60 protein-coding genes (2 of these 60 running past the window's edge) are annotated in these 54,485 nt (G+C 69.2%); 36 read left to right on the top strand and 24 right to left on the bottom strand.

Annotated features, from left to right (window positions below; translation table 11 throughout):
• Both P0084_RS11520 and P0084_RS11515 read right to left on the bottom strand, forming a co-directional pair.
• A protein-coding gene (locus P0084_RS11520; protein WP_308916998.1) for a metallopeptidase family protein crosses the window boundary here: on the bottom strand, positions 1–231 show its 5' portion. Its footprint begins 165 nt before the window's first position; 231 of the gene's 396 nt are visible here — the first part of the coding sequence; it begins with the start codon at positions 229–231; its stop codon lies off the left edge, out of view.
• On the bottom strand, positions 228–836 hold the full coding sequence (locus tag P0084_RS11515; protein WP_308916997.1) for a VOC family protein: 609 nt from the start codon (positions 834–836) through the stop codon (positions 228–230). Before P0084_RS11515 ends, P0084_RS11520 begins: the two co-directional genes overlap by 4 nt.
• Here P0084_RS11515 and P0084_RS11510 point away from each other — a divergent pair.
• Complete coding sequence (locus tag P0084_RS11510) at positions 835–1,404, top strand: 5-formyltetrahydrofolate cyclo-ligase (protein ID WP_308916996.1); 570 nt, start codon at positions 835–837, stop codon at positions 1,402–1,404. The two genes, P0084_RS11515 and P0084_RS11510, sit on opposite strands and share 2 nt — an antisense overlap.
• A 16-nt stretch (positions 1,405–1,420) precedes the next feature.
• A complete protein-coding gene (rpe, locus tag P0084_RS11505) occupies positions 1,421–2,107 on the top strand; it encodes a ribulose-phosphate 3-epimerase (RefSeq protein WP_308916995.1) in 687 nt (228 codons plus the stop codon).
• 7 nt (positions 2,108–2,114) lie between these two features.
• On the opposite strand, the gene P0084_RS11500 is transcribed toward rpe, so the two are convergent.
• Positions 2,115–3,125: a Gfo/Idh/MocA family protein gene (locus P0084_RS11500; protein WP_308916994.1), complete on the bottom strand. Its 1,011-nt coding sequence runs from the start codon at positions 3,123–3,125 to the stop codon at positions 2,115–2,117.
• A 48-nt stretch (positions 3,126–3,173) separates the two neighbouring features.
• On the opposite strand from P0084_RS11500, the gene P0084_RS11495 reads away from it, so the two are divergent.
• The 6 genes from P0084_RS11495 (at position 3,174) to P0084_RS11470 (ending at position 8,529) form a co-directional block, all read left to right on the top strand.
• Positions 3,174–3,461: a putative quinol monooxygenase gene (locus P0084_RS11495; protein WP_308916993.1), complete on the top strand. Its 288-nt coding sequence runs from the start codon at positions 3,174–3,176 to the stop codon at positions 3,459–3,461.
• The gene (locus P0084_RS11490) at positions 3,458–4,267 is read left to right on the top strand and encodes an N-acyl homoserine lactonase family protein (protein WP_308916992.1); all 810 of its coding nucleotides are present in this window, start codon (positions 3,458–3,460) and stop codon (positions 4,265–4,267) included. Before P0084_RS11495 ends, P0084_RS11490 begins: the two co-directional genes overlap by 4 nt.
• Before the next feature lie 131 nt (positions 4,268–4,398).
• On the top strand, positions 4,399–5,445 hold the full coding sequence (locus P0084_RS11485) for a TRAP transporter substrate-binding protein (protein WP_308916991.1): 1,047 nt from the start codon (positions 4,399–4,401) through the stop codon (positions 5,443–5,445).
• A 93-nt stretch (positions 5,446–5,538) separates the two neighbouring features.
• Positions 5,539–6,375, top strand: a complete 837-nt coding sequence (locus P0084_RS11480) for a TRAP transporter small permease subunit (protein WP_308916990.1) — start codon at positions 5,539–5,541, stop codon at positions 6,373–6,375.
• 64 nt (positions 6,376–6,439) lie between these two features.
• Positions 6,440–7,828, top strand: a complete 1,389-nt coding sequence (locus P0084_RS11475; protein ID WP_308917034.1) for a TRAP transporter large permease — start codon at positions 6,440–6,442, stop codon at positions 7,826–7,828.
• Between the two features lie 95 nt (positions 7,829–7,923).
• Positions 7,924–8,529, top strand: coding sequence for an SCO family protein (locus P0084_RS11470; protein ID WP_308916989.1), 606 nt, complete (start codon positions 7,924–7,926; stop codon positions 8,527–8,529).
• A 54-nt stretch (positions 8,530–8,583) separates the two neighbouring features.
• On the opposite strand, the gene P0084_RS11465 is transcribed toward P0084_RS11470, so the two are convergent.
• Positions 8,584–9,090 (bottom strand): DUF421 domain-containing protein, encoded by a 507-nt coding sequence (locus tag P0084_RS11465; RefSeq protein ID WP_308916988.1) that lies wholly within the window; start codon positions 9,088–9,090, stop codon positions 8,584–8,586.
• A gap of 86 nt (positions 9,091–9,176) precedes the next feature.
• Here P0084_RS11465 and P0084_RS11460 point away from each other — a divergent pair, with 86 nt between their 5' ends.
• The 3 genes from P0084_RS11460 (at position 9,177) to P0084_RS11450 (ending at position 11,565) form a co-directional block, all read left to right on the top strand.
• A complete protein-coding gene (locus tag P0084_RS11460) occupies positions 9,177–9,872 on the top strand; it encodes a M48 family metallopeptidase (protein WP_308916987.1) in 696 nt (231 codons plus the stop codon).
• Positions 9,873–9,912: 40 nt separating this feature from the next.
• Entirely contained in the window at positions 9,913–10,785 is an 873-nt protein-coding gene (locus P0084_RS11455) for a PfkB family carbohydrate kinase (protein ID WP_308916986.1), read from the top strand.
• 72 nt (positions 10,786–10,857) lie between these two features.
• Positions 10,858–11,565 carry a DUF502 domain-containing protein gene (locus P0084_RS11450; RefSeq protein ID WP_308916985.1) on the top strand — a complete coding sequence of 236 codons (708 nt, stop codon included), beginning with the start codon at positions 10,858–10,860 and terminating at the stop codon, positions 11,563–11,565.
• A 317-nt stretch (positions 11,566–11,882) separates the two neighbouring features.
• Here P0084_RS11450 and P0084_RS11445 read toward each other — a convergent pair whose 3' ends face one another.
• The 7 genes from P0084_RS11445 to P0084_RS11415 all read right to left on the bottom strand — a co-directional run bounded on the left by P0084_RS11445 (position 11,883) and on the right by P0084_RS11415 (position 19,105).
• Positions 11,883–13,067, bottom strand: a complete 1,185-nt coding sequence (locus P0084_RS11445; protein WP_308916984.1) for a vWA domain-containing protein — start codon at positions 13,065–13,067, stop codon at positions 11,883–11,885.
• 5 nt (positions 13,068–13,072) lie between these two features.
• Positions 13,073–13,234, bottom strand: a complete 162-nt coding sequence (locus P0084_RS11440; protein WP_308916983.1) for an apolipoprotein acyltransferase — start codon at positions 13,232–13,234, stop codon at positions 13,073–13,075.
• 9 nt (positions 13,235–13,243) lie between these two features.
• Positions 13,244–14,623 (bottom strand): DUF2927 domain-containing protein, encoded by a 1,380-nt coding sequence (locus tag P0084_RS11435; protein WP_308916982.1) that lies wholly within the window; start codon positions 14,621–14,623, stop codon positions 13,244–13,246.
• Positions 14,624–14,735: 112 nt separating this feature from the next.
• The gene (gene purF, locus P0084_RS11430; protein ID WP_308916981.1) at positions 14,736–16,232 is read right to left on the bottom strand and encodes an amidophosphoribosyltransferase; all 1,497 of its coding nucleotides are present in this window, start codon (positions 16,230–16,232) and stop codon (positions 14,736–14,738) included.
• 81 nt (positions 16,233–16,313) lie between these two features.
• Positions 16,314–16,865: a CvpA family protein gene (locus P0084_RS11425; RefSeq protein ID WP_308916980.1), complete on the bottom strand. Its 552-nt coding sequence runs from the start codon at positions 16,863–16,865 to the stop codon at positions 16,314–16,316.
• A gap of 31 nt (positions 16,866–16,896) precedes the next feature.
• A complete protein-coding gene (gene radA, locus P0084_RS11420; RefSeq protein ID WP_308916979.1) occupies positions 16,897–18,264 on the bottom strand; it encodes a DNA repair protein RadA in 1,368 nt (455 codons plus the stop codon).
• 49 nt (positions 18,265–18,313) lie between these two features.
• Positions 18,314–19,105: a DNA repair protein gene (locus P0084_RS11415; RefSeq protein WP_308916978.1), complete on the bottom strand. Its 792-nt coding sequence runs from the start codon at positions 19,103–19,105 to the stop codon at positions 18,314–18,316.
• 159 nt (positions 19,106–19,264) lie between these two features.
• On the opposite strand from P0084_RS11415, the gene P0084_RS11410 reads away from it, so the two are divergent.
• Positions 19,265–20,419 (top strand): autotransporter domain-containing protein, encoded by a 1,155-nt coding sequence (locus P0084_RS11410; protein WP_308916977.1) that lies wholly within the window; start codon positions 19,265–19,267, stop codon positions 20,417–20,419.
• A gap of 4 nt (positions 20,420–20,423) precedes the next feature.
• On the opposite strand, the gene alr is transcribed toward P0084_RS11410, so the two are convergent.
• The 3 genes from alr to pyrC form a co-directional block, all read right to left on the bottom strand.
• On the bottom strand, positions 20,424–21,473 hold the full coding sequence (gene alr / locus P0084_RS11405; RefSeq protein WP_308916976.1) for an alanine racemase: 1,050 nt from the start codon (positions 21,471–21,473) through the stop codon (positions 20,424–20,426).
• Between the two features lie 31 nt (positions 21,474–21,504).
• Positions 21,505–22,995: a replicative DNA helicase gene (locus P0084_RS11400; protein ID WP_308916975.1), complete on the bottom strand. Its 1,491-nt coding sequence runs from the start codon at positions 22,993–22,995 to the stop codon at positions 21,505–21,507.
• A 145-nt stretch (positions 22,996–23,140) separates the two neighbouring features.
• The gene (gene pyrC, locus P0084_RS11395; protein WP_308916974.1) at positions 23,141–24,169 is read right to left on the bottom strand and encodes a dihydroorotase; all 1,029 of its coding nucleotides are present in this window, start codon (positions 24,167–24,169) and stop codon (positions 23,141–23,143) included.
• A gap of 57 nt (positions 24,170–24,226) precedes the next feature.
• Here pyrC and P0084_RS11390 point away from each other — a divergent pair, with 57 nt between their 5' ends.
• The 11 genes from P0084_RS11390 to ureG all read left to right on the top strand — a co-directional run bounded on the left by P0084_RS11390 (position 24,227) and on the right by ureG (position 31,339).
• Positions 24,227–25,012, top strand: a complete 786-nt coding sequence (locus P0084_RS11390) for an urease accessory protein UreD (RefSeq protein WP_308916973.1) — start codon at positions 24,227–24,229, stop codon at positions 25,010–25,012.
• On the top strand, positions 25,009–25,332 hold the full coding sequence (locus P0084_RS11385) for an urease subunit gamma (RefSeq protein WP_308916972.1): 324 nt from the start codon (positions 25,009–25,011) through the stop codon (positions 25,330–25,332). Before P0084_RS11390 ends, P0084_RS11385 begins: the two co-directional genes overlap by 4 nt.
• Complete coding sequence (locus P0084_RS11380; protein ID WP_308916971.1) at positions 25,329–25,604, top strand: hypothetical protein; 276 nt, start codon at positions 25,329–25,331, stop codon at positions 25,602–25,604. The genes P0084_RS11385 and P0084_RS11380 overlap by 4 nt, the downstream gene beginning before the upstream one ends.
• A complete protein-coding gene (locus P0084_RS11375; RefSeq protein WP_308916970.1) occupies positions 25,601–25,909 on the top strand; it encodes an urease subunit beta in 309 nt (102 codons plus the stop codon). The genes P0084_RS11380 and P0084_RS11375 overlap by 4 nt, the downstream gene beginning before the upstream one ends.
• 40 nt (positions 25,910–25,949) lie before the next feature.
• Positions 25,950–26,234 carry an antifreeze protein gene (locus tag P0084_RS11370; protein ID WP_308916969.1) on the top strand — a complete coding sequence of 95 codons (285 nt, stop codon included), beginning with the start codon at positions 25,950–25,952 and terminating at the stop codon, positions 26,232–26,234.
• Between the two features lie 91 nt (positions 26,235–26,325).
• On the top strand, positions 26,326–27,138 hold the full coding sequence (locus P0084_RS11365; RefSeq protein ID WP_308916968.1) for a cyclase family protein: 813 nt from the start codon (positions 26,326–26,328) through the stop codon (positions 27,136–27,138).
• Between the two features lie 110 nt (positions 27,139–27,248).
• Complete coding sequence (gene ureC, locus P0084_RS11360; RefSeq protein WP_308916967.1) at positions 27,249–28,949, top strand: urease subunit alpha; 1,701 nt, start codon at positions 27,249–27,251, stop codon at positions 28,947–28,949.
• Between the two features lie 121 nt (positions 28,950–29,070).
• Positions 29,071–29,616, top strand: a complete 546-nt coding sequence (locus P0084_RS11355) for a hypothetical protein (protein WP_308916966.1) — start codon at positions 29,071–29,073, stop codon at positions 29,614–29,616.
• Between the two features lie 59 nt (positions 29,617–29,675).
• A complete protein-coding gene (locus P0084_RS11350; RefSeq protein WP_308916965.1) occupies positions 29,676–30,119 on the top strand; it encodes an urease accessory protein UreE in 444 nt (147 codons plus the stop codon).
• On the top strand, positions 30,100–30,723 hold the full coding sequence (locus tag P0084_RS11345; RefSeq protein ID WP_308916964.1) for an urease accessory protein UreF: 624 nt from the start codon (positions 30,100–30,102) through the stop codon (positions 30,721–30,723). The genes P0084_RS11350 and P0084_RS11345 overlap by 20 nt, the downstream gene beginning before the upstream one ends.
• Before the next feature lie 4 nt (positions 30,724–30,727).
• Complete coding sequence (gene ureG, locus P0084_RS11340) at positions 30,728–31,339, top strand: urease accessory protein UreG (RefSeq protein ID WP_308916963.1); 612 nt, start codon at positions 30,728–30,730, stop codon at positions 31,337–31,339.
• Here the strand turns inward: ureG and P0084_RS11335 are convergent.
• The gene (locus P0084_RS11335; protein ID WP_308916962.1) at positions 31,334–32,377 is read right to left on the bottom strand and encodes a quinone-dependent dihydroorotate dehydrogenase; all 1,044 of its coding nucleotides are present in this window, start codon (positions 32,375–32,377) and stop codon (positions 31,334–31,336) included. The two genes, ureG and P0084_RS11335, sit on opposite strands and share 6 nt — an antisense overlap.
• On the bottom strand, positions 32,374–32,709 hold the full coding sequence (locus tag P0084_RS11330; RefSeq protein ID WP_308916961.1) for a DUF952 domain-containing protein: 336 nt from the start codon (positions 32,707–32,709) through the stop codon (positions 32,374–32,376). The genes P0084_RS11335 and P0084_RS11330 overlap by 4 nt, the downstream gene beginning before the upstream one ends.
• Positions 32,710–32,818: 109 nt before the next feature.
• Here P0084_RS11330 and P0084_RS11325 point away from each other — a divergent pair, with 109 nt between their 5' ends.
• From P0084_RS11325 to P0084_RS11315, 3 genes are all read left to right on the top strand, one after another.
• Positions 32,819–34,396 (top strand): bifunctional metallophosphatase/5'-nucleotidase, encoded by a 1,578-nt coding sequence (locus P0084_RS11325; RefSeq protein ID WP_308916960.1) that lies wholly within the window; start codon positions 32,819–32,821, stop codon positions 34,394–34,396.
• Between the two features lie 178 nt (positions 34,397–34,574).
• Entirely contained in the window at positions 34,575–35,684 is a 1,110-nt protein-coding gene (locus P0084_RS11320) for a histidine kinase dimerization/phosphoacceptor domain -containing protein (RefSeq protein ID WP_308916959.1), read from the top strand.
• A 4-nt stretch (positions 35,685–35,688) separates the two neighbouring features.
• Complete coding sequence (locus P0084_RS11315) at positions 35,689–36,360, top strand: SOS response-associated peptidase (protein ID WP_308916958.1); 672 nt, start codon at positions 35,689–35,691, stop codon at positions 36,358–36,360.
• Positions 36,361–36,559: 199 nt separating this feature from the next.
• On the opposite strand, the gene thrS is transcribed toward P0084_RS11315, so the two are convergent.
• Positions 36,560–38,509: a threonine--tRNA ligase gene (gene thrS, locus P0084_RS11310; RefSeq protein ID WP_308916957.1), complete on the bottom strand. Its 1,950-nt coding sequence runs from the start codon at positions 38,507–38,509 to the stop codon at positions 36,560–36,562.
• 180 nt (positions 38,510–38,689) lie between these two features.
• On the opposite strand from thrS, the gene P0084_RS11305 reads away from it, so the two are divergent.
• The 3 genes from P0084_RS11305 to P0084_RS11295 all read left to right on the top strand — a co-directional run bounded on the left by P0084_RS11305 (position 38,690) and on the right by P0084_RS11295 (position 41,166).
• Complete coding sequence (locus P0084_RS11305) at positions 38,690–39,358, top strand: VPLPA-CTERM sorting domain-containing protein (protein ID WP_308916956.1); 669 nt, start codon at positions 38,690–38,692, stop codon at positions 39,356–39,358.
• A 72-nt stretch (positions 39,359–39,430) separates the two neighbouring features.
• Positions 39,431–40,174, top strand: a complete 744-nt coding sequence (locus P0084_RS11300) for an alpha/beta hydrolase (RefSeq protein WP_308916955.1) — start codon at positions 39,431–39,433, stop codon at positions 40,172–40,174.
• A gap of 47 nt (positions 40,175–40,221) precedes the next feature.
• Positions 40,222–41,166 (top strand): ester cyclase, encoded by a 945-nt coding sequence (locus tag P0084_RS11295; protein WP_308916954.1) that lies wholly within the window; start codon positions 40,222–40,224, stop codon positions 41,164–41,166.
• Here P0084_RS11295 and P0084_RS11290 read toward each other — a convergent pair.
• Positions 41,163–41,759: an exopolysaccharide biosynthesis protein gene (locus P0084_RS11290; RefSeq protein ID WP_308916953.1), complete on the bottom strand. Its 597-nt coding sequence runs from the start codon at positions 41,757–41,759 to the stop codon at positions 41,163–41,165. The two genes, P0084_RS11295 and P0084_RS11290, sit on opposite strands and share 4 nt — an antisense overlap.
• Before the next feature lie 136 nt (positions 41,760–41,895).
• Between P0084_RS11290 and P0084_RS11285 the strand changes: the two genes are divergently transcribed.
• From P0084_RS11285 to P0084_RS11270, 4 genes are all read left to right on the top strand, one after another.
• The gene (locus P0084_RS11285) at positions 41,896–42,651 is read left to right on the top strand and encodes an SDR family NAD(P)-dependent oxidoreductase (protein ID WP_308916952.1); all 756 of its coding nucleotides are present in this window, start codon (positions 41,896–41,898) and stop codon (positions 42,649–42,651) included.
• 4 nt (positions 42,652–42,655) lie between these two features.
• Entirely contained in the window at positions 42,656–43,654 is a 999-nt protein-coding gene (locus P0084_RS11280; protein ID WP_308916951.1) for an ester cyclase, read from the top strand.
• 354 nt (positions 43,655–44,008) lie between these two features.
• A complete protein-coding gene (locus P0084_RS11275) occupies positions 44,009–44,674 on the top strand; it encodes a DUF2268 domain-containing putative Zn-dependent protease (protein ID WP_308916950.1) in 666 nt (221 codons plus the stop codon).
• 80 nt (positions 44,675–44,754) lie between these two features.
• Positions 44,755–45,885: a cobalamin-independent methionine synthase II family protein gene (locus P0084_RS11270; RefSeq protein ID WP_308916949.1), complete on the top strand. Its 1,131-nt coding sequence runs from the start codon at positions 44,755–44,757 to the stop codon at positions 45,883–45,885.
• Between the two features lie 39 nt (positions 45,886–45,924).
• Here P0084_RS11270 and P0084_RS11265 read toward each other — a convergent pair whose 3' ends face one another.
• The 6 genes from P0084_RS11265 to P0084_RS11240 all read right to left on the bottom strand — a co-directional run bounded on the left by P0084_RS11265 (position 45,925) and on the right by P0084_RS11240 (position 52,297).
• The gene (locus P0084_RS11265) at positions 45,925–47,352 is read right to left on the bottom strand and encodes an outer membrane protein transport protein (protein WP_308916948.1); all 1,428 of its coding nucleotides are present in this window, start codon (positions 47,350–47,352) and stop codon (positions 45,925–45,927) included.
• 174 nt (positions 47,353–47,526) lie between these two features.
• A complete protein-coding gene (locus P0084_RS11260) occupies positions 47,527–48,390 on the bottom strand; it encodes a DMT family transporter (protein WP_308916947.1) in 864 nt (287 codons plus the stop codon).
• Positions 48,391–48,414: 24 nt separating this feature from the next.
• Positions 48,415–49,725, bottom strand: coding sequence for an HlyC/CorC family transporter (locus P0084_RS11255; protein WP_308916946.1), 1,311 nt, complete (start codon positions 49,723–49,725; stop codon positions 48,415–48,417).
• 31 nt (positions 49,726–49,756) lie between these two features.
• A complete protein-coding gene (locus P0084_RS11250) occupies positions 49,757–50,689 on the bottom strand; it encodes a site-specific tyrosine recombinase XerD (RefSeq protein ID WP_308916945.1) in 933 nt (310 codons plus the stop codon).
• Complete coding sequence (locus tag P0084_RS11245; protein ID WP_308916944.1) at positions 50,686–52,179, bottom strand: hypothetical protein; 1,494 nt, start codon at positions 52,177–52,179, stop codon at positions 50,686–50,688. Before P0084_RS11245 ends, P0084_RS11250 begins: the two co-directional genes overlap by 4 nt.
• Entirely contained in the window at positions 52,169–52,297 is a 129-nt protein-coding gene (locus tag P0084_RS11240; protein ID WP_308916943.1) for a hypothetical protein, read from the bottom strand. The genes P0084_RS11245 and P0084_RS11240 overlap by 11 nt, the downstream gene beginning before the upstream one ends.
• A gap of 84 nt (positions 52,298–52,381) precedes the next feature.
• On the opposite strand from P0084_RS11240, the gene P0084_RS11235 reads away from it, so the two are divergent.
• The 3 genes from P0084_RS11235 to P0084_RS11225 form a co-directional block, all read left to right on the top strand.
• Positions 52,382–52,945 (top strand): shikimate kinase, encoded by a 564-nt coding sequence (locus P0084_RS11235; RefSeq protein ID WP_308916942.1) that lies wholly within the window; start codon positions 52,382–52,384, stop codon positions 52,943–52,945.
• Positions 52,942–54,054, top strand: a complete 1,113-nt coding sequence (aroB, locus tag P0084_RS11230; RefSeq protein ID WP_308916941.1) for a 3-dehydroquinate synthase — start codon at positions 52,942–52,944, stop codon at positions 54,052–54,054. Before P0084_RS11235 ends, aroB begins: the two co-directional genes overlap by 4 nt.
• A 113-nt stretch (positions 54,055–54,167) precedes the next feature.
• A protein-coding gene (locus P0084_RS11225; RefSeq protein ID WP_308916940.1) for an SDR family NAD(P)-dependent oxidoreductase crosses the window boundary here: on the top strand, positions 54,168–54,485 show its 5' portion. Its footprint extends 483 nt past the window's final position; 318 of the gene's 801 nt are visible here — the first part of the coding sequence; the start codon lies at positions 54,168–54,170; its stop codon lies beyond the right edge, outside the window.

Here is a 54,485-nt window from a genome sequence, read left to right as displayed (position 1 = left end):
TGGCGACGGCCAGTCCGCGCTGCGTTCCGTCAGCGCCTCCCCCTCGTACAGGCCCGTCAGGTCATAGGCATCGGAGATCTCCATCTCGTCTAGAAGCGCGTCCGCGGGCCAGTCCTCGACCACCAGCCGGACGTCACGTGCCAGCGCGGCGAAGGGGGCGGGCAGGGCATCGACCGTACGCTGCGCGATGGACCGGATCGCCTCCAGGTCCGGCGCGGCGCCCCGCGTCACCGAAGCACCCGGGGACCGTCCGGGGTCGCGATCGTGGTCTCCAGTCCCACGGGGCCGCCCACGACCGCGACGCGGGGATCGTCCAGCAGGTCCGCCAGCGCGTCGCGAAGCCCGTCCGCCTGGGGGTGGGACAGCGTCAGCCGTTCCAGCGACAGCCCCGTGGCCGGGAACGACGGCGGCGTCCCCTGCCATTCGATCAGCGCGGGCCACGACCCCTCCCAAGCCGCGCGCCCATCGTGCGGCACGCCCATCCGCCAGCGCAGGTCGCCCCGCGCCAAGTCCACCGCGCGGCCCGACCGGGGGAAGGCCCGCAGCGCCGCATCCAGGTCGTCCACCCGGACCACCCAGGTCCGCAGGGCGGGGGCGGCGTGCGGCTCCAGGTCGTCCAGGCCGAACCAGCGGGCGGACGGGGGCGACGGGGCATCGGGATCGACCGCGATGGCCTCCAGGTACGTGCCGTCGTCCAGTCCCGTCAGGCGGTTCCACGTCCCCATCGCGGCATGGCGTCCGCCGGGGCCCATGGCGACGCCGAGGGATGCCTCGACATGGGCGCGGGCTGCGTCCAACCTCCCCGCCGAGACGGCGATGTGATCGAGGGTCCCCATGACGCAGGGCGGTAGCGTCCAGTCCGACAAGGCGCAAGTCCGCCGCGCCTGCCTCGCCGCGCGGGACGCGTCCGACCCGTTGGCACGCGCCGCGGCGTCGGTCCGCCTGTTCGCGCGCCTGCGGCACCTGCGCGGCCTCGTGATCGCGGGATACCTGCCCATCGGGTCGGAGGCGTCGTCGGTCGCAACGATGGCGGCCCTGTCGCGCGACAACACCCTGTGCGTGCCGGTCGTCACCGCGAAGGGGGCGGCGCTGCGCTTCCGCGAATGGTGGCCCGGCTGTGCGTTGGAGACGGGGGCCTTCGGCGTGTCCGTCCCGGTCGAAGGGGGCTGGCGGGTGCCCGACCTGCTGATCGTCCCCGTGGTGGGCTTCGATGCGTCATGCGCGCGGATGGGCTATGGCGGGGGGTTCTACGACCGGACGCTCGCCGGCCTTCCTGCCGCGACCGCCATCGGCTTGGCGGTGGAGGCGCAGCGCGCGGACCGGATACCGCTTGAACCCACGGACGTTCACCTCCACCACGTCGTGACGAACGCGCGGGTCCATTCCCGGGGCGACGTCGGCTGAACGGCGGGGGCGGACGATGGAAGGGTTCGATCGGGAAGTGAAGCTGGCGCCGTCCATCCTCGCGGGGGACTTCGCCGCACTCGGGGCCGAAGCAGCGGCCCTGTGCGCGCAAGGGGCGGACTGGATCCACGTGGACGTCATGGATGGCCACTTCGTTCCCGTCGTGACCTTCGGCCCGCAGATGTGCGCGGCCGTCAGGCCCCATGTCGATCGCGTAATGGACGTCCACCTGATGATCGCGCCGGTGGATCCGACGATCCAGGCCTATGCCGATGCGGGCGCCGACATCCTGACCGCGCACGTGGAGGCGGGACCTCACATCCACCGGACGCTCCAGGCGATCCGCGCGGCGGGGTGCAGGGCGGGCGTGGCGCTGAACCCCGGCACGCCGCCGGAGGCGGTGGCGCCGCTCCTGGACGACGTGGACCTGGTGCTGGCGATGACGGTGAACCCTGGCTTCGGCGGCCAGTCCTTCGTCCGGTCCGTGCTGCCCAAGATCGAACGCCTGCGCGCGATGATCGGCGACCGCCCCGTCCACCTCCAGGTCGATGGCGGGGTGGACGAGGCGACCGCGCCGCTCTGCGTGGCGGCGGGGGCGGACGTGCTGGTCGCGGGGTCGGCGATCCTGCGTCACGGATCGGTCGACGCCCCGGACGGCTACGGCGACGCGATGCGCGCGCTTCGGGATGCCGCGTCGTCTTGATGTGGGATCACAGCTCGACGCGCGCCCCGCGTTCCGCCGACGCATACGTCGCCGCGACGAGTTCCAGGTTGCGAAGATAGTCCCGGGCCGCGGTCTCCAGCGGGCCCCGCCCGTTCAGGCGGTCCAGGACATGCCGCTGGAACGCCAGCACGCAATCGCCCGCGAAGCCGGGCCAGTCCCGGGCGGCCAACAGCGTCCGGCGGGCCTGCGTGCCATGCGCCCGGACGGTGACCGCCCCGTCCCCCGTCAGCGCGATCGTCCCGTCCTCCCCCTCCAGCAGCGCCTCCCCGAAGGTGCGCCGGGTCTCGTCCGCGTCGAAGTCCGCCAAGCGATTCGCGTCCAGCACCGCCCGCATCTCGTCGGCGAACTCCAGCACCACCAGGCCCGCATCCTCGCCCATGATCGCTGGGTTCAAGCGGCGCAGATCCGCATAGAGACCCCCGGGCTCCCCCAGCAGGTACCGGAACGTGTCGACGTAATGGACGCCCGTTTCGTGCATCAGGAAACGGGGCATCGTCCGGAAGTACGGCTGCCGCGCGCTATACGCGTCCGGCCCCCGCCCGTCGCCCGTCCGCAAGCGGAACGTCAGCTGCAACGGCCGCCCGACGAGGCCGTCGTCCAACGCCGCCTTCATCGTCCGGAACCAGGGTTGGAAGCGGAAGTTCTCGTGCACGATCAGGGGGACGCCCGCATCCTCCGCGGCGGCGACGACGTCGCGGGCCTGGCCGTACTCGCTGCAGAACGGCTTCTGGCACACGATGGCACGCGGCCGCGCGGCCAGGGCCGTCATGATCGCCTCCTCGTGGGTATGGGGGGGCGTCGCAATGTCGACGACGTCGATCGGATGGGCGTCCAGCATCGCCCCCAGATCCGCGAAGTCCGCCCCCGTCTCGGGGTCACGGTCGGCCGCCGCGACGAGGGTGGCGCCGTCCAGCCGGTTCCACGCGTCGCGGTGGAACCGCGCGAAGTATCCCAACCCGACCAGCCCGATCCGCAAGACGTCTTCGGTCTTTTCCATGGCGCCCCCTTGTGCCCTTACTGGCGTGCGGAACGCAGGGAGGAAAGCATGTACGCCGTCGTCGTCAGGTTCGAGATCGCGCCGGACCGCATGCCCGACTTCCTGCCCGCCGTGCTGGACAACGCCCGCGCCACCCTGGCCGAACCCGCCTGCCACCGCTTCGACGTGGCCACCGATCCCGACCGCCCGGACGAGGTGTTCCTGTACGAACTCTACGACGACGCCGCCGGGCACGCGGCCCATCGGCAGACGGCCCATTACAGGACCTTCGCCGCGCTGACCGGCGACATGGTGCGGCACAAGGACGTGCGCACCTATGCCCGGATCCACGTATGATCTGGGAAGCCTATGCCATCCGCTATGCCGAACGGTCGGGGCGGGTGCGGGCGGACAGCTTCGTCATGGACGACGACCATTCCGCGCCGCACGACATGGACTACTTCATGTGGCTCCTGCGCTCGGGGGACCGAACGATCCTCGTCGATGCGGGATACGACGAGGCGGAGGGTGCGCGCCGGGGGCGGCCCATCCTGGTGGATCCGCGCGCGGCCCTGGCGCCGTTCGCGATCGCGCCCCCCGACGTCGACACGCTGATCTGCACCCACCTGCACTACGACCACGCGGGCGGCCTGCACCTGTTTCCCGACGCGCAGGTGCATCTGCAGGCGGCCGAGATGGCCTTCGCGACGGGACCGTGCATGTGCCACGACCACCTGCGGATGCCGTTCACGGCCGACCACGTCTGCGAGGCGGTGAAACGCTTGTACGCGGGCCGGCTGACGTTCCACGACGGGGACGGGCAGGTGGCCGACGGGGTCACGGTCCACCGCGTCGGCGGCCATTCGAAGGGACTGCAGGTCGTGCGCGTGCGGACGCATGCCGGGTGGCTGGTGCTGGCATCGGACGCCAGCCATTTCTACGAGAACTACCTGGCCGGCAAACCCTTCCCGATCGTGGCCGACACGGCCGAGATGCTGGCGGGGTTCGACCGGCTGCGGACGCTGGCCGGCGCCGCGACGCTGATCGTCCCGGGACACGACCCGTTGGTCCGCGGGTTGTTTCCCGAATGGCAGGGCAGCCGGGACGTAGTCCGCCTCGATCGTGGGCCGATCGGCGAGCTTCCGACCTACGCTCGATGCTGATCCGAGGGGGCGGTTCTCAACATTATCGCTGGAAATTATGCCCGCAGCCGGTAAGTAATCCTTACCAAATCGGGCGGGTGCCCACCGGGGGGTGGGGGTCCGGCCGCGTGTCGACCAGGGAGGAATGACACATGAAGATCAGGACCATGCTGCTTTGCGGTGCGGCCGCGCTCGGGACCACCGGCGCGCAGGCCCAGGAAGTGTTCGAGATGACGTCCGGCTTCGCCCGCAACCTGCCGATCCTCGGCACGGCGGCCGTCGACTTCACCGACAAGATCAACGCGATCTCCGAAGGGGTCGAGTTCGAGCATTTCGATCCGGGCGAGCTGGTCCCCACGCTTGAAGCCCTCGACGCGGTGTCTAACGGGTCCGTCGATGCGGCCTATACGACGTCGGGTTACTGGCAGGGCAAGCTGCCAGCCGCCTCGCTCTTCGCCGCCGTGCCGTTCGGCCCGGAGGTGGGCGAGATGCTGGCCTGGATGCTCTACGACGACGGCGCGGAGCTGTTCCAGCGGATGTACGACGACGGTGGCTACAACGTCGTCGTGATGCCCTGCGGCGTCACCGCGCCCGAGACCTCCGGCTGGTTCAAGGAGGAGATCGAGTCGGTCGAGGACCTCGAGGGCCTCAACATGCGCTTCTTCGGCCTGGGGGCCGAGGTGATGCAGCGGCTGGGCGTCTCGACCTCGCTGCTGGCGGGGGGCGACATCTTCCCGGCGCTGGAGCGGGGCGCCATCGATGCGACCGAGTTCTCCATGCCCGTCGTCGATGCCCGCCTGGGCTTCTACAACATCGCGAAGTTCAACTACTTCCCCGGCTGGCACCAGCCCGCGACGATCTACGAGCTTCTGATCAACCGCGACCGGTGGGAGGATCTGGACGAGCGAAACCAGGAACAGATCCGCATCGCGTGCCTCGCCAACCTGACGACGAACTACGCCGAGGGCGAGGCGATCAACTACGCCGCCATGCAGGACAACGTCGAGAACCAGGGCGTGACCATCAAGCAATGGCCGCCCGAGATCCTGGAAGCCATGGAGGCGGCCTGGACCGACGTGGCCGAGGAGCTGGCGGCGGAAGATGCGTTCTTCGACGAGGTCTGGACCGACCTCCAGGAGTTCCGCGCCAACTACAAGACCTGGGGCGACACCATCTATCTGCCGCGTCCGCGCGACTGATCCCGACCGATGACGGCCCGGCCCCCCGTGGGCCGGGTCCCGCGCCCGCCGGAGGCGTCAACGACGACGCGTGGATCGCGCGCGGAGGGACCCATGTCGCAGCACCCCGAGGAACCCGAGCACGTCGACGGCGTGGGCGAGGCGGCCCTGGTCGCCATCTCCGACCCCGGCGAGGTGGGCCGTGCTGAGCACACGAAGGGCGACCGTGCCATCGTGCACATCTCGAACGTCTTCGCGTGGTTCTTCCCGGTCCTGATGGTCGCCATCTGCGCTCAGGTCGTCCTGCGCGGCGCGGGCAACAACCAGGCCTGGCTCGACGACGCGCAGTGGTGGATCTACGGGGCGGCCGTCCTGATCGGCATCGGATACGCCGTCACGACCAACAGCCACGTGCGCGTGGACATCTTCTACGACGGCTTCCCGGCGCCCAAGCAACGCAAGATCGACATCTTCGCCCTGGCCTGGCTGTTCCTGCCGTTCATCATCCTGTGCTGGGACGTCACGTTGGACTATGCGCTCACGTCCATCGCCGCGCGCGAAGGGTCGGACAGCCCCAACGGCCTGCACGGCCTCTATCTCCTCAAGACGTTCATGAACCTCAGCTTCGTGTTCATCGCGGCCGCGATCTGGTTCGCCTATGTCCGGATGCTGGGACAGATCACCCGACCGCTGTGGTGGAAGAAGTTGCTGTTCGCCTTTCCGGCCGTCGCCTTCGCCGTGAACCTCGTGATCTACTACGGCGCGCTGGGCCTCGTGCTGCTCGCGTCGGAGGAAGGGACCACCGCGCGCCAGGCGACGCGGCACTGGTTCTTCGACACCTTCGCCATAGGGCCGGAGGAGATGAAGTTCACCGTGGCCGCGGGCCTGGCGGCGACCGTCGTCATCATCGCCCTGGCCTACGCCCTCCGCGACAAGCGGGCGGAGGGATAGGGCCGTGTTCATACTCGAGGCCCTGGCCCCCTACGTCACGCTGAACGAGATCGCCGTGTCGGCGATGTTCCTGACCTTCATCTGGCTCCTCTTCCGCGGCATCCCGGTCGCCATGGCGCTTGTCGGCGTCAGCCTGATCTTCGCCCTGATCGCCGAGATCTTCCTCGACCCCTTCCGGTCGTCGTTCCGCGACATCATCGACTTCGACCGCACGGGCATCGACTACCAGCGCCTGTCGGTCCTGTCGGGGCGGCTCTTCGGCAACATCGTGAAGAACCCCGTCCTCGTGGCGCTGCCGATGTTCATCTACATGGGTCTGATGCTGGACCAGTCCGGCGTGGCCCAGCGGATGATGCATTCGATGCAGAAGCTGTTCGGCGGCCTGCGCGGCGGGCTGTCGCTGACGGTCATGCTGATCGGCATTATCCTCGCGGCCAGCACCGGCGTCATCGGCGCGTCGGTCACGCTGCTGGGCGTCATGGCGCTGCCAGCGATGATGGGGCAGAACTATTCCAAGCCCATCGCCACCGGCACGATCGCGTCCGCGGGCACCTTGGGCATCCTGATCCCGCCCTCGATCATGCTGGTCATCATGTCGGACCAGCTCGCGATATCCCTGGGGGATCTGTTCATGGGGGCGCTGTTCCCCGGTCTGATCCTGGGCGGCCTCTACATCCTGTTCATCGTGATCTTTGGCCTGATCTCGCCCTCCTCCATGCCCGCCCCGGAAAAGGCGGAGGAGGTCGGCTGGCCCGTCGTGAAGGAGGTGCTGCTGGCCGTGGTGCCCCCGATGTTCCTGATCCTGCTCGTCCTCGGCTCGATCTTCGCGGGCATCGCCACGCCGACGGAGGCGTCGGGCCTGGGCGCGATGGGCGCGACGGTCCTGGCGGCGCTGAACGGGCGGCTGAACCTGAAGGTCGTGCGCGAGGTCGGCCGCTCCACCCTGAACACGTCGGGCTACATCGTCGGCATCTTCCTTGCGGCCAACTTCTTCGCGCTGGTGCTGCGCCGGTATGGCGGCGACGAGATCGTCCAGACGCACGTGCTGGGGGCCTTTGCCGATCCCTACATGATCGTCCTGTTCATCCTGTTCATCGTCTTCCTCCTGGGCTTCCTGCTCGACTGGATCGAGATCACGATCATCATCATGCCGCTGATGCTGCCCATCATCCTCGGCCTCGACCTGGCGGTGCCGGGCTTCGATCAGGTCCAGAACCCCAGCGTCGTGTGGTTCGCCATCCTGGTCGCCGTCACCCTGCAGACCAGTTTCCTGACGCCCCCGGTGGGGTTCGCGCTGTTCTACCTGAAGGGGGTCTGCCCGCCGGGGGTCACGCTGGGCCATATCTATCGCGGGGTGATCCCCTTCGTGCTCCTGCAGCTGACCGGTCTGGCCATCGTGTTCTGGTTCCCGGCGCTGACGACCTGGCTGCCGTCCGTCGCCTACGGCAACTGACGGAACCGTCATCGCTGCGACCCCCTGTCCCGCTTGCGGGGCGGGGCGCGGGGTGCCACATCGCCCGGGTCGGGCAACGAGGACGGAGACGCTCCATGACCCCCCGGACCATCACCATCGCGGCCGGTATCGTCGTGGCCGCCCTCGCGTTCGGCACGTCGTTCGTCTTGCGCGACCTGATGGCGCAACGCGACGTGGGGGTCGCGACGACGGTGGCCACGGAGCTCGGCGCCCCGTTCGAGCTGGTCGACCAGAACGGCGACACCATCACGGAGGCGGCCTTCCAGGGGCGTCCCACCCTGTTGTTCTTCGGGTTCACCCGCTGCCCGGAGGTGTGCCCCACCACGGTCTACGACATGGAGACGTGGCTGACGGATCTGGACATCGGCGCGGACGAGATCGGCGCCTATTTCGTGTCCGTCGACCCGGAACGGGACACGCCGGAGTTCCTGCGCGACTACCTGGAGCCGCAATCGGATCGGATCGTCGGCATCACCGGCGCGCCGGAGGACGTGTGGGACATGGCGCGGTCGTGGCGGGTCTATTGGCAGAAGCGGCCCGTCGGCGGGGGCGACTATACGCTGGACCACTACGCCAGCGTCTTCGTCCTCGACGATCGGGGGCGCGTCCGGGACCTGATCGCGTATGGCGAGGATCCGGAAACGGCGAAGGCCAAGATCGCCGCCGCGCTGGAAGCCTGATCCCGGATCCGGGGCCAGGCAGGGGGCAGGTGATCCGAATGCCCCGCCCGCCCCTCAGGCCGTCGCCGTGCTGCGGACCTCCTGCACCAGCGTGCCGCGCGGTTCGTCGGTCATCACGCTGACGTCGCCCGTCGTCTCCAATATCACCAGGGCCACCTTCGCCGGATCGCCCGCACCCGCCTGCCGCAGCTTCTGGCGCAGGTCGTCGCGCGTCATCCGGGCCTTCGTCAGGGCATCGTCGTGCATCGTGCCGTTCCGCATCAGGATCAGCGGCTCGTTGTCCATCGCCCTCTGGAAGCCCGGGACGCGGACGCGCAGCGCGCCGACCAGGACCTGGACGCCCAGCAGCGCGAAGACCGCCAGGGCGCCCATCCACCACGGCGTGCCCGCATTCAGCACCGTCGCCGCGACGACCGACCCCGTGGCGACGGTCACCACGAAGTCGTGCGCGCTCATCTTCGCGAAGGATCGCAAACCCGCGAGCCGGACCATCACGATCAGCAGGGGGATCAGCAGGACCGCATCGACGAAGGGCGTCAGCGGATCGGGTATGTCGGGCATGGGATCACCTTTCGGGCCGGTGACAGGTGGACGCGGGGCAGGGTGATGGGGTTCCCCTGCGCGGCGCCGATCCCCATATTGGGGGCATGCTGAAGTTTCCCGCATTGCTGTTGATGATCGGCTACGGGCTCGTCGTCTGGGCCTTCTCCGCATGGCGTCTGAAGGGTCAGCTGGACGAGCAGTCCACCCCGCTGCGCGACCCGGTCCTGCAACCCTTCCTCGACCGCATGGCGCGCGCGTTGGAGATCGAGCGCATCAAGGTCAACATATTCGAGGTCGACCCGGTCAACGGCCTGGCCGCGCCGGATGGGCGCATCTTCCTGACGCGGGGCTTCTATCGCAAGTTCCAGACGGGCGAGGTCACCGCGGAGGAGCTGTCCAGCGTCGTCGCGCACGAGCTGGGCCACGTCGCCCTGGGCCATTCCAGGCGGCGCCTGATCGACTTCTCGGGGCAGAACGCGATCAGGATCGTTCTGGCCGGGGTCCTCGGACGGATCATCCCGGGCGTCGGCATCTGGCTCGCGAACATGCTGGCCACCCTGGTCGCCGCGCGCCTGTCCCGCCAGGACGAGTTCGAGGCCGACGCCTATGCCGCGGCGCTTCTGACGCGGTCGGGGATCGGGACGGGGCCGCAGAAGGACCTGTTCCGCAAGCTCGACAAGATGACGGGCGCGGGCGGCAACGGCATGCCCGCCTGGATGATGAGCCACCCGAAGGCGGAGGCGCGGATCGGCGCCATCGCCGCGATGGAAGAGCGTTGGAAGACCGTTCCCGCCCCGTGACGGGCTGGACTCGATCGGCGCGGCGGGGCAGTGCGGGGTCATGACCGGGGTCACGCCGAACCTGCTCTGCGTAGGGTCCGTCCTGTGGGACGTGATCGGACGCAGCGACCTGCACATGATCGCCGGATCCGACGTGCCCGGGCGGATCACCCGATTGCCAGGCGGGGTCGCGTTGAACATCGCGATGGCGGCCCGGGCGTACGGAATGACGCCGGCGCTCCTGTCGGTCGTCGGGCGCGACGCGGAAGGGGACGCGCTGATCGGGGCCCTGGACCGGCTCGGCCTCGTGACGCAACACGTCTATCGGTCCGACGACCTGCCGACCGACGTCTACATGGCGGTGGAAGGGCGGAACGGCCTGATCGCCGCGATCGCGGACGCCCATTCGCTGGAACAGGCGGGGCCGAAGATCCTCGCACCCCTGGACGCCCTGTCCTTCGACGGTCCCATCGCCATCGACGGGAACCTGACCGTGGACCTGCTGGCGCGCATCGCCGCGGACGCCCGCTTCGCGCGGGCCGATCTGCGCATCGCGCCCGCCAGTCCCGGCAAGGTCGAGCGGCTGAAGCCGTTCCTCGGCCATCCGACCGCGACCCTCTACGTCAACCTGGAGGAAGCGGGCCTCCTGCTCCATCGGCCCGTCGACGATGCGGCCTCCGCCGCGGCGGCGTTGCGCGCCCACGGGCTTCGCCGGGTCCTCGTGACTGACGGGCCGCGGCAGACCGCGTGCGCGGACGACGGGGGCGTGCTGACCCACCGCCCGCCGGAGGTCATGGTCACGCGCGTGACCGGCGCGGGCGACACCTTCATGGCGGCCCACATCGCGGCCGAAGCGCGGGGGGCGGGTTCGCGCGATGCCCTGGAAAGCGCCACCCGCGCCGCCGCGATCTACGTCTCGGGCGATGGCTACTAGGATGCGGTCCGGCTCGCTTGTGACCCGGCGGGGCGGGGCGTATGTCGGGATCGACGGTTCGGGACGGACGACATGAAGGCTGGCAGCACGCGCGCCCCACGCCCCCCACGCCCGCCGCGGACGGGCTTCATCGGTCGGCTCAGGAACAACTTCCTGACCGGCTTGATCGTGATCGCCCCCATCGGCCTGACCTTCTGGCTGCTCTGGTCGGTGATCGGCTGGATCGACGGGTTCGTCCTTCCGTTCATTCCGCGTCGGTACAACCCGGAACTCTGGCTGCAGCAGAACCTCGACATCGGATTGGACATCCGGGGCATCGGGGTGATCTTCTTCCTGGTCTTCACCGTCCTCGTCGGTTGGCTGGCCAAGGGGTTCATCGGCCGGCGCATCCTGCGCTGGGCCGAATGGCTGGTGGCCACGATGCCCGTCGTCCGCTCGGTCTATGGGGGGCTCAAGCAGATCGCCGAGACGATCTTCACCCAGGACAATTCCTCGTTCGAAAAGGCCTGCCTGGTCGAATACCCCCGCAAGGGGATCTGGGCCATCGCTTTCATCTCCACCACCGCGAAGGGCGAGATCGCGACCAGGGGCGGCGTGCCGATGATGTCGGTGTTCCTGCCGACCACGCCGAACCCGACCTCCGGCTTCCTCCTGTTCGTGCCCACGGCCGACGTCGTGGTCCTCGACATGAGCGTCGAGGACGCGGCCAAGCTCGTGATCTCGGCGGGCCTGGTCTATCCGAACGTCGAGGGCGGCGTGACGGTGGAGCAGGCGGCCTAGGCCCGGGCGGACGTCCTCCGGATCGTTCGGACGGCCCCCATGCCCGAATCGCGGATCTGTCCGACACGGGGCAGACGGGAAGCAGACGCATCGCAGACACGCGCCCCGCCACGGGACCGACGCATTTCAGCCCGCGGCCGATCCCCGGACCCACGCTCGAACCCGTTGTTCCACTGGGAATTGCCGCGCTTGCATCGGCCCGTGCTCACGCACAGACTGATGGCACGGGAGGGTCTCCGCCGTCTTTCGAACCGAAGACCATTCGCTGCAGCGCGGCAAACAGCCTGTCGAACTCCACCCCCCAGCGCAGGCTCGCCTCAGCGCGTCAGAAGCCGCATGCCCTGCGTCAGCCCTTCGGGTGTCATCTCGACCATCCGGTCGTCGAAGATACCCCGCAGGATCCCGATCGACTGGGTGTATCCCCACGCACGACGCGGCACCGGATTGATCCACAGGTTCCGGGGCCACTGGTCCCGCAGCCGCGTCAGCCAGGCGCGCCCCGTCTCCGCGTTCCAGAACTCGTTCGCCCCACCCGGATGCTCGATCTCGTAGGGGGACATCGACGCGTCGCCGACGACGATGCAGCGATAGTCGGACCCATAGGTGTTCAGCAGGTCCCGCGTCATCGTGACCGCATCCCAGCGCCGCCGGTTGTCGCGCCACACCCCGTCGTAGATGCAGTTGTGGAAGTAGAAATGCTCCAACGTCCGGAACTCGGACCGCGCCGCGCTGAACAGATCCTCCACCGCGCGGACATGGTCGTCCATCGAACCGCCGACATCCAGGAACAACAGCACCTTCACCGCATTGCGCCGCTCCGGCCTCGTCCGCACGTCCAGATGGCCATGCGCGGCCGTGGAACGGATCGTCCCGTCCAGATCCAGCTCCTCCGCCGCACCCTCGCGCGCCCAGGCCCGCAGACGGCGCAGCACGACCTTCAGGTTCCGCAGATCCAGCGACCGCGCGTCGTCGAAGTCCCGGAACTCCCGCCGGTCCCAGACCTTCACAGCACGCCGGTGCCGGCTGTCGTCCTGACCGATCCGCACCCCTTCGGGGTTGTAGCCATAGGCCCCGAACGGCGAGGTCCCGGCCGTTCCGATCCATTTCGTCCCGCCCTGGTGGCGACCGTCCTGTTCCGCCAGGCGGTCGCGCAGACGTTCCATCAACGCGTCGAAGCCGCCCGCGGCCTCCACGGCGGCCATCTCCTGCGGCGTCAGGTGCGTCTCGGCTTCCCGCCGCAGCCAGTCGTCCGGCAGGTCCATCGCGCGCAGCACGTCCGCGGCGTTCGCCGTGGCCAGACCCGCGAACGCGGCGGCGAACGCCCGGTCGAACCGGTCGATCAGGCGCTCGTCCTTCACCATCGTGGCACGGGCGAGGTGATAGAAGTCGTCGAGGTCGGCGAAGACCACGTCCCGGAACAGCGCGTCCAACAGGGTCAGGTGTTCGCGCACGGAGACCGGCACGCCGTGGTCGCGCAGGGCCTGGAAGAACCCCAGCAGCATCGCGGTCAGAAGCGGGTCAGGACGATGATCGCCACGACGCCAAGCAGGCCGCCGATGATTCCCCAGACGGCGGCCCATTGCGCGATGTCGAAGCCGTTGCCCTTGCGACGCCGGGCGACCAGGCCGCCCAGCACGGCACCCACGATGGCGGTCAGGATCGGTAGCATGGCCGCCCCTTACGCGCCGGGCGCCAACGCCGCAACCTCCGCCGCACGGGCCCCGACCCCGCCGTCCCCCCAGGCATAGCGGCCCCAGGCCAGCCCCTCGCGTCGGACCCGTGCCGCCATTGGGGACTGTCCCTTCAGGTCCAGCGCCTCGGCCCGAAGCAGGAGCAACGTGGCAAGCACGCCCGCGTTCTGCGCCCCGTCCGCCGCGGGGATCGCCCCGTCCGTCGTGCGCAAGGCAGCATCGGGGTCACCGCTCGACAGCGCGAAGGCGGCAAGCTGCGTCGCGATCTGGGCGTCGTGGATCCCCCGTCCGGCGAGACGGCGGTACCGCGCGGCGGCCTCCATGAACGCATCGAGGGCCGTGCCCGGCTCCCGCGTCAGGGCGGCCCGTCCCAGGACCAGATACGACAGCGCGAGCCGTTCGTCGGGGGTGGACGCGGCGCGACGGACCGCGTCCTTCGCGGCCGCCGTCCGGGCACGATCCGATCGGGCCGGGTCCATCGCCTGTCGGACGGCCTGCGCCCACCCTCCGGCATCGGGTCGTGGCATGGCGGGCCGGTCCAGCAGGGTCGGCATCGACGCCGTGACCTGCGCTCGCGTCATGCCGGATCGCAGCCGAGGGTCATAGGCCGCTCGCAGCAGCGCCATGTCGCGGTCGGTCAGGACGACGTGCATGTTGTCGTCGTTGAAGATCGAATGCGGCACGCGGAACAGATCCCCCAAGGGGCCCAGGGCCTGGGCCACCTCCTCGTGCAGGCAATCGCGGATCTCCTGCGGCGGGACATCGGACGGCAGGACGACCGTGGCGCGCCTGCGTTCGGTCAGGGTCGTCCAGTCCAGCCGATCCCGTCCTGCCCGTCGGAACGCCGCCCAGCCGGCGACCCGGGGGACGACGAAGCAGGCGGCGCCCGGCACGACGCGCTGCAACTCCCGCAGCGGGAGGACGGACACCGTAATCGATGCCGCCTCGCCAGGACGAGCCTGGCCGATGTCGATCCCGGCCTCCGCCCGGAGGCGTGCGATCAGTTCCGTCAGATCGGGCATCAGCGTCGGCGGCAGGGGCGTGGAGCCGACCCGCTCGACGGCGATGGTGACGGGTCCTTCGAACCGGGTAAGGATTGGGAGGTCCTGACCGTTCTCCAGCGCGAACGTGAGATCGAGGAAGTCGCGCGCCAGCTCCGCCCGGGAATGCCGCGGCGTCGCTGCCGGCGCGCCGGTGAACCGCTTGACCGGGGGCAAGGCTGCCGCGTCTGGGACGGCGACGCCCTGCGCCACGGGCACGCAGGACGACAGCGCCATCGCGCAGACCGCCATCGCGCGCCGGACGGCACGACCGCCACGCGAACGTGCGCCATCACGGGGGCCACGCCCCGCCATATCGTGAATCATGTCTGTCGCCTGCTCGAATGACCCCTCTGGCGGGGGCCGTTGCCGCGACGGCTAGGACGGCAATGGGGCGGGATTGTGACCGCCCGTTCCCATCGCGGGCTTGGTGTTGCCGCTATTCCGCAGCCTTCAGGCGGAATCCGCGGCTGACCATGTCCGCCGGTTCGACAGGGTACTCGCCGCTGAAGCAGGCGTCGCAGTATTGCGGCGCGGCGGCGTTTCGGCCCCCCGCCTCGCCCACGGCTCGATAGAGGCCGTCGAGTGTGATGAACCGGAGGGAATCGACGCCGAGATGCGCGCGCATCTCTTCCTCCGACATGGTCGCGGCGAGCAGCTTCTCGCGCTGGGGGGTGTCGACGCCATAGAAGCAGGGCCAGGCGGTGGGCGGCGACGCGATGCGGAAATGGACCTCCGCCGCGCCGGCATCCAGGATCATCTCCTTGATCTTGCGGCTGGTGGTACCCCGCACGACGCTGTCGTCCACCAGGATCACGCGCTTGCCGCGGATCAGCGCGCGGTTCACGTTCAGCTTCAGCCGGACGCCCATGTTGCGGATCTGCTCCGTCGGTTCGATGAAGGTGCGACCGACGTACTGGTTGCGCACGATCCCCATGCCATAGGGGATGCCGCTGGCGCGTGCATAGCCGATGGCCGCCGGCGTACCGCTGTCCGGGACGGGGCAGACGAGATCCGCGTCCACCGGTGCCTCCCGCGCCAGCTCGACCCCGATCGCCTCCCGCGTCTCGTAGACGGAGCGCCCACCGAGCGTCGAATCCGGGCGGCTGAAGTAGACATGCTCGAAGATGCAGAACCGGGGACGCTGCGCTTCGAAGGGACGGTGAGTCGTCACGGTGCCGTCCAGGTTCGCCACGACCATCTCGCCCGGTTCGACCTCGCGCAGGAACTCCGCGCCGATGATGTCCAGGGCGCACGTCTCCGAGGCGAGGGCATGGCCATCGCCGCTGCGCCCCAGGACCAGAGGGCGCACGCCCAGGGGATCGCGGACCCCGATCAGCTTCGTGCGCGTCATTGCGACGATGCTGAACGCGCCCTCCACCCGGCGCAGCGCGTCCTTCATCCGCTCCGGGATGGTGGTCGCCATGGACCGCGCCATAAGGTGGATGATGCATTCGGAATCGCTGGACGATTGGAAGATCGAACCGCGTGCGATCAGATCGCGCCGCAGCGATTCCGCGTTCGTGATGTTGCCGTTGTGCGCCACGGCCGCGCCGCCCATCGCGAACTCGCCGAAGAACGGCTGCACGTCGCGGATGGCCGTCGCCCCCTTCGATCCGGTGGTCGAGTATCGGACGTGACCGATGCCCACGGGGCCCGGCAGGGTAGCCATCACGTCCTCCGACGTGAACGTGTCCCGCACGTACCCGAAGCGGCGCGCGCTATTGAAGCCCCGCTCCGGGTCATGGACCACGATGCCCCCGGCCTCCTGACCCCTGTGCTGGAGGGCGTGCAGACCCAAGGCGACCAGGGGCGCGGCCTCCCCCATGCCGACCGTGCCGAAGACGCCGCATTCCTCGTGAAGGGTGTCGCCCTCGTCCTGGTCGAAGGGGGTCGCGCGCCAACGCTCGCCGGCCGTGTCCATCGCAACCGTCATCGCCGCCGCCCCCGAATGGCTCCGTGCCGCTCACATAGGGACCTGCACCCCGGGAGTCACGCCCCTGCGGTCACGATGCGATCACTCGATGCAGCGACCGACCAGTCCTTCGTAGCGCTGGAGGATCCAACCGGGCGCATCTTCCGGGATCTGCGCTTCGACGTCGTCCTGCACGCGCTGATAGACCAGGGCCGACCGACTGTCCGAGATTTCGGGGATGCCGTCCCCGACGACGACACGATCGTAGACGACGAACGCGACCGCCACCAACAGCAGGCCCCGCAGGACACCGAACAGGAATCCCAGCCCCTGATCGATCGGCCCGGCAGCCGAGTTGCGCACCGCCGACGACAGAAGGGGCGTAAAGAACGAGATCACGATCAACCCGATCGTGAACACGAGCGCGAACGCGGCGATGGTCGCGAGCTCGCAATTGTCGAGATACCCGCCGACATACGGAAGCTCGCGCACCAGGGGTTCGGCGGCCCCGGCGAACGCGAAGCCCAGAGCGGCGGCCGCGACCCACCCGAGGATCGCCATGAGTTCGCGCACGATGCCACGCGAATAGGCCAGGATCGCCGAAACGACGACGATCGCGACGACCACGCCATCGACGATGGTGAAACCTTCCATGAACCGTCCCTTCGGGCGCGCGCCTTCCCCATCAGCCGGCGCCGAAGACGTCCCCCACCAAGGTGGCCACGTCGGGCAACAGCTTCAGTTCCAACCCAGCGGTGCCGCCGAGCTTGCACCCCTTGGGCGCCATGGCGGCGGTGAAACCAAGTTTGGCCGCCTCCTTCAAGCGCGAATCGGCTTGCGCGACGGGGCGCAGCGCGCCCGAAAGCGACAGCTCGCCAAATACGACCATGCGTGCGGGCAGGACCGCGTCCTCCCGAGCCGACATCAGCGCGCAGGCGACCGCCAGATCGGCCGCGGGTTCGCCTACCCGGATGCCGCCGGCGACATTGAGATAGACGTCCAGACCAGCGAACCCGACGCCGGTCCGCGCTTCCAGCACGGCGAGGATCATCGACAGGCGCGCGCCGTCCCAGCCGACCACGGCGCGGCGCGGTTGCGACAGGGACGATGGCGCGACCAAGGCCTGGATCTCCACCAGCAGGGGGCGGGTCCCCTCCAGACCGGCGAACACCACAGATCCGGGGGCAGGGGAGTCGCGGTCCCCGAGGAACAGAGCGGACGGGTTCGCGACCTCCGCGAGGCCCGCGCCGGTCATCTCGAAGACGCCGATCTCGTCGGCGGGACCGAAGCGGTTCTTGACCGCGCGCAGGATGCGGAACTGATGACCGCGTTCCCCTTCGAAATAGAGGACCGTGTCGACCATATGCTCGACGACGCGGGGACCCGCGATCTGCCCTTCCTTCGTGACGTGGCCCACCAGGATGACGGACGTGCCGACCTTCTTTGCGAAGCGCGTCAGCTCGTGGGCGCAGGCCCGGACCTGTGCCACGGAGCCGGGGGCCGACTCCACGGTGTCGACCCACATCGTCTGGATCGAGTCGACGATGCACAGATCGGGCTTCTCCGCCTCCAGCGTCGTCAGCACGTCGCGCAGGTTCGTTTCCGCCGCCAGGCGGACCGCGGTATCGGACAGCTTCAACCGTTGGGCCCGCATGCGCACCTGAGCCGTGGCCTCCTCGCCGGAAACGTACACGACCGACCTGCCCGCGCGTGCGAAGCTGGCGGCGGCCTGAAGCAGCAGGGTCGACTTGCCGATGCCGGGGTCGCCACCGACGAGGGTGGCGGAGGCCGGAACCAGCCCCCCACCGAGCACGCGGTCCAATTCGTCCAGACCGGAAAGAGTGCGGGGCGGCGGCGGTTCCTGTCCGTCCAGGGCGACCAGGGCGACCTTGCGCCCCTTCGCGGCCCCCAGCGACTGCTTCGACGGACCCGCCGAGAGCGGGACTTCCTCCTGAATCGTATTCCATGCGCCGCAACCGTCGCAACGGCCGGACCACTTCTTGTGGACCGCGCCACAGGACGTGCACGCGAACTGGGTTACCGGCTTGGCCATGTTCCTGTTTTATTCCCCATCGACGGGGAAGGCCAGTGTCGGCGTACGGCTATTCCGCCGGCATCCCGGACAACCCCGCATCGGCGACGCGTCCGGTCGCCAGGACGGGCTTGCGTGGCTTGTCGGGCTCGTTCACCGGCAGGGTACGCGTGATTTCGGCCAAATCGGCACGCAGGCGGGCGAGCTGGCGTTCCGCCTGACCCTCCTCCGCCTTCACGGCCTGGGACCATCGGTGAATCTCCGCGACGTTGGATTGCGCCATCTCGATTCGCTGGCGGTAATCCTCGACCTCGGATTGACGCTGCTTCAGGAACCGCCGGGCGCGGGCGACCTTCTCGTCGCTGTAATGCTCCGCCAGATCGCGGGCTTCGACCGACATCTGCGCCGCGACCTCCAGGACGTCCGATTCGAGGGTGGCCAGTTCGGGATGGGCCCGCATCCATTCCAGCCGCTCGCGCATCGCATCGAATTCACGGCTGAGGCCGAAGACGCCCGCACGATCTGCAGTGTGGACGTGATGATAGGCGCGTGCCACGTCGTCCATCCCAATGCGGAAGCTGCGCTGCGTCAGTTCCAGGTTCCGCACGCGTCGATTGGCCGGCAGATATCCTACGAGCGCCAGCAACAGGATCGTGAGGAAGACCTGTAGCCAAAGCCCGGCGTCCGGGCGCACGGTGTCGCCCACCGTCGCTTGCAATCCCAGCCAGGGAACGATTCCCAGGAAAGCCCCGACGGTCAGGGTAGTCAGAACGGCGGCCCCAACGACGAGGGCGCCCGTCGCGACGAGCTGCAGTACCGAGATGGCCCAGGCCAGGTGTCGATTCGTTTCCGTCATTTTCATCGTGCGGCAACCAATGGTGGCAGTCTATTGGCGGTTGTAGGAATGAAGTTAGAACAATCCTTTAAGGTGTCCCAACTTCTTTCGCCACAAAAGCGGATTCCGTGATGCCAATCGCGGCCATACCGTTGCGGATCGGCATGGTTCGCGAGATGACGGGGCATGCCCTATCGCCTGGCCGCAGCCATCGTCGTCCTTTCCGCACCCGCCTGGTCGGGGAACATCGAACCGGTCGCGAGCGACCCCGATCCTGCCGTCGTGATGGGGGCAGTTTCCGGGGCTGCGTCGGGCAGCCCCATCGGCGGCGGTGGATCGGTTGCGGGTAACCATGTCGGGGCTGTTGTCGGTATGGTCGGGGGCGTTTCGGCGTCCGGGAACGTGGTGCCTCCGGTGATCGCGCCACCACCTATCGTCGTGCCACCGCAGGTAGGACCGTCACTCGCGCAGATCCTCGCTCGAATCGAATTGCAGTTGAACACGGAAATGGTCGCAAGGGTCGGCGCGGCGCTCGCGTTCCGTCCCGTGGCGCCTCCAGCGGTGCCAAATGGCGGCGGCGTGCAGGCCTCGACCCGAGGACGCGGCGAAGCGCCCCTTCGGTTCCGATTCGACGTCGACGGTTTGCTGTTCGATGACGATCCGTTCGAAACGCGGGTTGGTATCGTCCGAACCGAATTGTCCTTCGATGCGACCCCCGACCTCGAGCTCGATCTGATACTTGGATATGCCGACCTGGACGTTTCGCCCGACGGCCAATCTCGGTCCAGCTTGGACGGTGGGCTTACCTTCGTCCAGCCCGGTGTAACCTTGCGTCGCGGCTCGCTGAGAATCGACACCGGCCTCTTCTATGGCAGGGGCGATGCCGATCTGCTGCCGAACGCACCGCAGCGTGCGTCCGCGGACGTTGACCTTTGGGCAGTCTCACTAAATGCAGCCTATGACCTTGTTCGGCCGAACGGTTTAGTCGCTACGCCGATGGCGTCGCTCACCGTGGGACGGTTCGGCATGGAAGGACGCTCGGGTCTGCTGGCCGGTGTGCCACGGCAGTCGGTACCGTTCTGGACAGCGGAGGTCGGCCTCAGGGTCACTGGTCGGATCGGACGGGGTACGGGCTATTTGGGCTCGCATTTCACCTATGTGGACGAGAAGCCGACGATCCTGCCCAGCGGCGGCATCGACGGGCTGTCCGGCCGGTTGGAGGCGGGGTTCGACATCCCCTTCGGGGATCGGGCCGCGCTGTCCGGAACGATAGACGTCGGCGGCTTCGGCCAAGCAGCCCGCAGCTATCGCGCCGGTCTGGCCCTCTCCCACGACTTCTGACCGCTCAGCCCTGCATGCCACGCCAGGTCCGACGATAACGTGCGCCCAGCGAGGTCAGGACTTCGTAACCGATGGTCCCGGCCATGGTGGCCAGATCGTCCACGCGGCGATATGCATCCAGGACGCGGACGTGATCGGGGTCCGCGTCCAGATGACCAATATCGACCGTCAGCAGGTCCATCGATACACGTCCGACGACCGGACACGGCACGGGCCCGGCCATGACCTCCAGCCCCGGTTGCAGCGATCGGAACAGTCCGTCCGCATAGCCGCCCGCCACGGTCGCGATGCGGGTGTCCGACCGTGCGGTCCACGTCGCGCCGTAGCCGACGCTCTCGCCCGCGGGCAGGTCGAAGCAGGCGATGACGGGCAGGTCCAACGCGACGACGGGGGTGGCATCCGCGAACGGTAATCCACCGAACAGGCCGATCCCCGGCCGCACCATGTCGAAATGATATGCCGGCCCCAGGAGCGTGCCCCCCGTCGCCGCCAAGCTTCGCGGAAACGGGACGCCGTCCGTCATATGGAGGAACCGATCCAGCTGGCGCGACGATTGATCCGAGCCCGGCTCGTCGGCACTGGCGAGATGGGAGGTGATCAGCGCCGGCCCTGCATCCGCCACGACGTCGTAGATCGCGGCCCATTCGGACAATTGCAGGCCCAGCCGCGACATCCCCGTGTCGAGTTGCACGCCGAAGGGCCGGCGGGGCAAGGCCTCCAACTGACGCATCAGATGGTCCACCGACGGCACCAGAGGGATCAGGTCCGCATCGCGGATCGTCGCGGTGTCCCCTGCCATGTGCCCATAGAAGACGTAGATGCGCGGCTCCGGCCCTAGGGCCTTGCGCAGCGCCGCCCCTTCCTCGGCGGTGGCCACGAAGAAGGCGCGCGCACCCACCTGCGCCAATCGCCGGCCGACGGCGGTCGCCCCCAGGCCATAGCCGTTCGCCTTGACGACGCCCCCGGTCTCGCAGGACGGGGCGGACATGGCATCGAGCGCCTGCCAGTTGGCGGCCACGGCCTCCAGGTCGATGTGAAGCTGTCCGGTCGGCATCGCGGCGTCGTGCGGCCTCGGGAGTTGGCGGTCAACCCCGCTCGCCGCCCCCCTGCTGCCAAGGCTGGATCAGGTTGCCGAAACGCGTGAACCGCCCCTCGAAGGACAACTCGACGCTGCCGATGGGGCCATGGCGCTGCTTGCCGATGATGACCTCGGCCTTGCCGTTCACCGCCTCCATCGCGGCCTGCCACTCGGCCATCTTCTCCAACTGGTGATCGCCCGGCTTCTCCCGCTCCTTGTAGTATTCCTCGCGGTACACGAACATGACCACGTCGGCGTCCTGCTCGATCGAGCCGGATTCCCGCAAGTCGGACAGCTGGGGGCGCTTGTCCTCCCGCGATTCGACTTGGCGGGACAGCTGGGACAGGGCGATGACTGGAATGTCCAACTCCTTCGCGATGGCCTTCAGTCCCTGCGTGATCTCGGAGACCTCGTTGACGCGGCTGTCCTTCGCCGTCGCGGGGCGGACCAGTTGCAGGTAATCCACGATCAACACGTCCAGCCCCTTTGTGCGCTTCAAACGGCGGGCGCGCGCGGCAAGCTGGCTGATCGGAAGGGCGGGCGTGTCGTCGATATAGAGGGGGCAGGCCTCCAATGACTTCGCGGCTTCGACGAAGCGGCGGAACTCGGCCTCCGTCATGTCGCCGCGGCGGATCTGCTCCGACGGAACCTCCGACGCTTCCGACAGGATCCGCGCAGCGAGCTGCTCCGCCGACATCTCCAACGAATAGAACCCGACGATCCCGCCGTTCACCGCACCCTCGCGCCCCTCGTGCGTGGTGCCCTTGCGGTACGCCTTCGCGACTTGGAACGCGATGTTCGTGGCCAGCGACGTCTTCCCCATCGAGGGCCGGCCGGCCAGGATCAGCAGATCGGACCGGTGCAGGCCGCCGAGCTTCTTGTCCAGGTCGATCAGCCCGGTGGAGATGCCGGCCAAGCCACCGTCGCGCTGATACGCGGCGTTGGCGACGTTCACCGCCTGCGTGACGGCCGACAGGAACGATTGGAACCCCGACTCCGTCCGCCCCTGTTCCGCGAGGGCATAGAGCGCGGCTTCGGCTTCGACGATCTGTTCATCCGGTTCGGACGCGACCGTCACGTCGCTGGCTTTGGTGCTGATGTCACGGCCCAGGCCGATCAAGGTCCGACGCACCGCCAGATCGTGGATCATCTGCGCATAGTCCTTCACCGCATAGGCGGCGATGGCCGACGCGGCGAGGTTGATCAGATAGACCGGACCGCCCAGGGCGCGCAGGCCCTCGTCGTCCTCCAGGAACGGTTTCAGCGTGACGGGGGAAGCGAGCGCGTTCTTTTGGATGCGCGCCGCGCAGAGGTCGAAGATCCGCTGGTGGACCGGATCGTAGAAATGCTCCGACCGCACGATGCTGGCGGCCCGGTCGTAGAGGTCGTTGTCCGTTAGCAGCGCGCCCAGCAGCTGCTGTTCCGCCTCGATCGAATGGGGCAGTTGCGGCTCGGGAACGGCAGGTAGCCCCGCCTGCGGCGTCGCGATCTCGTTCATGGCCGTCCCCCACCTGTCCCCGCGATCCGTGGTTACCCCGGCCGGCCGGAACCCTCAATCTGGAAATGCTGGGGATATCCTGTGGAAGGACCGCCATACACGAAATACGATGTACAAGTAATTGATGCCACTCGCCTGCGCGACTTCAACATCCGCCGTTACCCTCGACGTGCCAGCGGATCGGGCGGCCCGGATCGAAGGGGGTCACGACGGTCTCGCCCCGTTCCAGGGCGGGAAGGGCCGCGATGGGGTCCCCACGGTGCAGCGTCACCCTGTCCTCGTTCGGCGGCAGGCCGTAATGGGCGGGCCCGTTCAACGAGGCGAACCCTTCGAAACAATCCAACGCCCCCTCTTCGTCGAACACCTGCGCGTATGCGGCCAGGGCGATGGGCGCCGTCAGGCACCCCGCGGCGCAGCATGCGGCTTCCTTGACGTGGGTCGGATGCGGTGCGCTGTCCGTGCCAAGGAACACGTTCGTCGCGCCGGAGGTCGCGAGGGTACGCAACGCTTCCTGGTGGCGCCGCCGCTTCAGGATCGGCAGGCAATAGAAATGCGGTCGCATTCCGCCGGCGAGCATGTCGTTCCGGTTCGCCATCAGATGCTGCACGGTGATGGTCGCGCCGATCCCCGTTTCGCGCACGAAGGCGGCGGCGTCGACCGTCGTGATATGCTCCATCGTGATCTTCAGGTCCGGATGCGCATCGCGCATCGGCATCAGGCGGCGGTCGATGAACGCGGCCTCCCGATCGAAGACGTCGATGTCCGGATCGGTCACCTCGCCATGCACGCAGAGCGGGATGCCGTGTTCCTCCATCGCCTCGAGAACGGGGCGGATGGCGTCGAAGCGCTGGACGCCGCTGCCGGAGTTGGTGGTCGCACCCGCGGGGTACAGCTTGACCGCGGTCACGATCCCGGCCGCATGGGCCGCGATCAGGTCGGCGGGGTCCGTGCCTTCGGTCAGATAGACCGTCATCAGGGGTCGCGCGAACCCCGCCGCGACGATCCGGTCGCGATAGGCCGCCGCCTGCGCGCCGGTCACGACGGGGGGCACCAGGTTCGGCATGACCAACGCCCGGCCCATGTCCGCGGATAGGGGTGCGACCAGCGACAGCATCGCGCCGTCGCGCAGGTGAAGGTGCCAATCGTCGGGGCGGCGTATGGTCAGGCGGTCCATAGCACAGCCTTGCCCCATCCGGTTCGCGCGGGCTAGCCCGATGCCATGGGTGTCGTGATGCAGCGGGTCAGGGGAAGCGCGTCGGTCCATATCGGGCCACGCGGGCTGATCGACCTGGCGCAGGCGGGCAGCGCGAAGGCGATGCTGCCCCGCACCGACGGTCCCGTGCCGGAGGTGGTGTTTCTGAACACCGCCGGCGGCGTGACGGGCGGCGACGTGTTGGACTATGCGCTGACGATCGAGTCCGGCACTTCTCTGGTCGGCACCACGCAGACGGCGGAACGCGTCTACCGCAGCGTGGGCGGACGGGCGGACGTTTCGGTGAACCTGACCGTCGGTGCGGGCGCCCATCTCGACTGGCTCCCCCAAGAGACGATCGCCTACGACGGTGCGGCGTTCGGTCGGCGCACCGCGGTCGCGCTGGGCCAGGGCGCGACCTTCCTGAGCGTCGACACGATCGTCCTGGGGCGGGCGGCGATGGGCGAGGTGGTGCGGAGCCTGGACCTGGACGACCTGCGGCAGATCCGCGTGACGTCCGGTCCCGTGCACGAGGAACGGTTGTGCCTGACGGATGCCGTCCTCGCCGATCCTGCGGCCCTGGCGGGACGCACCGCCCTGTCGACCCTGGTGCTGATCCGCCCGGACGCGGCCGACCGATTGGATGACGTGCGCGGCGTCCTGCCGACCTTCGCGGGCGCCTCCGCCTGGGATGGTCGGCTGGTGGCGCGCTTTGCCCACCACGATGTCGTGCAGTTGCGCCGCGCCGTCATCCGCGCCATCGTCGCGCTGCGCGGTACCCCGATGCCGCGCGTCTGGCAGGCCGAGCGGGAGGCGAACGCATGAACCTGACTCCACGCGAGCGTGACAAGCTGCTGGTCAGCCTCGCGGCGATGGTGGCCCGCAACCGGTTGGAACGCGGCGTGAAGCTGAACCACCCGGAGGCGATCGCCCTGATCACCGACTTCGTGGTGGAGGGTGCGCGGGACGGCCGCAGCGTCGCGGACCTGATGCGGGCCGGCGCCCAGGTCGTCACCGCGGAGCAGTGCATGGACGGCATCCCCTCGATGATACATGACGTACAGGTGGAGGCGACCTTTCCGGACGGAACCAAGCTCGTGACCGTTCACCACCCGATCCGCGCGGCGCGGGAGGATGCCGCATGATCATCGTGAACTTCCTGATTGGCGTGCTGACGGGACTGCTGGTGCCCCGCGCCGAGCGCTGGCTTAAGGGCTGGGCCGAATCGATATGGCTCGGCGGCCTTCCGTTGGAGGAGCACGAGTTCGACCTCGCCGCCCTCCTGGTGATCCTGATGGCGGCGGCCATCGTCGTGGCCGTTCTGGGGGCGCCCAGCAACGCCTTCATGCTGGCCTTCGGTGCCTTGCTGGGGCTGTTCGGCAAGCGCATCTGGGCGCGCGTCAAGGACGCCGCATGATCCCCGGCGAGGTCATCACGCCCGAGGGCATGGTCGTTCTGAACGAGGGGCGGCCCGTGACCACGATGTCCGTGTCCAACACGGGCGACCGTCCCGTGCAGGTTGGAAGCCATTACCACTTCGCCGAAGCCAATCCGGGCCTGTCCTTCGACCGCGACTCTGCGCGCGGTCTACGGCTGGACATCGCCGCGGGCACGGCCATCCGGTTCGAGCCGGGGCAGACGCGCGACGTGGATCTGGTTCCCCTGGGCGGTGCGCGGCGCGTGGTGGGGTTCCGCGGAACCGTGATGGGCGATCTGGATTGATCCCAGGGGGGGCGATCCTGTTCGGGAAACCAATGCCATGATGAAGCAACTGATCCGATTGCAGTTCGATGCCGCTCGAATGATGGCAGAGGCCCAGACCGTAATCAGCCTTCGGATGATGGGTCTGACGGGTCTGGTACCAGTCAGAGACGGGGAGAACGCCCGCATGGTGGCCGAGAAGCAGAAGGCCTTCGTCCAGGCCGGCTTCGCGGTGGGGCGGGCCATGATGATGGGACGCGGTCCGCTCGCGGCCTATGGGGCGGGCCTCCGGCCGATCGGGCGGACGACGCGGGCGAACGTGCGACGTCTGACGGCCCGGGGGTAACACCGGATTTCACCGTCGTGGGCGCATGGGGTTTGACAAGCTCGCGCGGGCGCTCCTTGCTGTGGTGGAGGAACCATAGGGGAGTCCTACCATGTGCCACGCCTGCGTGATGGAAGGCGCCAAGCGCCACATGATGAACCGCCGCGACCTGTTCGGCGGCGCGGCCGCGGGGGCCGCCGCGGTGGCGGCGGGGGCGATGTCCGCCCGCCCCGCGCTGGCTCAGGCGCAAGGCCGCGTCGTCGATCTGACCCATACCTTCACCCCCGACTTCCCGACCTTCTGGGGTGGTCCCGGCCTCGCCATGGAGGAAACGGTCAACTTCGCGGAGTCGAACTATCAATCGTTCCGCCTGACCGCCGACGAGCATGCCGGAACCCATCTCGACGCACCGCTGCATTTCTCCGAAGGGTCCGCCAGCGTGGACGAGATCGCGGCGGAGGCGTTGATGTGCCCACTCTGCGTCATCGACATATCCGACCGCGCGGCCGAGGATCCGAACGCGACCGTCACGCCCGAGGACGTGGAGGCGTGGGTTTCCGCGAACGGGGACATTCCGGAGGGGGCCTGCGTGGCCATGCGGTCCGGTTGGGCCGCCAAGGTGGGCGATCCGTCCTTTCGGGGCCCGGGCGACGGCACGCTGGCGTTCCCAGGATTCGCCAAGGCGGCGACCGATCTGCTGATCGATGCGGACGTGGCCTGCATCGCGGTGGACACCCTGTCGCTTGACCCCGGCGACAGTGCGGATTTCGCGGTGCATTATTCCTGGCTGCCGGCCGGACGCTATGGGATCGAATGCGTCGCGAACCTGGATGCGATGCCAGCCGCCGGCGCGACGATCGTGGTGGGCGCACCCAAGCACGGTGGGGGCACCGGCGGACAGGCGCGCGTCCTGGGGATCGTCTGACACCGGGGCCCCGGGCGGCTGCCGCAATATGCGGCACTCGTCCCCTCGGGCCTTGACCCCATTCGGCATGCGCGGAACCGTCGCCGGGCCAACACGCGAAGGACGTCCCCATGCCTGCCACGATCAGCCGCCAAACGCACGCCGCGATGTTCGGGCCGACGACCGGCGACAAGGTACGGCTGGCCGACACCGACCTGATCGTCGAGGTGGAGCGTGACCTGACCGGCCCCCGGGGGCAGGAGGTCAAGTTCGGCGGCGGCAAGGTGATCCGCGACGGAATGGGGCAGGGCCAGGCGACGCGGGCCGAAGGGGCTGTCGACACCGTCATCACCAACGCGCTGATCGTGGACCATACCGGCATCTACAAGGCCGACGTGGGCCTGCGCGACGGGCGCATCCACGCCATCGGCAAGGCAGGCAACCCCGACACGCAGCCGGGCGTGGGCATCGTCATCGGCCCGGGCACGGAGGCCATCGCGGGGGAGGGGCGCATCCTGACCGCGGGGGGCTTCGATGCGCATATCCACTTCATCTGTCCGCAGCAGATCGAGGACGCGCTTCACAGCGGGCTGACCACCATGCTGGGCGGTGGCACTGGTCCGGCCCATGGCACTCTGGCGACCACCTGCACGCCAGGACCGTGGCACATCGGCCGGATGCTGCAGGCGCTGGACGCGTTCCCCATCAACTTCGGCCTGTCGGGCAAGGGCAACGCGTCCCGTCCCGACGCACTGCGCGAGATGGTGCGCGCGGGGGCCTGCGCGCTGAAGCTGCACGAGGATTGGGGCACCACCCCCCAGGCGATCGATACCTGCCTGTCGGTCGCCGACGAGATGGACGTCCAGGTGATGATCCACACCGACACGCTCAACGAGTCCGGCTTCGTGGAATCGACGATCGACGCGATCGCGGGCCGCACGATCCATGCGTTCCACACCGAAGGGGCAGGGGGCGGCCATGCGCCCGACATCATCAAGGTCTGCGGGTTGGGTCACGTGATCCCATCCTCCACCAATCCGACCCGGCCCTACACGGTGAACACGCTGGAGGAGCATCTGGACATGCTCATGGTGTGCCACCACCTTGACCGGTCGATCCCAGAGGACGTGGCCTTCGCAGAATCCCGCATCCGCAAGGAGACGATCGCTGCCGAGGACATCCTGCACGACATGGGGGCGTTCAGCATCATCGCATCCGACAGCCAGGCCATGGGCCGCGTGGGGGAGGTGATCATCCGAACTTGGCAGACGGCGGACAAGATGCGCAAGCAGCGGGGGCGGCTCGCGGACGAACAGGGCGACAACGACAACCTGCGCGTTCGGCGATACGTGGCGAAGTACACGATCAATCCCGCCGTGGCGCACGGCGTCTCGCACGAGATCGGCAGCGTCGAGGTCGGAAAGCGCGCCGACCTGGTCCTGTGGTCCCCCGCCTTCTTCGGCGTGAAGCCGGAGATGGTCCTGGTCGGCGGCACCATCGCGGTCGCCCAGATGGGCGACCCCAACGCGTCCATCCCCACGCCGCAGCCCGTCTATACGCGCCCGATGTTCGGGGCCTTCGGTCGCAGCGCGGAGCGCGGTGCCGTGCTGTTCGTGTCCGAGGGGGCGGAGGTGGGCGACCTCGGTTTGGCGAAGTCGACCGTCGCCGTGCGCAACACCCGCGGCATCGGCAAGCGCGATATGGTGCTGAACGACGCGACCCCGACGGTGGAGGTCGATCCGGAGACCTACGAGGTGCGTGCCGATGGCGAACTGCTGACCTGCGAACCGGCAACCGAACTGCCGATGGCGCAGCGGTACTTCCTGTTCTGAGGGTTTGCAGTTCGGGCCTCGGCGGAGGACGGCGCCATCTCCGACGGCACGGATAAGCGGTTTACACCCCGACGCCTTCGTCCGAATAGTCCATTAAGGAATGGTGAAGGGGGTGCTTGGCATGGGCCATATCACGGTCATTAATGACTATCCCGTCGGCGTCGACGCGCTGTGGGACAACTGTATCGATATGAGCGCGATGGCCCGCACGATGAAGGGTCTGCTACGCTACGACGGGTTGCGGCACGGAAAGGCCCATCAGGGCCTAGTGTTGAACTACGACGTCTCGTTGTTCGGTCTGCTCCCCGCTCGTCCATCGAGGGTCGAGTTCGTGGAGTTGGACCGCGCCACGCTCCGCTTTCGCACGGTCGAGACGTCGGAAGGGTTGCGCGCCTGGAACCATACGATGCAGATCACGGAAACGCCCGGTGGTTCCCGTCTGAGCGACACGGTCGAGATCGAAGCCGAGGTGGCCTGGCAGACACCGTTGTTCGAACGCTTCGCGCGCCACGTCTATCGCCGCCGCCATGCGCCGCGGCTGGCGATGTTGACGGGCGGGGCGGGACCGGGTCGTGGTTCGCGACGCGCCGCCAAACCGCGCGACATCATTCGGACCGCCGGATCGGGCGGCAGCGGTTGGCAGCGCGGCACAATTCCCATCGGCTGATCGGTTGACCCCGGGCCCGGACCGCGCAGGATTGCGGCGGTCCACGGTCCGGGGGTGTCATGTCCGAAATCATCCTGCTCGATGCCCTGCCTGGCGGAGCGACGGACGATCTCGTGTTGTCCTACGACGACCGCCTCGTGCGTCGGAAGCGGCTGATCACCGCCGCGGGGCGCGATATCCTCGTGGATTTCCCCGCCGTCGTGGACCTGTCCGCTCATGTCGGCATGCGAATGCCGGACGGCACGGTGATCGCCCTGCATGCGGCGTCCGAGGACGTGATGGTGGTGCGGGGCGATCTGCCGCGGCTGGCATGGCATGTCGGGAACCGGCACACGCCCTGCGCCTTCCAGGGCGATGCCCTGATCCTGCGGGCCGACCCCGTCCTGCGGGACATGCTGTTGGGCTTGGGTGCCGTGGTGACGGACGCACGGGCGCCGTTCCGGCCGGAAGGCGGTGCCTATGGGCACGGGCGGACGATGGGCCATGACCATTCCCACGACTGACCTGCTGCGGTTGACGCAATGGATGTCGCCCGCTTTTCCGACGTCGGGCTATGCCTATTCGCACGGGTTCGAAGCGGCACATGCTCGCGGGATCGCGACTGCGGACGATGTGCGGGACTGGCTGCGTGCCGTGCTGCAGTACGGGTCCGGTCCGCTGGACTGCTGGGCCGTTCGCGCTGTCCTGGCCGGGGCATCGCCGGATGCGGTAGCAGCCACCTTGCGCGCGCGAGCGGGCTGCGCGGAGCGGTGGCGCGAAACGTGGGATCAGGGGGCCGCCTTCGCGGCGACGACCAATGCGCTGGGCTTGCCGCACCTGCGCCCTGCGCCGCTGCCCGTCGTTCTAGCGGTCCGGGCGCGGGGGATCCTGCCGACGACCGTCTGCGCCCTGTATCTGCAGGCCCTCGCGGGGCAAGTCGTGTCGGCCGCCCTGCGTCTCGTGCCTCTGGGGCAGACGCAAGGGCAGGGGATTATCGCGGCGCTGCATTCCGACATCGCGGAGGTGGCAGCCGCGGAATGGGACGAGCCCCCCGGCCTTGGCGCCGTGCTTGCCGAATGCGATGCGACGGCGCACGAAGTGCAGCAACCACGGCTCTTCAGGACATAATGGCATGACCTCCCCCCATGGCCCCCTGCGGGTGGGCATCGGCGGCCCGGTCGGCGCGGGCAAGACGACCCTGACCGAACGACTGTCGCGCGCGTTGTCCCCGCATCTGTCGATGGCGGTCGTGACGAACGACATCTACACCCGCGAGGACGCCGAGTACCTGCTGCGCGTTCAGGCCCTGCCGTCCGACCGCATCCGCGGGGTGGAGACGGGGGGCTGCCCGCACACTGCCATCCGCGAGGATGCGAGCGTGAACCTCGCCGCCATAGCGGACCTGCGCGCTACGATCCCGGACCTGGATTTGGTGTTGATCGAATCCGGCGGCGATAATCTGGCTGCCACGTTCAGCCCCGAATTGGCGGACCTTTCGATCTATGTGATCGACACGGCGGCGGGGCAGGACATCCCCCGCAAGAAGGGGTTGGGGATCACCCGCTCCGATCTGCTCGTGATGAACAAGACCGACCTCGCCCCGCATGTCGGCGTGGACCTGGATCGCGCACGGGCGGATCTCGACGTCGCACGCGGGGGGCGGCCCTATGTGATGGCATCGCTCAAGACCGGGGACGGTGTCGACGCGGTGGTCGCGTTCATCCGCCGGGAGGGCGGCCTATAGCCAACGGTCGCGGTCCACGCCCACGGCGTCGGCCACGTTGGCGAACCCGTCCCGCGCCAGCATCCGGTCCAGCCCCACGACGATGTCGGACACCAACGACAGACCCCGGTAGGCCAGCGCCGTGTAGAGTTGCACCGCATGCGCGCCCGCACGGATCTTCGCATAGGCTTGCGCCGCGTCGCCCACGCCGCCCACCCCGATCAACGGCAGATCGGGGCGCAGCGCCGATACCTTCGCCAGGATGCGGGTGGACGCCTCGAACAACGGCCGTCCGGACAGGCCGCCGCCCTCCGCCGCATGGCGTCCGTGCAAGCCGTCGCGGGCCGTCGTGGTGTTCGTGGTAACGATGGCGTCCACACCGTCCGCCGCGGCGACGATCGCGGCGAGGTCGGCATCGGACAGGTCAGGGGCGATCTTGAGGAAGACGGGAATCGGTCTGGGAAGCTGGTCGCGCGCGGCCGCCACGCCATCGAGGACAGTCCGCAGCGCATCCGCGCCCTGAAGCTTGCGCAGGCCATCGGTGTTGGGACTGCTGACGTTCACCGTAGCGAAGTCCAGGTGAGGCCCGCAGATGCGCAGCACGGCGGCGAAGTCGACGATCCGGTCTGCGCTGTCCTTGTTGGCGCCGAGGTTCAGGCCCACCGGCAGCCCGCGGGGCCGGGCGGTAAGGCGCTCGGCCATGGCGTCGGCGCCGGAGTTGTTGAACCCGAACCGGTTTATGACCGCCGCGTCCCGGTGAAGCCGGAACAGCCTGGGCCTCGGGTTGCCCGGCTGGGCCAGCGGCGTCGTCGCGCCAAGTTCCAGGAAGCCGAACCCCGCGCGGGCCAGGCCGTGCATCGCAGTGCCGTCCTTGTCGAACCCCGCGGCCAGTCCGACCGGGTTGGCCAAATCAAGCCCCGCGACGCGGCAGACCAACCGGGGTCCCGTCAAGACCCCACCACGCGGCCCCAGCCCCATCCGAAGGGCCCGCAGGGCCAAGTCATGCGCGACCTCCGGGTCCAGGCGGCGCGCGGCGGCCAGGGCGGCGCGTTCGATCAAGCGGCCGCGTCCGGGAACACGTGCACTCCGTCCACCAGCGGCAGGGGCTTCGCCCAGGCGACCTGATCGAGGCGCAGCGGCGCGTAGAGGTGGGGGAAGTCGGCGCCGCCGCGCGATGCCTCCCACCGCAAGTTCGGACCCAGGGCCGCGGGGTCGCAGGCGATCAGCCACAGCCCGTCCTCGCCCGCGAAGTGCCGTGAAGCGGTTTCCGGGGCCTGTTCGGGCGTCGAGAAGTGGACGAAGCCGTCCGCCACGTCGACGGGCGCACCCGTCGTGCTGCCATCCGATTGCAGCGCATCCCATTCGGGCGTCCGGAAAATCTTGTAGATCATGGCGGCGGGATGCCCGGACGTGGCGGAACCGTCAAGCGGACGTCACATCCGCTTGCGAAGCGCAGCGACGCGTCGCACCATCATGGGCGCAACCAATGGGGAATTGGACATGAATAGACTTCTGACCGCCACCGCGCTGACCGCCCTGACGGCCGGGATGGCCCAGGCCGATGGGCATGCCGCCTATACGCTGCACATCCTGCACTACAACGACATGCACAGCCGGATCCAACCGATCAACCGGTTCGACTCCACCTGCAACGCGGAGGACGACGCGGCGGGCGAGTGCTTCGGTGGCGCTGCGCGGCTGAAGGCGGCGATTGACGCGAAGCGCGCGGAGCTGGACGGCGAGAACGTCATCGTCCTCGACGCGGGCGATCAGCTTCAGGGCAGCTTGATGTTCACGACCTACAACGGCGACGCTGAGGCCGAGATGGTCAACGCGATCGCCCCCGACGTCTTCTCGGTCGGCAACCACGAATTCAACAAGGGCGATGAGAACCTCGCCCGCGTCATCGACATGCTGGACGTCCCGGTCGTGTCCGGCAACCTGGACCTGACGGGCAACGAGCTGCTCGGCGACAAGATCCAGGACACGATCGTGCTGGAGGTCGGCGGCGAGCGCATCGGCATCGTGTCCGCCCTGGCGACGGACACGGGGGAGACGTCCAGCCCGTCCGATCAGGTCGTCTTCATGGACGAGGCGGAAAGCATCGCGCAGGACGTCGCCACCCTGACCGACGAGGGGGTGAACAAGATCATCGCGTTGACGCATGTGGGCTTCCCCACGGACCAGCGCATCGCGGAGGCCGGGATCGATGGGTTGGACGCGATCGTGGGCGGGCACAGCCACACGACCTTCTCGAACACGGAGGAAGGGGCGGAATCCTACCCGACGACCGTGAACGACGTGCCGATCGTATCCGCCGGGGCGTATTCCAAGTACCTCGGCCACTTGACCCTATCCTTCGACGCCGACGGCAACGTGATTGAGGCTACGGGCGACGCGATGCTGCTGGACGCGTCGGTGGAACCGGATGCCGAGCTCGCGGCCCGCGTGGACGAGCTGGCCGCCCCCATCCAGGAGATGCAGGAGGAGGTCGTGGGCCGTTCCGCCGGCTTCATCGAAGGGGATCGGTCGGTCTGCCGGGCGCAGGAATGCCCGATGGGCAACCTGGTCGCCGATGCCATGCTGGACCGCGTGCGGGACCAGGGCGTGCAGGTCGCCATCCAGAACGGCGGGGGCCTGCGGGCGTCCATCGACGAGGGCGACATCACGATGGGCGAGATCGTGACGGTATTGCCGTTCCAGAACACGCTGGCCACGTTCGAGCTGACCGGCGCCGAGATCGTCGAGGCCCTGGAGAACGGCGTCAGCGAGGTCGAGGAGGGCGCGGGCCGGTTCCCGCAGGTGTCGGGCATGACGTACAGTGCGGACCTGTCGGCGGAGCCGGGCAGCCGGATCACGGGCGTTCAGATCGACGGACAGGACATTGATCCCGAAGCGACCTATGGCGTGGTGTCGAACAACTACATGCGCGGCGGCGGCGACGGGTATTCCGTCTTCGAAGGCGCACGGAACGCGTACGATTACGGTCCCGGGCTGGAGCAGGTGGTGATCGACTACATCACCGCGCAGGGCGGCGAGTACGCGCCGTACACCGACGGCCGGATCACCCTTCAGTGACGCATGGCGCGGGGCTGGGGACCCATGCATCCCCGGCCCCGCGCCCACCGGTCTCCGAAGCCCGTACGCCGCCCACAACCATTTGGCGTCTTTAAATATTCATTGGATGGTCGTAGTATCTCCACGGGGAAACGTCCGCTTGCGCAGCAGGGGGACGCGTGGGGAGCGGAGGTGTGCCATGCTCGCGCCGGTGCCGATGAATCAGACGGGACGTTTGGCGGCGATCCGCCGGTACGACCTTGGGGTGGACGCGCATCATGGCGCCTTCGACGGCATCGCCGAACTGGCGGCGCAGGTCTGTGCCTGCCCCGTCGCCCTGGTCTCGATCGTCCGGGAGGAGGATCAGAGGTTCGAGGCGGTCTGCGGCCTTTCCGCCGACTCGACGGGTCTGGAAGCGTCCATCTGCAGCCATGCCATCCTGCAGGAGGAGATCCTGGAGATACCGGACCTGCGGCTGGACATGCGGACGCACGACAACCCGGTCGTGACGGATGCGGACGATCCGATGCTGTTCTATGCCGGCGCGCAGATCGTGACGCCGGACGGCTTCGCCCTGGGGACGCTGTGCGTGCTGGACCGGCGGCCGCGGCGCATGGGGGACCAGGCCCGGCGCGCGCTGCGCATTCTGGCGGACCAGGTGATGCGGCGGTTGGAGCTGCACGACGCGCTGCGCCAGCAGGAGGTCTTGCGCAGGGAGATCGACCACCGGGTCAAGAACAACCTCGCCAACGTCGCCATCCTGACGCGCATGGCGTCGCGCACCGCCGTCAGCCCCGAAACGCGTGAGGTCCTGGCCTCCGTGGAGCGGCGGATCCAGGTGATGGTCGAGTTGCAGGGCGAACTCTATGCCGGGGATGCGCGGCCTGGCCAGGACGCGACGGTCGACGTGCCGAGCTTCCTAGGCAAGATCGCCGCGCACCTGCAGGCCATGGCGCCCGACGGCGTCAGCCTGGAAGCCGACTTCGCGCCCCTGACGCTGCAGTCGCGGCGCGCCTCCGCGCTTGGGGTGCTGGTCAACGAACTGGCGGCGAACAGTTGCAAGCACGGCTTCCCCGACGGACGCGCGGGCTGCATCGTCCTGTCGGGCGCCGTCGACGGGGACGGCCTCTACTCGATCACCTGCACCGACAACGGCGTCGGCGCGATGGCGCCCGCGGGCGGCGGGGGCCTGGGCACGCGGATCATGCGGGCCTCCGCCAGTCAGCTGGGCGGGGACCTGGCCCTGGCGCCGGCCGCGGAGGGCTATCTCGGCCGCGTACGCTTCGCGCCGGACGCCTTGCCGCACTGAACCCGTGTGCGGCCGGTTCGCCCTGTCGATGCCGCATGCGGAAACGGCGCGGATCTTCGCTGCGTCGCCTGCGAACGACCTGCCGGACGTGCCGAACTGGAACGTGTGTCCGACGAATCAGATCCCGTGCGTGATATCCGCGAGCGGGTCGCGGCGGCTAGGGGCGATGCGGTGGGGGTTCGTCCCGCGCTGGTACGGGTCCCCGAACGACGGGCCGTTGCTGATCAACGCGCGGGCGGAAACGGTGGCCACGAAGCCCGCCTTCCGCGATGCCTGCCGGTCGCGGCGCTGTCTGATTCCGGCGACCGGATTCTACGAATGGACGAAGGATGCCGACGGCAAGCGGCTGCCGTGGTACTTCCACCCTGTGGGGGCGGAACTGCTTGCTTTCGCTGGGATTTGGCAGGGCTGGGGCCCCGATCGGATCCCCACCTGCGCCATCGTCAGCACGGCTGCGGGCCCCACCATGGCGGAGGTCCACCACCGCGAACCGGTGACCCTGGCGCCGGAAGATTGGCCCCTGTGGCTGGGGGAGGACGGGACGGGGGCGGCGGCCTTGATGACCGCCGCGCCGGAGGGGCGCATGGCCCGTCATCGCGTGTCCACGAAGGTCAATTCGAACCGCGCATCGGGCGCGGATCTGATCGATCCGCTGCTGGAAGATGCGTCGGATTGAAGCGAATATCGGACGTACACCCCCCGTACACCCCCTGTGCACCCCCCGTACATACGAAATGGCCGACACGCACCGCGCGTTGCGCCGGTCTTGCGTCCCGGCGGCGTTCCGTGCGGGGGGTGGTCCGGCGGGCCGCTTGTGCGGTCCGCGCGGCGGACCGCCGGGCGCCGATCGTCGCCGCCGGCGTCGGCCGACCGCGTCAGGTCGCCAGGTCGGGGGGCGTCGCTTCGGCAGCGAGGGTCGCCACCACCCCGTCCAAGGCGACGACCGTCGTGGCCTTCTCGCCCAGGCGGCGCAGGGTGACGGTGCGGTCCGCGACCTCCTGGCGGCCGATGGCAAGGATGGCGGGGACCTTGCCCACGGAATGCTCGCGGACCTTGTAGTTGATCTTCTCGTTCCGGGTGTCGACCTCCGCCCGGACGCCGGCGGCGGTCAGGGCGGCCCCGATCTCGGCCACGTAGTCGTCGGCCTCCGACACGATGGAGGCGACGACGACCTGGCGGGGGGCAAGCCAGAAGGGCAGGCGGCCGGCGGAGTTCTCGATCAGGATGCCGATGAAGCGTTCGAAGCTGCCCAGGCAGGCGCGGTGCAACATGTAGGGGCGGTGCTTGTCGCCGTCCTCGGCCACGTAGGTGGCGCCCAGGCGTTCGGGCAGGTTGGGGTCGACCTGGAACGTGCCGCATTGCCAGGTCCGGCCGATGGCGTCGGTCAGGTAGAAGTCGAGCTTGGGGCCGTAGAACGCGCCGTCGCCTTCCTCCACCCGGTAGGGGGCGCCGACGGACTCGATGGCCCCGCGCAGGGCGCCTTCGACGTGGTCCCACGATTCGTCCGAACCGACGCGCTTCTCCGGGCGGGTGGCGAAGGCGATGTCGAACCTTTCGAAGCCGAGATCGGCATAGACCGACGAGAGGAAGCGGATGAACTTGGCGCATTCCGCCTCGATCTGATCCTCGGTGCAGAAGATGTGCGCGTCGTCCTGCGTGAAGCCGCGGACACGCATGATGCCATGCAGCGCGCCCGAGGGTTCGTAGCGCGCGCAGGACCCGAACTCGGCCAAGCGCAAGGGCAGGTCGCGATAGGACTTTAGGCCGTGGTTGAAGACCTGCACGTGGCAGGGGCAATTCATCGGCTTAAGGGCGTTGATCGATTTCTGCGCCGCGTGCTCCTCGTCCACCTCGACGATGAACATGTGCTCCTGATATTTGTCCCAATGGCCGGAGGCTTCCCACAGCTTGCGGTTCACGACCTGGGGGGTGTTGATCTCACGGTAGCCGTCGGCCCGCTGCTTGCGGCGCATATAGTCCTGCAGCGCGGTGTAGATGGTCCAGCCGTTCGGGTGCCAGAAGACCTGGCCCGGCGCTTCCTCCTGCATGTGGAAGAGGTCCATCTCGCGCCCCAGGCGGCGATGGTCGCGGCGTTCGGCTTCCTCGAGGAAGTGCAGGTGCTGCTTCAGCTCGTCCCGGTTGCGGAAGGCGACGCCGTAGATGCGTTGCAACTGCGGCCGGGTGCTGTCGCCCAGCCAATAGGCGGCGGACACCCGGGTCAGCTTGAAGGCGTCCGCCGGGATCTGGCCGGTGTGCTGGAGGTGGGGGCCGCGGCACAGGTCCTGCCAGTCCCCGTGCCAGTACATGCGGATGGGCTCGTCGCCCGGGATGCGGTCCAGAAGCTCGACCTTGAAGGGCTCGCCCGCCGCTTCGTAATGCGCGCGGGCGCGGTCACGGGGCCAGACCTCCGTGCGGACGGGATCGCGCGCGGCGATGATCTTCTTCATCCGCACCTCGATCGCGCCCAGATCCTCCGGGGTGAACGGGTCCTCGCGGTCGAAGTCGTAGAACCAGCCGAAGTCGCGGACGGGGCCGATGGTGACCTTCACGTCCCCGTACAGTTCCTGCACGGCGCGGGCCATCACATGGGCCAAGTCGTGGCGGATCAGTTCGAGCGCCGGCGCTTCGTCCGCCATGGTGTTGATGGCGATGGTGGCGTCCGCATCCAGGGGCCAGGCCAGGTCCCAATGCATGCCGTTCACCTGCGCGCTGATCGCCTTCTTGCCAAGCGACTTCGAGATGTCGGCGGCGACCTGCGCGGGCGTGGTCCCGGCGGGGACGTCGCGGGTATTTCCATCGGGGAAGGTGAGGGTGATCTGAGACATCGTCGCGTCCTCCCAATCTGTTCGGCGCCTACGGAACGCCCGGTTGCGGGTATGTGGGGGCGTGTGGCGCGGGTGCGGCGGGGATGCAACGCCGAATCGCAAGTGGCGGTTTTCGTTGATCGGCGGCGCGGGTGGCGTAAGGGTTAACGAACGACGTCCTTTCATGGAGACAATCCTTACATGCGACTGCTTCCCGCCCTTGCCGCGTTCGGTTTGATGGCCGCGCCCGCCGCCGCGGCCACGTTAACCTTCTCGCAGACACGAGACATGTTCGCGACGTTCCCGGCCCCGTCCCAGGGGGACGGCGGATCGGTCGTCGATTCCTCCATCGGGGCCACTTTCACCTTCGATCCCGTGACGATCCCGGTGTCGGACATCCTGTCGGCGACGTTCGCCTTCACTGCCACCGTCGACGCGGAGGCCGATCTGCCCCCTCTGCCCGGGCCGGCGCAGTTCACCGTATCCTACGACCTCGACCTCGGCGTGTCGGCGTCGGACGTCAGCGGCATCTCCGGGGTGCTGTCGTTGGTGGGCGGGCAGAGCGGGTCCGTCACGGCGGACGAAATCGGCGGCGGGGTGATCCGCCTGGACGATACCGGTGCGTCGGATCCCATCCTCTTGGAGGGCGCGGACCTTATCGGCGCCACGGGTGGGTTCTTCGCCACGATCGACGGCGACCTGTTCAGCTTCGCCGGATACCTGGACGGGCCGCGGATCGACCTGACGGGGGTCGTGTCCGTCACCGCGACGGTCACGCTGGAAACGGTCGACCCGATCCCGCTGCCCGCGGCGGGCTGGCTGCTGCTGGGCGGAATCGGCGGTCTGGTGGCGTTGCGGCGCCGCCGCTGAGCGCGCGACAGGATCCGTGACCGCCCGAGGGCCCGCGCTAGGTCCCGGGCGGACAATCCGAAGGACCCCGCCATGCCCCTTTTCCTTACCGTCGGTGCCAATGAAGTCGCCTATGAGTACACGCCCGGCGCCGCGCCTGGCGTGGTGTTCCTGGGCGGGTTCAAGTCGGACATGCAGGGCACCAAGGCGTTGGCGCTGGAGGCCTGGGCCCGGGCGCAGGGGCGTGCGTTCCTTCGCATGGATTATTCCGGCCACGGCGGGTCGGGCGGCGACTTCGAGGACGGCACGATCGGGCAGTGGCGCGACGACGCGGCGGCGGTGATCGCGCACGCGACGGCGGGGCCGCAGGTGATCGTGGGGTCGAGCATGGGCGGCTGGATCGCGTTGCTGCTGGCGCGCGACGGCACCGTCCCGGTCGCGGGCCTAGTCACGGTCGCGGCCGCGCCCGACTTCACGGAGGACGGGTACTGGGCCGCCTTCGACGAGGATCAGCGCATCGCCCTGGTGGAGCGCGGGCGGGTCGAGATTCCCTCCGAGTACGGCGCGCCCTATGTCATCACGAAGCGGCTGATCGAGGACGGGCGGCGGAACCTGGTCCTGCGCACGCCTCTGGACCTGCCGTTCCCCGTGCGGATGCTCCAGGGGACGGCGGACACCGCGGTGCCCGCGCACTGGGCCACGCGGCTGCTGGACCACGCCACGGGGGACGACGTCATCCTGGCGCTGGTGAAGGGGGCCGACCACCGCTTCAGCGGGCCGGACCAGATCGCCCTGTTGGAAAGCAGCGTGGCCGACGTGTTGACGCGGATCCGCTGAACGGCGACGTGCCCACGACCCCGTCACCCACCCACACGGATGATATCATGCTGCTGAACCTGACCGATCACGACGCCCCCGCCATGCGGAGGGTGATCGGAGGGATCGTTTCCGCCGACGCGCCCGTCCACCTGTTCCACCCGGCGGGCGACGTCACGGGGGGCGCGGGCTTCGTCGCGGCGGCGCTGGACCCCGCCTGGGACGCGATGCCCGACGTGGAGCGGCGGGTCGACATCTCGATCCGGGGGACCGACGCGGGCGGGCAGGTCTGGCACGGGGAGGCGGGGCATTATGCGGGCACGTTCGCGAACCCCCTGTTCGGCATTCCGCCCACGGGGCGGCAGGCGTTCCTGCGGTATCACGAATTCTTCCGGATGGAGGACGGCCTGGCGACCGAGGTGCAGGCGATCTGGGACCTGCCGGACCTGATGTTCCAGGCGGGCGCGTGGCCGATGGGGCCGGCGCTGGGGCGCACGGGGCTGGTGCCGGGGCCGATGACCCATGACGGCGTGTCGCCCGGCGGGGACGGTGCCGCGGCGCTGGGAATCGTAGGGGACATGCTGGCGCATCTGCAATTCTCGCCCCGGGGGGAGGACGCGATGCGCCTGCCCGCGTTCTGGCATCCGCGCTGCGCCTGGTACGGGCCGGGGGGCATCGGCACCGCGCGGGGCATCGCGGGCTTCCGGCGGCATCACCAGATTCCGTTCCTGGACGCGATGCCCGACCGGCAGGGCAACGTGGGCGACGGGCACTTCTTCGCGGAAGGGGATTACGTCGGCTACACGTCCTGGTCGGGGATGGGGATGACGATCACGGGTGGCGGTTGGCTGGGCATCCCCGGCAACGGCCAGCGCCTGGTGATGCGGTCCCTGGACTTCTGGCGCGTGCGGGACGGGCTGATCCGCGAGAATTGGGTGACGGTCGATCTGCTCCACGTTTGGGACCAGTTGGGCGTCGACGTGTTGGCGCGGATGCGCGAGGTGGCGGGCTAGGACAGCCAGCCCACTACCCGCGGGCCCGCCAGTTCCCACAAACCCCAGATCGAACCCAGGAAGACCAGCCAGGCCAGCGCCATGATGCGCCCGTCGCGCATGAACAGGCCCGCCCCGAACAGCGCGATGGTGGCCATCGGCAGGGTGGAGGCGAAGGGGATTAGTTCGAGCGGCGGGACGATCAGGCAAAGCGCCACGATCGCGACCGCCGTGATCTGGGGGGCGGGGGGCATCAGGAGGACGTGGAGATGCGCCCCGAAGTGGCGGTCGGCCCAGCGCGCCACCCCCCGCAGCTTGGCGCTGGCGGCCTTCAGCGTGTCGGCGTGCACGGTGCGGCGCCCCAGGATGCCCGGCAGCCACATGTCCTCGCGCCCCAGGGCCATCTGTATCGCGAAGAGCGCGATGATGACGGCGATGACCGTCGGCACACCCGGGATGCCGCCCACCGGCGTCATCTCGAGCAGGGCGGGGACCATGATGGCGGCCCCGAAGGAGCGCCGGTCGAAGTGGTCGAGGATGTGGTCCACGGGGATGGGGTCGCCTTCGGTCGCGGCCTCGTCCAGGGCGTCGACGATGTCGGTGGCGTGGGGCATCGGTGAGCCTGCGTATCGGGGGCGTTCGGGAGGACATATAGGGCACGCGCGCGCCGCCGTCCCGTCCCCGGCGCGTTTCGGCCTTGCCCGCGTCACGGGCGGGTGGTCGAATGCCCGCCGTTCGCAGGAGGATCCCATGACGCTGCCCCGGACCCCGTCCTTCCGCCTGGACGGCCTCCGCGCCTTCGTGCCGGGCGGCACGCGCGGCATCGGGCTGGGCTGCGCCGCGGCCCTGGCGGAGGCGGGCGCGCATGTCACGGTGGCCTCGCGCGGGTCGGGGGGCGTGGAGGAGGCCGTGGAGGCCCTGCGGGGTGCGGGGTTCGCGGCCGATGGCGGCGTGCTGGACGTGGCCGACCTGGACGCGGTCGACGCGTTCCTGGACGCGCGGGCACCGTTCGACGTCCTGTGCAACGCCGCCGGCCTGGCGCGGCACGGGCCCGCGGCGGACACCACGCCCGCGGACTTCGACGCGGTGGCGGGCGTGAACCTGCGGGCGGCGTACTTCCTGGCGCAGAAGGTGGCGGCGCGGATGGAGGGGCCTGGCTCGATCATCCAGATCTCCAGCCAGATGGGGCATGTCGGCGGGGTGGACCGCGCGGTGTACTGCGCCACGAAGCACGGCGTCGAGGGGATGACCAAGGCCATGGCGATCGAGTGGGGCCCCCGCGGCATCCGCGTGAACACGGTGTGCCCGACCTTCATCCGCACGCCCCTGACGGCGCCCACCTTCGCCGACCCCGAGCGGCGGGCCTGGATCGAGGCGAAGATCAAGCTGGGCCGCGTGGGCGAGGTGGAGGACGTGATGGGTGCCGTCGTCTGGCTGGCGGGCGCGGCGAGTGGTATGGTCACGGGGACCGCCATCCTGATCGACGGCGGCTGGACTGCGGATTGAGGCGATGAACATCGACGCGACGAAGGTGATTCCCCCCGGCACGATCGCGAACCGGTGGAAGGACGTTCCCGACTACATCATCGGGGTCACGAAGGAGATCTGGGAGGATCGCGGCGTCCACACGCTGCACGACTATTACGGCGAGAAGATCATCGTCCGGTCCCCGGCCTCCGTCGTGGTGGGCAACGACGACGTGATCGACGCCACGATGGCGACCCTGGCGGAGTTCCCGGACCGGCAGTTGCTGGGCGAGGACGTGATCTGGTGCGGCGCGCCGGAGGACGGGGTGTTCAGTAGCCACCGCCTCATCAGCCTGGCGACCCATTCGGGCGACGGCGTCTATGGCCCGGCCAGCGGCACGCGGCTGCGGTACCGGATCCTGGCGGACTGCTATGCGCGGGGCACGCGGATCGAGGACGAGTGGCTGGTCCGCGACCAGGGCGCGATCGTACGGCAGATGGGCATGACGCCCAAGCAGTACGCCGCCGACCTGATCGCGCGGGAGGGCGGGCCCGACACTTGCGTCAAGCCCCTGACCCCTGACACGGACGTTTCCGGTCCCTATGCCGGACGCGGCAACGAATCGGAGGTCGGGTCGCGGCTGGAGGACATCCTGACCAGGATCATGGGGGCCGACATGGCCGTGATCCGCCGCGCCTATGACCGGGCGGTGCAGACGGAGTATCCGGGCGCCGTCACGGGCCACGGCCATGCGGATGCCGATCGGTTCTGGATGTCGCTTCGGGCAGCGTTCCCCAAGGCGCGGTTCCAGGTGGAGCACGTGGTCGGACGGGACGACGCGAACATGCCGCCGCGCGCGTCCGTCCGCTGGTCGCTATGGGGCCGCCATTCCGGATGGGGTGCGTTCGGGGCGCCGTCCGGGGCGATGGTCTATGTCCTCGGGCTGACCCATGCGGAGTTCGGACCCTGGGGGCTGCGCCGCGAATGGACGCTCTACGACGAGACGGCGATCTGGAAGCAGATTCACCTGGCGAGCCCGTAAGGTTCCGTCGAGCCCCTGCGGCAGATCAGCGCGGAGCATGTCGAATGACATAGCCGATCAATATTATGTCCCGATGATCCTCGCGACGATTTCTCTGCACATGCGGAAATGATGACGATGCCCGGTTGAATTTCGCCCTGCGTGCGAAGGCGAGGTGCGTCATTCCACCCCTGGGGGTAAAGACGACCGTAATAACACCTCAGATGTGATATGACATATTGACGTTCGGTGTCTGTTCCCCACTTTGGTCCTTCCGGCGGGACGGGGTGCTTGCACGGCAAGGCGGTCGTCCTGTCATATCCACGATAACAAGCCGGACGTCAGACACCCGGCAATCGACCGAGACGAACCGCAATGACCATACGTGTACAAATCCTCGATGCCGGCGGGTATTTCCGCCGTCGTCTGCCCTTGATCCGCCGGACCGTGGCCGATGCGGTGGCGTACGTGGAAGGCGTGTCCGAGATCCGCGACGTCGATCTGATCGTACATCCGACCGACTTCGGGCGGGACCAGTTCTCGATCGCGGCGTTCACGATGGGGCCGCACAACATCCATATCGGGGTCGAACGATCGCAGCTGTCGGCCGAGGACATGGACGTCGACCTGTTCCGGACCACCGTGCACGAGTTGCACCACGCCTGGCGGTGGCGACACGTGAAGCGGTGGACGGTCAGCGAGGCGGTGATCCTGGAAGGGCTGGCCCTGCTGGCGGACCACGGGGCGGTGGGGCCGCAGGACGGCGTGGACCGTCCGCTGGACGACGTGAAGAAGGCGCTGGACTACGTGCTCGCCCATGGGAGCGAGAGCCTGACGAAGCACCGCAACTGGCTCTACACCTCCGAGCCGGAACAGCCGGGCGCGGTCGCGCGAGCCTATACCGTGGGCATGCTGTTGATGCGCGGTGCCTTGGAGGAGCTGAAGCTGGATCCCTGGCAGGCGGCCACGATGGAAGCGTCCGCCCTGATCGAGGCGGGCCTGTCCCATTACGACGGGCTTCTGGACGCGCGCAGCGCCTGACCGATCCCCGCGGGGATCGCTTGTCCCCGCCGCCGCCGCATGCCACCCCCCCGGTCACGCAGCCGTGAGGGGGACGATCCATGACCATACGCGTGACGCATGTCGGCAGCCTTCCCAGGACGCAGGACGTCGTGGACCTGATCTTCGCCCGCGAGCGGGGGGAGGCCGTCGACCCGGACGCGTTCGACCGCGTGATGACGGATGCCTGCGCCGAAACGGTCCGCCGCCAGATCGAGGCGGGCGTGGACGTCGTGTCCGACGGCGAGACGTCGAAGATAAGCTATGCCACCTACGTGAAGGACCGCTATACCGGCTTCGACGGGGACAGCCCGCGCAACGCGCCGGCCGACCTGAAGCTGTTCCCCACCTTCCTGAAGCGGCTGGCCGATGCGGGCGGATCGCCGCAATATGCGCGCCCGCACTGCGTGGGCGAGGTCCGGTCGAAGGGGCAGGGCGAGCTGTCGGACGACATCCGGCGCCTGACGGGCGCGATGGCGCGGCACGGGGCCGAACGCGGCTTCATGAACGCGGCCTCGCCCGGGGTCATCAGCCTGTTCCTGCCCAACGCGCATTACCCGACGCGCGACGCGTACCTGGCGGCCCTGTCCGACGCGATGCGCGAGGAGTATCGGACCATCGTCGCAGCCGGTCTGGACCTGCAACTGGACTGCCCGGACCTGGCGTTAAGCCGCCACATGCTGTTCGCCGACTGGTCGGACGCCGAGTTCTTGAGGATCGCGGAGGCAAACGTGGAGGCGCTGAACGCCGCGCTGGACGGGATCGACCCGGCGCGCGTGCGCGTCCACATCTGCTGGGGCAACTACGAAGGGCCACATGTCTGCGACATCCCGATGGACGCGGTGTTCCCGACCTTCCTGAAGGTCCGGGCCGATCAGCTTCTGTTCGAGACGTCGAACCCGCGCCATGCGCACGAGTGGCAGGTCTGGCGCGACCGGGCGTCCGAGATCCCCGAAGGCAAGGTCCTCGTGCCGGGCGTCGTGGACACGACCAGCAACTTCGTGGAGCACCCGGAGGTGGTGGCCGAACGGCTGGGGCGCTTCGCGTCCATCGTCGGCACGGACCGGGTGATGGCATCGTCCGATTGCGGGTTCGGGACCTTCGCGGGCTTCGGCGCCGTGGACCCGGAGATCGCGTATGCGAAGCTGGCGTCCCTGGCGGAGGGGGCGGCGCTGGCGAACGCGCGGGCCTGAACGGATCGGGGACGCGTCGCCGCGCCCCCGACAAGTGGTTCAGAACTGGTAGGCGACCTTCAGACCTACGCCGATGGCATCGCTGCCTTCGAATATCGCGACGGGGGTCGATCCGGCCCGGACGATGGCGTCGCCGACCTTCGTATAGTTGATTCCGCCGGAGATCTGCAGGGCGCCCGTCTCGTATCGACCGCCGAGCGACAGGCCGAGGATCCCGTCGGTGGGCCCCAAGGGGGTCTGCGACGCGCTGCCCTGATCCTCCTCGTAGACGAGGGAGGCGACGCCGACGAAGGAGTCGGTGAACTGCCGGGCCACGCCCAGGGTCCAACGGTAGGTGTCGTTGATGTTCGCCAGGTTGCTGGACAGAAGGCTGGGCGTGACGTTGAAGTCGTCCCAGTCGGTCCAGCGGACCCCGCCGAAGACGAGGGTGCCTTCCGCCACGCCCGATTGCAGTTCCAGGTTGATGGATTGAGGCGTCTCGAACGTCAGCCCGGTGCTGGACGAAAGGTCGTTGCCGTCGAAGTTGATCGCTTCGGTGGCTGTGGTCTCGTGAATGATCTCGGAGTGATAGGTCAGTACCGCGCGCAGCGCGATCTCCGGAATCTCGTATGCGGCGCCGAGCGTCAGGCCCACGCCCCAATCGCCATCGATATCGACGTTGTAGCCGTCGTTCGTGAGGAAGGTGCTGCCCGTCAAACCGGGGAAGGGCAGCGAGGCCGTGTTGGCGAAGCTGCCCTGCGCCGCACCGAACTGCCCCTGCAGGGTCGTGTTTGCGTTCAACGCGTTCGTCAGGTTGGCGACGTTCGGATCGTTCGTCGGGTTCCCCGCGATCGCCCCCGCGAGGGCCGTGACGGCGCCGACCTGGTCGTTCGCGGCATCGATCCCGGCCAGGATGCCGCCTGCGGCCTGCCGGTCGGCCAGGGCCGCGTTCGGATTCGCGGCCGTCGTCGCGATCCCTTGCAGAAGGCCCCGCCCGGCGAAGCCCGCGCCCAGCGCGCGGGAATACCCGACGCCGTTCAGGTTGATCGTTCCGCCGGCACGCTGCGCGCGGACGCCCCCGAAGACGCTGACGCGATCGGTGATCTTGTATCGACCCAGCACGCTGAGCGCGTTGCCGTAGAGATCCGCGGTCGTGCCGCCGAGGGCGGATGACTGCGGGGTGTTGCCGTAATCCAAATCCAGGCCGAACGGCTGATCCCCGATCACGGCGAAGCTGAAGCGGTCGTTCACCTCCCCGGCATAGGTCACGGTCGTCTGCGTGAAGTTCTCGCCCGCGTCGTAGGTGGCGTCGCCGTTCAGGTCGCGCCCCGTCAGCGACGGAAACGCGAACGTCGTCGCGACCGACACCGTGCCGTCCGCATCGAAGAGCGGCAGCACGCTTTGCATCGAGCGGTCGAGGCCGCCGGCATGGGATAGGGCGGTGGTGCCGAGCATGGCGCAGGTGGCCAGGGCCGCGGTCTTCTTCATCGGTTTTTCCTCCACGGGTGCCGGGAGCGTCCGGCGGGCCGCGCGCCCTTCCCCCAGGGCCCGCATGTGATGGGCCGAGCGTTGCGACCGGTTCGCGCAACAGTCAAACGGGACACGACGTCAGGGAACGGGTTGCCGCATCCGGCCTTTCCACGGTGGCAAAACCGCAACAAGTCAGCCCTTCGGGGCGAGCTTCAGGTTGGTCCAGGCGGCCCCCACGACGATGGCCCCGCCCAAGAGGACGATCGGCTCGAACGGCTCGGCGAACAGGACCGCGCCCACCACCGCGATGAGGGGCAGGCGGGCGAAGTCGACCGGCATCACGGTGGAGGCGGGGGCCAGCGACAAGGCGTTGGTCAGGCAGGTATGCGCGGTCAGCCCGGCGACTCCGATGGCGCAGATCCAGGGCAGGGTGGCCGCCGTCGGCCATTGCACGTCCCCGTCCCAGCCCGCGAAGGCCGCGCCGAACACGACCTGCGTGCCGGTCAGCCACAGCAGGATGGTCACGACGCTGTCCGCGCGGGTCAGGCGCCGCGTCAGGAGGTTGGTGACCGCGAAGAAGAACGCCGCCAGCCCCGCGAACACCAGCCCCACGGACGGCTCGCCCCCGAAGGGACGCGCCACGATCAGCACGCCCGCGAAGCCCACCAGCGCCACGACGAACTGGACCCCGCGGACGCGTTCCCCCAGCAGCATCGGGGCGAGCAACAGCAACCACAGGGGTGCCGTGAACTCGATCGCGAAGACCTGCGCCAGGGGGGCCAGCATGATGGCCAGGAACCACAGGTTCTGCCCGGCGAAGTGGGTCATGTTGCGCAGCACGTGCAGGCGCGGATGCCGGGTGCGGACCCGCGCGGCGACGCCGCCCGTGGCCTGTGCCACCGTTAGCATGATCCCCAGGCCCAGGATCGAGCGGAACAGCATGATCTCGAACGTGTCATGGGTGTCGCCGACCAGGCGCCCGCCCACCGCCATCGACGTGAACGACGCGATGGCCCCCAGCATCCAGGCCGCGGCGATCAGGGTGGTGCGGTCCATGGAAGGGTCCAGTCCGGGCGGCGGTCAGTTCAGCGGGCGGATGCGCAGCTTGGTGATGCGGTTGGCGATGCGTTCCGCCACTTCGAAGCGGAAGCCGTGGAAGCTGAACACCTGGCCCGCCGTGGGGATCGACTGCGCCTCGTGGATGACGAGGCCGGCGATGGTGTTGGCCTCCTCGTCGGGGAGGTTCCAGTCGGCGGCGCGGTTCAGGTCGCGGATCGTCATGGCCCCGTCGATGGCGAAGCTGCCGTCGGCCTCCGGCTCCAGGGTGGGGGCGTCGGGGACGTCGTATTCGTCCGTGATCTCACCCACGATCTCCTCCAGGATGTCCTCCAGGGTGATGAGGCCCTGGAGCGCGCCGTACTCGTCGATGACCAGCGCGAAGTGGGTGTGCTGGCGCAGGAACTGGCGCAACTGGTCGTCGAGCGTCGTGGTCTCCGGGACGAAGTAGGGCACCGTCATCACGTCGCGGATGTCGAATTCGGCGATGCGGGCGATGTCGCCGCCCGATCCGCGCACCAGCGCGTCCACCTTGCGCAAGAGGTCCTTGGCGTGGACGATGCCGATGATGTTCTCGGCCTCCCCCTCGAAGATGGGCAGGCGCGTGTGCCGGCTGGCGAGGCACTGGTCCAGGATCGCACCCGGCTCGGCGGCGACGTCCACCATCTCGATGTTGGAGCGGTGGAGCATGATCTCCTCCACCGTGCGCTCGCCCAGGTCGAGCGCTCCCAGCAGGCGGTCGCGGTCCTCCTTCTGGACGCCGCCTTCGGTGTGGCCCAGCGTGATGGCGCCCACGATCTCCTCGTGGGCGGACATGATGTCGGCGTCGGGGTCGATGTCGACGCCGAACAGGCGCAGGATCGCGCGGACCAGCGCCCGCACGACGCCCACGACGGGCGCGAAGACGCGGACCACCACGCGGATCACGGGGGCCACGCGGCTGGCCGCCGTTTCCGGGTTCGAGATGGCGTAGGTCTTTGGCAGGACCTCGGCGAAGATCAGCACGAGCGCGGTCATCACCAGGGTCGCCACGGCGACGCCGCCTTCGCCGAAGAGCGCGGTGAAGAGCGCCGTGGCCAGCGAGGCGGCCAGGATGTTGACGATGTTGTTGCCTAGCAGGACGGAGCCGATGAGGCGTTCGTTGTCCTCCGTGATGGTCAGTGCGCTCGCGGCGCCCGCCTCGCCCCGGTCGGCGCGGGACCGCAGCTTGCCGCGCGACGCGGCGGTCAGCGCGGTTTCGGACCCCGAGAAGAAGGCCGACATCGCCAACAGCACCAGGATCGCCGCCGCGATGCCCCAGGCCGCCCCCATCCCCATCGTGGTCGCCGTTTCCATGGGGGGTGTATGGGTCGGGCGGGGGCGGCCTTCAAGCCGGGTCGTCGCCCCGCGCGAGGGGATGGTGGTTCAGGACGAGGTCCTGCAGCCGCGATTCGAGGACGTGGGTGTAGATCTCGGTCGTCGCGATGTCCGCATGCCCCAGCATCGCCTGGATCGCGCGCAGGTCCGCGCCCCCCGACAGCAAGTGCGTCGCGAAGGCGTGGCGCAGGACGTGGGGGCTGATGCCCGACGGGTCGAGGCCCGCGGCGGCGGCCAGCGCCTTGACACGAGAATGGAACCAGATCCGCGTGACGTGGCCCGCCTTGCCGCGCGATGGGAACAGGTGGAGCGAGGTGGGCTTGCCCGCCGCAGCCCGCGCGTCTTGGTCCGCGTCGCGGATGGTCAGCCAGGCGGCCAGCGCGTCGCGGGCGGGGGGCGACAGCGGGACCAGCCGTTCCTTGTTCCCCTTGCCGCGCACCAGCAGCATCCGGGGATCGCCGCGGGCCGCCGACACGGGCAGGGCCACCAGTTCGCTGACGCGCATCCCCGTCGCGTAGAGGAGCTGGAACAGGCACACGTCCCGCGCCCGGCGGAGGGGGTCGGCCTCGTGCATGGCCGCCTGGCCCAGGAGGGCGTCCACCTGCTCGACGCTCATGGTCTTGGGCAGGGCCTTGCGCTTGCCGGGGCCGGTGATGCGGATCGCGGGGTCGTCCGCGCGCCACCCCTCGTCGTGCGCGAAGCGGTAGAGGCCGCGGATGGCCGACAAGCGGCGCGCGCGCGTCGAGGCGGCCAGCCCCTCGGCCTCGCAGGCCACGAGGTATCCTTCGATGTCGGCCCGCGACGCGTCCGCGATGCCAGCGCCCCGTCCGCGCAGGTGGCGTTCGTACGCGTCCAGGTCGCGCCGATACGCAAGGAGCGAGTTCAGCGCAGCACCCCGTTCGGCGGCCTGCGCTTCGAGGAACATCTCGATCCAGTTCGTCACAGCAGCAGCATCTGAACGGCGACGCGGCGCGCCAACGGGTCCATGCCCACGCTGCGCAGGCGGGACAGGCCCGCAGCGATGTCGCCCGGGTCGGACCCGGCCCCGCCCGCGAGGGTCAGGGCGACCTCCAACGCGCGCTCCACCTCGCGGCGGCGATCCTCGGGGCGCATGGGCGTGCGGGTCGCGAAGCCTTCCGCCACGGTGGTGGCCAGCGGGCCGCCGCCCTCCGGGATGGGGTCGCCCCGCAGGAGCGCGGCGGCATGGGGCAGGTTCGCCGCGTCGGGGACGTCCTTCGTCGCGGCCGCCCGCGCGCCGTCTGGGCCGAGGAGCGCCAGGCGCCAAGCATCGACGCCGGGATCCGGCTCGCACAGCACCGTGTCGATCAGCGCCTCGCCATACAGGTCCGCCAGGACCGGCAGAAGGGCCACCTCCTCCATCGCGGCGACGGCGGGGCCCAGCGCCGCGCCGATGGCGGCCGCATCGCCATCCACCACCGCGCGGTCCAGCGCCTGCACGGCCCCCGCGCGGTCCCACACCCCGCCCGACGCCGAAGGGCGCCCCGCGGTGTAGAGGGCCAGTAGCCGGTTCGCGTCCAGTGCGCCCGCGCGGGCCAGGCGTTCCGCGGCTTCGAGTTGCGTCTTCCACCCGCGGGTCGATTGAAGGTCGGCCACCGCGAAGGCGAGCGGCAGGTCCCGGGTGGGCGGCGCCTCGCCCACGCCGTCGGCCAGGCGGAACAGCAGGGGCGAGGGCGGGTTCGGCAGGGGGGGCAGGGCGACCCCGTCGAACAGTTCGGGCAACATGAACATCTCCAGCCGCTCGCCGCGGACCGGGTCCAGCGCGCCCACCGCCTCCGCCGTGTCGAGGATCAGCACCGCGCCGTCCCAGTCGCCCCCGCGGGTCAGGCAGAAGGCGCGGGCGGCCAGGTCGTCCAGCAGGCCCGGCGCGGCGCGCAGGGTCGCGCAGGCATCCGCGTCGCGCCCCGTCAGGAGGGCCGCGTCGAACCAGCGCGCGAAGGTCTCCGGGCGGGCGGCGGCGCCCGCATGCTCCAGCAGGGCCTGTGCCTGTTCGACCGCGCCGCGCCGGATCAGGGCGTCGATGCGCGCGGCGAAGAGCGGGTCGCCGTCCGCTGCCGCGTCGGGCGGCTGCAGTTCGGCCAGCAGCACGGACATCGCGAGGTCCTGCAACGCGGGCAGGGCGCGGACGGGCTGGGACTGGATCAGTGCTCGGATGCGGGCGGGATCGGAGCCCGCGATGCCGTCCTGCGGCAGCCCCGTGGCACGTGCGGTCACCAGCCCCGCCGCGTCGCGCCGCACGTCGTTCAGGGGCAGCGTGGCGATGGGTTCGTCCACCAGCGGTTCGGGGGCGGGCTCGGACGCGGAGGGGGGCGGGGTCAGCGTATCGGTCAGCCAGGGGATCGCGCTTTGCGGTCCGTCCTGCGCGGATGCCAGGCCCGTGGTCAGCAGCAGCGCCGCGGCGACCCTAACCGGCATCGATCTGGATCGTCTCGGTCCGGGGGCCGCGCTCCGGCTCCAGGAGGAAAGAATAGCCGTAGAGGCCCGCGACAGCCAGCACCAGCAGGATCGACAGGTATTTCAGCAGTCGCAGCATCGGTCCGCCCCAGTTGCCCCGCGGTGCAATCTGGACCCCATCGCCCCGCTTGGCAATCCGGGCGGGGGCGGGCAGAGGTGGACCATGTCGGACCGCGTCGCCCCCGCATCGATCCTGCGTCGACCCGTCGTGCTGGTCGGCATGATGGGGTCCGGCAAGACCGCCGTGGGGACCGCCGTCGCGGCCCGGCTGGGCGTGCCGTTCCGCGACACCGATGCCGCCATCGTGGAGGCGTCGCGCATGTCGATCCCCGACATCTTCGCCCGCGACGGGGAAGCGTTCTTCCGCGCCCGCGAAACGGAGGTGTTGACCCGATTGCTGACCGCCGAGCCCGCGATCGTGTCCACCGGCGGGGGGGCGTTCCTGTCACCCTGCAACCGCGCCATCGTGGCGCGCCACGGGGTGTCGGTGTGGCTGCGCGCGGATGTCGATCTGCTGTGGTCGAGGGTCCGGGGCAAGACCACGCGGCCCCTTCTGATGACCGACGACCCGCGCGCCACGCTGGCGTCGCTGACGGCGGCCCGCTCCCCATCCTATGCGCAGGCGGCGCTGATCGTGGACGCGCATCCCGACTATGCGGTCGGCGACATGGCGGACCGCGTCGTGGCCGCCCTGCGCGACGCGGACCATCTGGGGGACGTCCGATGAAGGCCGATCTTCGCACCGTCACCGTGCCGCTGGGCCCGCGGACCTACGACGTGCGCATCGGGCCCGGGCTGATCGACGACGCCGCGGCCCAGGTCGGGCCGTTCGTCCGCCGGGGCCGCGTCCTGGTGGTGACGGAGGAACGGGTGGCCGATCTGTGGCTGGACCGCCTGCGGGCGGGGCTGGGCGACATCGCGGCGCCCGCCCTCGTGCTGCCCCCGGGGGAGGGGACGAAGTCCTGGGACGGGCTGACCCGCTGCGTCGAATGGATCCTGGATGCGCGCCCCGAACGCGCGGACGTGGTCCTGGCGCTGGGCGGGGGCGTGATCGGGGACCTGGCCGGGTTCGCCGCCGCCAGCGTGCTGCGCGGGCTGGGTTCGATCCAGGTCCCGACCTCGCTGTTGGCACAGGTCGATTCGTCGGTGGGCGGCAAGACCGCGATCAACACCCGCCACGGCAAGAACCTTGTGGGGGCGTTCCATCAGCCCAGGCTGGTGCTGGCGGACACGGGAACGCTGACGACGCTGCCGGACCGCGACATGCGCGCGGGATACGGCGAGGTCGTGAAGTACGGCCTGTTGGGGGATGCGGCGTTCTTCGACTGGCTGGAGACGAACGCCGCGGGGGTGCTTGCGGGGCGGGCCGATGCGGTGACCCGTGCCGTCGAACGGTCGGTGGCGATGAAGGCCGACATCGTGGGGCGCGACGAGACGGAGGCGGGGGACCGCGCGCTCCTGAATCTGGGGCATACCTTCGCCCATGCCCTGGAGGCGGCGACGGGCTATTCCGACCGCCTGCTGCATGGGGAAGCCGTGGCCCTTGGCTGCGCACTGGCCTTCGATTTGTCGGCCCGGTTGGGCCTTTGCAGCCAGGAGGATCCGTCCCGCGTCCGCGCGCACCTGGCGGCCCTGGGGCTGCACCGGGACCTGTCCGACGTGCCAGGCAGGCTGCCGGGGCCGGAGGGGCTGGTCGATCTGATGGGGCAGGACAAGAAGGTCCGCGACGGGCGGCTGCGCTTCGTCCTGGCCCGCGGAATCGGTCAGGCCTTCGTGACGTCGGACGTGCCGCACGACGCGGTGCTGGACGTGCTGCGGGACAGCGGCGCGGCCTGAGGGTTCCGTGCACGGGCCGCTATTGCGGCTTCGCGCGTTCGCCATGGACGCGATCGGTTGGTCGACCGTGCCTTCGTCCTACCATCGCGTCGAACAAACGAGCGAGGCGCAAGATGGACCTGAAGATCTCCGGCCGCACGGCCGTCCTGACCGGTGCGGCGGGCGACATGATCCTGGAAACGGCGCGGATCCTGCAGGACGAGGGCTGCAACCTCGTGCTGACCGACATCGACGGGGACGAACTGGAGGCGGCCGCGTCGAAGCTGGATAGCGGCGCCGTCACGGTCGTCGCGGATCTGAGCACGCAGGACGGGGCGCAGGCGGTGGCGACGGCCTGTGCCGACGCGGGCTGGGAGGCCGACATCCTGGTCCACGGCGCGGGCGTCACCGGCGCCAAGGGCGACCCTTTGGACGACATCACCGAGGACGAC

Source organism: Jannaschia maritima (assembly GCF_030973515.1).
GTDB classification, from domain to species: Bacteria; Pseudomonadota; Alphaproteobacteria; order Rhodobacterales; family Rhodobacteraceae; genus Jannaschia; species Jannaschia maritima.
This window is presented reverse-complemented; position numbering and strand designations above follow the sequence as displayed.

Bases quoted from the DNA above. Each gene is read 5' to 3' on its own strand.
- P0084_RS11490 (WP_308916992.1), top strand. From the start codon at position 3,458: ATGATCTGGGAAGCCTATGCCATCCGCTATGCCGAACGGTCGGGGCGG.
- P0084_RS11445 (WP_308916984.1), bottom strand. From the start codon at position 13,067: ATGCTGCTGGGGTTCTTCCAGGCCCTGCGCGACCACGGCGTGCCGGTC.
- P0084_RS11240 (WP_308916943.1), bottom strand. From the start codon at position 52,297: ATGCTGCGACTGCTGAAATACCTGTCGATCCTGCTGGTGCTGGCTGTC.
- P0084_RS11515 (WP_308916997.1), bottom strand. From the start codon at position 836: ATGGGGACCCTCGATCACATCGCCGTCTCGGCGGGGAGGTTGGACGCA.
- P0084_RS11500 (WP_308916994.1), bottom strand. From the start codon at position 3,125: ATGGAAAAGACCGAAGACGTCTTGCGGATCGGGCTGGTCGGGTTGGGA.
- aroB (WP_308916941.1), top strand. From the start codon at position 52,942: ATGAAGGCCGATCTTCGCACCGTCACCGTGCCGCTGGGCCCGCGGACC.
- P0084_RS11380 (WP_308916971.1), top strand. From the start codon at position 25,329: ATGATCATCGTGAACTTCCTGATTGGCGTGCTGACGGGACTGCTGGTG.
- ureG (WP_308916963.1), top strand. From the start codon at position 30,728: ATGACCTCCCCCCATGGCCCCCTGCGGGTGGGCATCGGCGGCCCGGTC.
- P0084_RS11255 (WP_308916946.1), bottom strand. From the start codon at position 49,725: ATGGAAACGGCGACCACGATGGGGATGGGGGCGGCCTGGGGCATCGCG.
- P0084_RS11330 (WP_308916961.1), bottom strand. From the start codon at position 32,709: ATGATCTACAAGATTTTCCGGACGCCCGAATGGGATGCGCTGCAATCG.
- P0084_RS11365 (WP_308916968.1), top strand. From the start codon at position 26,326: ATGTGCCACGCCTGCGTGATGGAAGGCGCCAAGCGCCACATGATGAAC.
- P0084_RS11450 (WP_308916985.1), top strand. From the start codon at position 10,858: ATGAAGGCTGGCAGCACGCGCGCCCCACGCCCCCCACGCCCGCCGCGG.
- P0084_RS11460 (WP_308916987.1), top strand. From the start codon at position 9,177: ATGCTGAAGTTTCCCGCATTGCTGTTGATGATCGGCTACGGGCTCGTC.
- P0084_RS11260 (WP_308916947.1), bottom strand. From the start codon at position 48,390: ATGGACCGCACCACCCTGATCGCCGCGGCCTGGATGCTGGGGGCCATC.
- P0084_RS11475 (WP_308917034.1), top strand. From the start codon at position 6,440: ATGTTCCTGACCTTCATCTGGCTCCTCTTCCGCGGCATCCCGGTCGCC.
- P0084_RS11410 (WP_308916977.1), top strand. From the start codon at position 19,265: ATGCCCTATCGCCTGGCCGCAGCCATCGTCGTCCTTTCCGCACCCGCC.
- P0084_RS11400 (WP_308916975.1), bottom strand. From the start codon at position 22,995: ATGAACGAGATCGCGACGCCGCAGGCGGGGCTACCTGCCGTTCCCGAG.
- P0084_RS11355 (WP_308916966.1), top strand. From the start codon at position 29,071: ATGGGCCATATCACGGTCATTAATGACTATCCCGTCGGCGTCGACGCG.
- P0084_RS11235 (WP_308916942.1), top strand. From the start codon at position 52,382: ATGTCGGACCGCGTCGCCCCCGCATCGATCCTGCGTCGACCCGTCGTG.
- pyrC (WP_308916974.1), bottom strand. From the start codon at position 24,169: ATGGACCGCCTGACCATACGCCGCCCCGACGATTGGCACCTTCACCTG.
- P0084_RS11345 (WP_308916964.1), top strand. From the start codon at position 30,100: ATGACCATTCCCACGACTGACCTGCTGCGGTTGACGCAATGGATGTCG.
- P0084_RS11385 (WP_308916972.1), top strand. From the start codon at position 25,009: ATGAACCTGACTCCACGCGAGCGTGACAAGCTGCTGGTCAGCCTCGCG.
- alr (WP_308916976.1), bottom strand. From the start codon at position 21,473: ATGCCGACCGGACAGCTTCACATCGACCTGGAGGCCGTGGCCGCCAAC.
- P0084_RS11245 (WP_308916944.1), bottom strand. From the start codon at position 52,179: ATGCCGGTTAGGGTCGCCGCGGCGCTGCTGCTGACCACGGGCCTGGCA.
- P0084_RS11285 (WP_308916952.1), top strand. From the start codon at position 41,896: ATGACGCTGCCCCGGACCCCGTCCTTCCGCCTGGACGGCCTCCGCGCC.
- P0084_RS11415 (WP_308916978.1), bottom strand. From the start codon at position 19,105: ATGAAAATGACGGAAACGAATCGACACCTGGCCTGGGCCATCTCGGTA.
- P0084_RS11320 (WP_308916959.1), top strand. From the start codon at position 34,575: ATGCTCGCGCCGGTGCCGATGAATCAGACGGGACGTTTGGCGGCGATC.
- P0084_RS11265 (WP_308916948.1), bottom strand. From the start codon at position 47,352: ATGAAGAAGACCGCGGCCCTGGCCACCTGCGCCATGCTCGGCACCACC.
- P0084_RS11325 (WP_308916960.1), top strand. From the start codon at position 32,819: ATGAATAGACTTCTGACCGCCACCGCGCTGACCGCCCTGACGGCCGGG.
- P0084_RS11390 (WP_308916973.1), top strand. From the start codon at position 24,227: ATGCAGCGGGTCAGGGGAAGCGCGTCGGTCCATATCGGGCCACGCGGG.
- P0084_RS11305 (WP_308916956.1), top strand. From the start codon at position 38,690: ATGCGACTGCTTCCCGCCCTTGCCGCGTTCGGTTTGATGGCCGCGCCC.
- ureC (WP_308916967.1), top strand. From the start codon at position 27,249: ATGCCTGCCACGATCAGCCGCCAAACGCACGCCGCGATGTTCGGGCCG.
- P0084_RS11290 (WP_308916953.1), bottom strand. From the start codon at position 41,759: ATGCCCCACGCCACCGACATCGTCGACGCCCTGGACGAGGCCGCGACC.
- P0084_RS11465 (WP_308916988.1), bottom strand. From the start codon at position 9,090: ATGCCCGACATACCCGATCCGCTGACGCCCTTCGTCGATGCGGTCCTG.
- P0084_RS11280 (WP_308916951.1), top strand. From the start codon at position 42,656: ATGAACATCGACGCGACGAAGGTGATTCCCCCCGGCACGATCGCGAAC.
- purF (WP_308916981.1), bottom strand. From the start codon at position 16,232: ATGACGGTTGCGATGGACACGGCCGGCGAGCGTTGGCGCGCGACCCCC.
- P0084_RS11480 (WP_308916990.1), top strand. From the start codon at position 5,539: ATGTCGCAGCACCCCGAGGAACCCGAGCACGTCGACGGCGTGGGCGAG.
- P0084_RS11495 (WP_308916993.1), top strand. From the start codon at position 3,174: ATGTACGCCGTCGTCGTCAGGTTCGAGATCGCGCCGGACCGCATGCCC.
- radA (WP_308916979.1), bottom strand. From the start codon at position 18,264: ATGGCCAAGCCGGTAACCCAGTTCGCGTGCACGTCCTGTGGCGCGGTC.
- P0084_RS11270 (WP_308916949.1), top strand. From the start codon at position 44,755: ATGACCATACGCGTGACGCATGTCGGCAGCCTTCCCAGGACGCAGGAC.
- P0084_RS11470 (WP_308916989.1), top strand. From the start codon at position 7,924: ATGACCCCCCGGACCATCACCATCGCGGCCGGTATCGTCGTGGCCGCC.
- P0084_RS11350 (WP_308916965.1), top strand. From the start codon at position 29,676: ATGTCCGAAATCATCCTGCTCGATGCCCTGCCTGGCGGAGCGACGGAC.
- rpe (WP_308916995.1), top strand. From the start codon at position 1,421: ATGGAAGGGTTCGATCGGGAAGTGAAGCTGGCGCCGTCCATCCTCGCG.
- P0084_RS11485 (WP_308916991.1), top strand. From the start codon at position 4,399: ATGAAGATCAGGACCATGCTGCTTTGCGGTGCGGCCGCGCTCGGGACC.
- P0084_RS11425 (WP_308916980.1), bottom strand. From the start codon at position 16,865: ATGGAAGGTTTCACCATCGTCGATGGCGTGGTCGTCGCGATCGTCGTC.
- P0084_RS11295 (WP_308916954.1), top strand. From the start codon at position 40,222: ATGCTGCTGAACCTGACCGATCACGACGCCCCCGCCATGCGGAGGGTG.
- P0084_RS11455 (WP_308916986.1), top strand. From the start codon at position 9,913: ATGACCGGGGTCACGCCGAACCTGCTCTGCGTAGGGTCCGTCCTGTGG.
- P0084_RS11435 (WP_308916982.1), bottom strand. From the start codon at position 14,623: ATGATTCACGATATGGCGGGGCGTGGCCCCCGTGATGGCGCACGTTCG.
- P0084_RS11370 (WP_308916969.1), top strand. From the start codon at position 25,950: ATGAAGCAACTGATCCGATTGCAGTTCGATGCCGCTCGAATGATGGCA.
- P0084_RS11440 (WP_308916983.1), bottom strand. From the start codon at position 13,234: ATGCTACCGATCCTGACCGCCATCGTGGGTGCCGTGCTGGGCGGCCTG.
- P0084_RS11510 (WP_308916996.1), top strand. From the start codon at position 835: ATGACGCAGGGCGGTAGCGTCCAGTCCGACAAGGCGCAAGTCCGCCGC.
- P0084_RS11375 (WP_308916970.1), top strand. From the start codon at position 25,601: ATGATCCCCGGCGAGGTCATCACGCCCGAGGGCATGGTCGTTCTGAAC.
- P0084_RS11300 (WP_308916955.1), top strand. From the start codon at position 39,431: ATGCCCCTTTTCCTTACCGTCGGTGCCAATGAAGTCGCCTATGAGTAC.
- P0084_RS11275 (WP_308916950.1), top strand. From the start codon at position 44,009: ATGACCATACGTGTACAAATCCTCGATGCCGGCGGGTATTTCCGCCGT.
- thrS (WP_308916957.1), bottom strand. From the start codon at position 38,509: ATGTCTCAGATCACCCTCACCTTCCCCGATGGAAATACCCGCGACGTC.